The 53,531-nt window shown below is 52.4% G+C and carries 66 protein-coding genes (2 of these 66 cut by a window edge); 26 read left to right on the top strand and 40 right to left on the bottom strand.

The genetic code is table 11. The features are described 5' to 3' along the window. From Q3H59_RS00585 to Q3H59_RS00540, 10 genes are all read right to left on the bottom strand, one after another. Positions 1–355: the 5' portion of a phage tail protein gene (locus Q3H59_RS00585; protein ID WP_255606757.1), read on the bottom strand. 140 nt of this gene lie to the left of the window's left edge; the window shows 355 of its 495 coding nt (coding positions 1–355); the start codon lies at positions 353–355; the stop codon falls past the left edge of the window. Between the two features lies 1 nt (position 356). Then, positions 357–500 carry an Rz1 lytic protein gene (locus Q3H59_RS00580; protein WP_309832588.1) on the bottom strand — a complete coding sequence of 48 codons (144 nt, stop codon included), beginning with the start codon at positions 498–500 and terminating at the stop codon, positions 357–359. After that, the gene (locus tag Q3H59_RS00575; protein ID WP_309832586.1) at positions 493–897 is read right to left on the bottom strand and encodes a hypothetical protein; all 405 of its coding nucleotides are present in this window, start codon (positions 895–897) and stop codon (positions 493–495) included. Before Q3H59_RS00575 ends, Q3H59_RS00580 begins: the two co-directional genes overlap by 8 nt. Next, positions 897–1,442, bottom strand: coding sequence for a lysozyme (locus Q3H59_RS00570; protein WP_309832584.1), 546 nt, complete (start codon positions 1,440–1,442; stop codon positions 897–899). Before Q3H59_RS00570 ends, Q3H59_RS00575 begins: the two co-directional genes overlap by 1 nt. After that, positions 1,439–1,732 (bottom strand): HP1 family phage holin, encoded by a 294-nt coding sequence (locus tag Q3H59_RS00565; RefSeq protein WP_222213473.1) that lies wholly within the window; start codon positions 1,730–1,732, stop codon positions 1,439–1,441. Before Q3H59_RS00565 ends, Q3H59_RS00570 begins: the two co-directional genes overlap by 4 nt. Then, positions 1,723–1,926, bottom strand: a complete 204-nt coding sequence (locus tag Q3H59_RS00560; RefSeq protein WP_309832581.1) for a tail protein X — start codon at positions 1,924–1,926, stop codon at positions 1,723–1,725. The genes Q3H59_RS00565 and Q3H59_RS00560 overlap by 10 nt, the downstream gene beginning before the upstream one ends. Beyond that, positions 1,926–2,420, bottom strand: coding sequence for a head completion/stabilization protein (locus Q3H59_RS00555; protein ID WP_309832577.1), 495 nt, complete (start codon positions 2,418–2,420; stop codon positions 1,926–1,928). Before Q3H59_RS00555 ends, Q3H59_RS00560 begins: the two co-directional genes overlap by 1 nt. Positions 2,421–2,517: 97 nt before the next feature. Continuing rightward, positions 2,518–3,591, bottom strand: a complete 1,074-nt coding sequence (gene gpM, locus Q3H59_RS00550; protein ID WP_309832575.1) for a phage terminase small subunit — start codon at positions 3,589–3,591, stop codon at positions 2,518–2,520. Between the two features lie 44 nt (positions 3,592–3,635). Further along, entirely contained in the window at positions 3,636–4,685 is a 1,050-nt protein-coding gene (locus tag Q3H59_RS00545) for a phage major capsid protein, P2 family (protein WP_309832573.1), read from the bottom strand. A 46-nt stretch (positions 4,686–4,731) separates the two neighbouring features. Further along, a complete protein-coding gene (locus Q3H59_RS00540) occupies positions 4,732–5,568 on the bottom strand; it encodes a GPO family capsid scaffolding protein (RefSeq protein ID WP_309832571.1) in 837 nt (278 codons plus the stop codon). 148 nt (positions 5,569–5,716) lie between these two features. Between Q3H59_RS00540 and Q3H59_RS00535 the strand changes: the two genes are divergently transcribed. From Q3H59_RS00535 to Q3H59_RS00525, 3 genes are all read left to right on the top strand, one after another. Further along, positions 5,717–7,429, top strand: coding sequence for a terminase large subunit domain-containing protein (locus Q3H59_RS00535; protein WP_309832569.1), 1,713 nt, complete (start codon positions 5,717–5,719; stop codon positions 7,427–7,429). A gap of 2 nt (positions 7,430–7,431) precedes the next feature. Then, the gene (locus tag Q3H59_RS00530; RefSeq protein WP_309836598.1) at positions 7,432–8,496 is read left to right on the top strand and encodes a phage portal protein; all 1,065 of its coding nucleotides are present in this window, start codon (positions 7,432–7,434) and stop codon (positions 8,494–8,496) included. Between the two features lie 407 nt (positions 8,497–8,903). Then, positions 8,904–10,253, top strand: coding sequence for a P-loop NTPase fold protein (locus Q3H59_RS00525; RefSeq protein WP_309832568.1), 1,350 nt, complete (start codon positions 8,904–8,906; stop codon positions 10,251–10,253). A gap of 37 nt (positions 10,254–10,290) precedes the next feature. Here Q3H59_RS00525 and Q3H59_RS00520 read toward each other — a convergent pair whose 3' ends face one another. The 9 genes from Q3H59_RS00520 to Q3H59_RS00480 form a co-directional block, all read right to left on the bottom strand. Continuing rightward, positions 10,291–10,623: a hypothetical protein gene (locus tag Q3H59_RS00520; protein WP_309832566.1), complete on the bottom strand. Its 333-nt coding sequence runs from the start codon at positions 10,621–10,623 to the stop codon at positions 10,291–10,293. A 316-nt stretch (positions 10,624–10,939) separates the two neighbouring features. Next, complete coding sequence (locus Q3H59_RS00515) at positions 10,940–12,673, bottom strand: LA2681 family HEPN domain-containing protein (protein WP_309832565.1); 1,734 nt, start codon at positions 12,671–12,673, stop codon at positions 10,940–10,942. A 141-nt stretch (positions 12,674–12,814) separates the two neighbouring features. Continuing rightward, complete coding sequence (locus Q3H59_RS00510) at positions 12,815–13,285, bottom strand: hypothetical protein (RefSeq protein ID WP_309832563.1); 471 nt, start codon at positions 13,283–13,285, stop codon at positions 12,815–12,817. A 3-nt stretch (positions 13,286–13,288) separates the two neighbouring features. Continuing rightward, positions 13,289–15,754 (bottom strand): replication endonuclease, encoded by a 2,466-nt coding sequence (locus tag Q3H59_RS00505; RefSeq protein ID WP_309832562.1) that lies wholly within the window; start codon positions 15,752–15,754, stop codon positions 13,289–13,291. Further along, positions 15,751–15,924, bottom strand: coding sequence for a hypothetical protein (locus Q3H59_RS00500; protein WP_309832560.1), 174 nt, complete (start codon positions 15,922–15,924; stop codon positions 15,751–15,753). The genes Q3H59_RS00505 and Q3H59_RS00500 overlap by 4 nt, the downstream gene beginning before the upstream one ends. Then, positions 15,921–16,739, bottom strand: a complete 819-nt coding sequence (locus Q3H59_RS00495; RefSeq protein WP_309832559.1) for a Dam family site-specific DNA-(adenine-N6)-methyltransferase — start codon at positions 16,737–16,739, stop codon at positions 15,921–15,923. The genes Q3H59_RS00500 and Q3H59_RS00495 overlap by 4 nt, the downstream gene beginning before the upstream one ends. After that, positions 16,736–16,972 (bottom strand): TraR/DksA family transcriptional regulator, encoded by a 237-nt coding sequence (locus Q3H59_RS00490; RefSeq protein WP_309832557.1) that lies wholly within the window; start codon positions 16,970–16,972, stop codon positions 16,736–16,738. The genes Q3H59_RS00495 and Q3H59_RS00490 overlap by 4 nt, the downstream gene beginning before the upstream one ends. Continuing rightward, positions 16,972–17,199 carry a DUF2732 family protein gene (locus tag Q3H59_RS00485; protein WP_309832555.1) on the bottom strand — a complete coding sequence of 76 codons (228 nt, stop codon included), beginning with the start codon at positions 17,197–17,199 and terminating at the stop codon, positions 16,972–16,974. The genes Q3H59_RS00490 and Q3H59_RS00485 overlap by 1 nt, the downstream gene beginning before the upstream one ends. Before the next feature lie 75 nt (positions 17,200–17,274). Continuing rightward, positions 17,275–17,736: a hypothetical protein gene (locus Q3H59_RS00480; RefSeq protein WP_309832554.1), complete on the bottom strand. Its 462-nt coding sequence runs from the start codon at positions 17,734–17,736 to the stop codon at positions 17,275–17,277. A 160-nt stretch (positions 17,737–17,896) separates the two neighbouring features. Between Q3H59_RS00480 and Q3H59_RS00475 the strand changes: the two genes are divergently transcribed. After that, entirely contained in the window at positions 17,897–18,172 is a 276-nt protein-coding gene (locus Q3H59_RS00475) for a hypothetical protein (protein WP_309832552.1), read from the top strand. Between the two features lie 166 nt (positions 18,173–18,338). Here the strand turns inward: Q3H59_RS00475 and Q3H59_RS00470 are convergent, their stop codons facing one another. The 3 genes from Q3H59_RS00470 to Q3H59_RS00460 form a co-directional block, all read right to left on the bottom strand. Then, positions 18,339–18,599, bottom strand: coding sequence for a hypothetical protein (locus Q3H59_RS00470; protein WP_309832550.1), 261 nt, complete (start codon positions 18,597–18,599; stop codon positions 18,339–18,341). Positions 18,600–18,719: 120 nt separating this feature from the next. After that, positions 18,720–18,995: a hypothetical protein gene (locus Q3H59_RS00465; RefSeq protein WP_309832548.1), complete on the bottom strand. Its 276-nt coding sequence runs from the start codon at positions 18,993–18,995 to the stop codon at positions 18,720–18,722. Then, on the bottom strand, positions 18,996–19,274 hold the full coding sequence (locus tag Q3H59_RS00460) for a Cox family DNA-binding protein (RefSeq protein ID WP_309832546.1): 279 nt from the start codon (positions 19,272–19,274) through the stop codon (positions 18,996–18,998). Between the two features lie 133 nt (positions 19,275–19,407). Here Q3H59_RS00460 and Q3H59_RS00455 point away from each other — a divergent pair, with 133 nt between their 5' ends. The 3 genes from Q3H59_RS00455 to Q3H59_RS00445 all read left to right on the top strand — a co-directional run bounded on the left by Q3H59_RS00455 (position 19,408) and on the right by Q3H59_RS00445 (position 21,144). Continuing rightward, a complete protein-coding gene (locus Q3H59_RS00455; RefSeq protein ID WP_309832543.1) occupies positions 19,408–19,698 on the top strand; it encodes a transcriptional regulator in 291 nt (96 codons plus the stop codon). 35 nt (positions 19,699–19,733) lie between these two features. Beyond that, positions 19,734–20,006: a helix-turn-helix transcriptional regulator gene (locus Q3H59_RS00450; RefSeq protein WP_309832541.1), complete on the top strand. Its 273-nt coding sequence runs from the start codon at positions 19,734–19,736 to the stop codon at positions 20,004–20,006. Positions 20,007–20,112: 106 nt separating this feature from the next. Further along, complete coding sequence (locus Q3H59_RS00445; RefSeq protein WP_309832539.1) at positions 20,113–21,144, top strand: tyrosine-type recombinase/integrase; 1,032 nt, start codon at positions 20,113–20,115, stop codon at positions 21,142–21,144. A gap of 222 nt (positions 21,145–21,366) precedes the next feature. Here Q3H59_RS00445 and cpxP read toward each other — a convergent pair whose 3' ends face one another. Further along, complete coding sequence (gene cpxP, locus Q3H59_RS00440; protein ID WP_101760664.1) at positions 21,367–21,879, bottom strand: cell-envelope stress modulator CpxP; 513 nt, start codon at positions 21,877–21,879, stop codon at positions 21,367–21,369. Positions 21,880–22,029: 150 nt separating this feature from the next. Between cpxP and cpxR the strand changes: the two genes are divergently transcribed. From cpxR to trmL, 3 genes are read left to right on the top strand one after another with little or no spacing between them, the layout of a single operon-like run. Further along, entirely contained in the window at positions 22,030–22,728 is a 699-nt protein-coding gene (gene cpxR, locus Q3H59_RS00435; RefSeq protein WP_007885339.1) for an envelope stress response regulator transcription factor CpxR, read from the top strand. After that, on the top strand, positions 22,725–24,101 hold the full coding sequence (gene cpxA / locus Q3H59_RS00430) for an envelope stress sensor histidine kinase CpxA (protein ID WP_101760665.1): 1,377 nt from the start codon (positions 22,725–22,727) through the stop codon (positions 24,099–24,101). Before cpxR ends, cpxA begins: the two co-directional genes overlap by 4 nt. A 35-nt stretch (positions 24,102–24,136) precedes the next feature. Then, positions 24,137–24,610 carry a tRNA (uridine(34)/cytosine(34)/5-carboxymethylaminomethyluridine(34)-2'-O)-methyltransferase TrmL gene (gene trmL / locus Q3H59_RS00425; RefSeq protein WP_309832534.1) on the top strand — a complete coding sequence of 158 codons (474 nt, stop codon included), beginning with the start codon at positions 24,137–24,139 and terminating at the stop codon, positions 24,608–24,610. On the opposite strand, the gene cysE is transcribed toward trmL, so the two are convergent. The 5 genes from cysE to Q3H59_RS00400 form a co-directional block, all read right to left on the bottom strand. Next, positions 24,607–25,422 (bottom strand): serine O-acetyltransferase, encoded by an 816-nt coding sequence (gene cysE / locus Q3H59_RS00420; RefSeq protein ID WP_007885334.1) that lies wholly within the window; start codon positions 25,420–25,422, stop codon positions 24,607–24,609. The genes trmL and cysE overlap by 4 nt on opposite strands. Positions 25,423–25,491: 69 nt before the next feature. Further along, complete coding sequence (gpsA, locus tag Q3H59_RS00415; protein ID WP_101760667.1) at positions 25,492–26,511, bottom strand: NAD(P)H-dependent glycerol-3-phosphate dehydrogenase; 1,020 nt, start codon at positions 26,509–26,511, stop codon at positions 25,492–25,494. Next, positions 26,511–26,975, bottom strand: coding sequence for a protein-export chaperone SecB (secB, locus tag Q3H59_RS00410; protein ID WP_101760668.1), 465 nt, complete (start codon positions 26,973–26,975; stop codon positions 26,511–26,513). Before secB ends, gpsA begins: the two co-directional genes overlap by 1 nt. A gap of 40 nt (positions 26,976–27,015) precedes the next feature. Further along, the gene (gene grxC, locus Q3H59_RS00405) at positions 27,016–27,270 is read right to left on the bottom strand and encodes a glutaredoxin 3 (protein ID WP_224935005.1); all 255 of its coding nucleotides are present in this window, start codon (positions 27,268–27,270) and stop codon (positions 27,016–27,018) included. A gap of 18 nt (positions 27,271–27,288) precedes the next feature. Next, positions 27,289–27,720 carry a rhodanese-like domain-containing protein gene (locus tag Q3H59_RS00400; RefSeq protein WP_008109709.1) on the bottom strand — a complete coding sequence of 144 codons (432 nt, stop codon included), beginning with the start codon at positions 27,718–27,720 and terminating at the stop codon, positions 27,289–27,291. 249 nt (positions 27,721–27,969) lie between these two features. Between Q3H59_RS00400 and envC the strand changes: the two genes are divergently transcribed. The 3 genes from envC to Q3H59_RS00385 all read left to right on the top strand — a co-directional run bounded on the left by envC (position 27,970) and on the right by Q3H59_RS00385 (position 31,378). Continuing rightward, positions 27,970–29,271, top strand: coding sequence for a murein hydrolase activator EnvC (envC, locus tag Q3H59_RS00395; RefSeq protein WP_137386767.1), 1,302 nt, complete (start codon positions 27,970–27,972; stop codon positions 29,269–29,271). Positions 29,272–29,274: 3 nt separating this feature from the next. Further along, positions 29,275–30,171 carry a divergent polysaccharide deacetylase family protein gene (locus Q3H59_RS00390; RefSeq protein ID WP_309832526.1) on the top strand — a complete coding sequence of 299 codons (897 nt, stop codon included), beginning with the start codon at positions 29,275–29,277 and terminating at the stop codon, positions 30,169–30,171. Positions 30,172–30,301: 130 nt separating this feature from the next. Beyond that, positions 30,302–31,378: a glycosyltransferase family 9 protein gene (locus tag Q3H59_RS00385; RefSeq protein ID WP_277974244.1), complete on the top strand. Its 1,077-nt coding sequence runs from the start codon at positions 30,302–30,304 to the stop codon at positions 31,376–31,378. A 101-nt stretch (positions 31,379–31,479) separates the two neighbouring features. Here the strand turns inward: Q3H59_RS00385 and Q3H59_RS00380 are convergent, their stop codons facing one another. From Q3H59_RS00380 to rfaD, 4 genes are read right to left on the bottom strand one after another with little or no spacing between them, the layout of a single operon-like run. Beyond that, positions 31,480–32,379 carry a sugar glycosyltransferase gene (locus Q3H59_RS00380; RefSeq protein WP_280172215.1) on the bottom strand — a complete coding sequence of 300 codons (900 nt, stop codon included), beginning with the start codon at positions 32,377–32,379 and terminating at the stop codon, positions 31,480–31,482. Further along, positions 32,380–33,342 carry a lipopolysaccharide heptosyltransferase RfaC gene (gene rfaC, locus Q3H59_RS00375; RefSeq protein ID WP_110868203.1) on the bottom strand — a complete coding sequence of 321 codons (963 nt, stop codon included), beginning with the start codon at positions 33,340–33,342 and terminating at the stop codon, positions 32,380–32,382. It lies immediately after the preceding gene. Positions 33,343–33,344: 2 nt separating this feature from the next. Then, complete coding sequence (rfaF, locus tag Q3H59_RS00370; RefSeq protein WP_309832524.1) at positions 33,345–34,388, bottom strand: ADP-heptose--LPS heptosyltransferase RfaF; 1,044 nt, start codon at positions 34,386–34,388, stop codon at positions 33,345–33,347. Positions 34,389–34,405: 17 nt separating this feature from the next. After that, positions 34,406–35,338, bottom strand: a complete 933-nt coding sequence (rfaD, locus tag Q3H59_RS00365) for an ADP-glyceromanno-heptose 6-epimerase (protein WP_101760676.1) — start codon at positions 35,336–35,338, stop codon at positions 34,406–34,408. Between the two features lie 231 nt (positions 35,339–35,569). Here rfaD and Q3H59_RS00360 point away from each other — a divergent pair, with 231 nt between their 5' ends. Both Q3H59_RS00360 and tdh read left to right on the top strand, forming a co-directional pair. Then, positions 35,570–36,778, top strand: coding sequence for a glycine C-acetyltransferase (locus tag Q3H59_RS00360; protein WP_309832521.1), 1,209 nt, complete (start codon positions 35,570–35,572; stop codon positions 36,776–36,778). Continuing rightward, on the top strand, positions 36,775–37,803 hold the full coding sequence (tdh, locus tag Q3H59_RS00355; protein ID WP_309832519.1) for an L-threonine 3-dehydrogenase: 1,029 nt from the start codon (positions 36,775–36,777) through the stop codon (positions 37,801–37,803). The genes Q3H59_RS00360 and tdh overlap by 4 nt, the downstream gene beginning before the upstream one ends. 35 nt (positions 37,804–37,838) lie before the next feature. On the opposite strand, the gene Q3H59_RS00350 is transcribed toward tdh, so the two are convergent. Beyond that, the gene (locus Q3H59_RS00350) at positions 37,839–38,921 is read right to left on the bottom strand and encodes a glycosyltransferase (RefSeq protein WP_309836596.1); all 1,083 of its coding nucleotides are present in this window, start codon (positions 38,919–38,921) and stop codon (positions 37,839–37,841) included. A gap of 205 nt (positions 38,922–39,126) precedes the next feature. Here Q3H59_RS00350 and Q3H59_RS00345 point away from each other — a divergent pair, with 205 nt between their 5' ends. Beyond that, positions 39,127–40,092 (top strand): polysaccharide deacetylase family protein, encoded by a 966-nt coding sequence (locus Q3H59_RS00345; RefSeq protein ID WP_192415306.1) that lies wholly within the window; start codon positions 39,127–39,129, stop codon positions 40,090–40,092. Here Q3H59_RS00345 and Q3H59_RS00340 read toward each other — a convergent pair. Next, a complete protein-coding gene (locus Q3H59_RS00340; protein WP_309832516.1) occupies positions 40,073–41,104 on the bottom strand; it encodes a glycosyltransferase family 9 protein in 1,032 nt (343 codons plus the stop codon). The two genes, Q3H59_RS00345 and Q3H59_RS00340, sit on opposite strands and share 20 nt — an antisense overlap. Positions 41,105–41,269: 165 nt before the next feature. On the opposite strand from Q3H59_RS00340, the gene Q3H59_RS00335 reads away from it, so the two are divergent. The 6 genes from Q3H59_RS00335 (at position 41,270) to coaD (ending at position 47,157) form a co-directional block, all read left to right on the top strand. After that, the gene (locus tag Q3H59_RS00335) at positions 41,270–42,259 is read left to right on the top strand and encodes a glycosyltransferase (RefSeq protein WP_309832514.1); all 990 of its coding nucleotides are present in this window, start codon (positions 41,270–41,272) and stop codon (positions 42,257–42,259) included. Positions 42,260–42,332: 73 nt separating this feature from the next. Continuing rightward, a complete protein-coding gene (rfaQ, locus tag Q3H59_RS00330) occupies positions 42,333–43,409 on the top strand; it encodes a putative lipopolysaccharide heptosyltransferase III (protein ID WP_309832511.1) in 1,077 nt (358 codons plus the stop codon). Continuing rightward, positions 43,402–44,535: a glycosyltransferase family 4 protein gene (locus Q3H59_RS00325; RefSeq protein WP_309832510.1), complete on the top strand. Its 1,134-nt coding sequence runs from the start codon at positions 43,402–43,404 to the stop codon at positions 44,533–44,535. The genes rfaQ and Q3H59_RS00325 overlap by 8 nt, the downstream gene beginning before the upstream one ends. Before the next feature lie 85 nt (positions 44,536–44,620). Further along, a complete protein-coding gene (gene waaA / locus Q3H59_RS00320; RefSeq protein WP_101760684.1) occupies positions 44,621–45,895 on the top strand; it encodes a lipid IV(A) 3-deoxy-D-manno-octulosonic acid transferase in 1,275 nt (424 codons plus the stop codon). A gap of 3 nt (positions 45,896–45,898) precedes the next feature. Continuing rightward, a complete protein-coding gene (locus Q3H59_RS00315; protein ID WP_101760685.1) occupies positions 45,899–46,675 on the top strand; it encodes a glycosyltransferase family 2 protein in 777 nt (258 codons plus the stop codon). Next, a complete protein-coding gene (coaD, locus tag Q3H59_RS00310; protein WP_192415295.1) occupies positions 46,672–47,157 on the top strand; it encodes a pantetheine-phosphate adenylyltransferase in 486 nt (161 codons plus the stop codon). The genes Q3H59_RS00315 and coaD overlap by 4 nt, the downstream gene beginning before the upstream one ends. 1 nt (position 47,158) lies before the next feature. Here coaD and mutM read toward each other — a convergent pair whose 3' ends face one another. The 4 genes from mutM to radC all read right to left on the bottom strand — a co-directional run bounded on the left by mutM (position 47,159) and on the right by radC (position 49,353). Next, positions 47,159–47,968: a bifunctional DNA-formamidopyrimidine glycosylase/DNA-(apurinic or apyrimidinic site) lyase gene (mutM, locus tag Q3H59_RS00305; RefSeq protein WP_280172220.1), complete on the bottom strand. Its 810-nt coding sequence runs from the start codon at positions 47,966–47,968 to the stop codon at positions 47,159–47,161. 69 nt (positions 47,969–48,037) lie between these two features. Then, entirely contained in the window at positions 48,038–48,205 is a 168-nt protein-coding gene (gene rpmG / locus Q3H59_RS00300; RefSeq protein WP_001051798.1) for a 50S ribosomal protein L33, read from the bottom strand. A gap of 11 nt (positions 48,206–48,216) precedes the next feature. Then, positions 48,217–48,453 carry a 50S ribosomal protein L28 gene (gene rpmB / locus Q3H59_RS00295; protein WP_007885297.1) on the bottom strand — a complete coding sequence of 79 codons (237 nt, stop codon included), beginning with the start codon at positions 48,451–48,453 and terminating at the stop codon, positions 48,217–48,219. A 243-nt stretch (positions 48,454–48,696) separates the two neighbouring features. Then, positions 48,697–49,353 carry a DNA repair protein RadC gene (radC, locus tag Q3H59_RS00290; protein ID WP_101760688.1) on the bottom strand — a complete coding sequence of 219 codons (657 nt, stop codon included), beginning with the start codon at positions 49,351–49,353 and terminating at the stop codon, positions 48,697–48,699. A 185-nt stretch (positions 49,354–49,538) separates the two neighbouring features. Between radC and coaBC the strand changes: the two genes are divergently transcribed. The 3 genes from coaBC (at position 49,539) to slmA (ending at position 51,908) form a co-directional block, all read left to right on the top strand. Beyond that, the gene (gene coaBC / locus Q3H59_RS00285) at positions 49,539–50,759 is read left to right on the top strand and encodes a bifunctional phosphopantothenoylcysteine decarboxylase/phosphopantothenate--cysteine ligase CoaBC (protein WP_309832503.1); all 1,221 of its coding nucleotides are present in this window, start codon (positions 49,539–49,541) and stop codon (positions 50,757–50,759) included. Next, complete coding sequence (gene dut / locus Q3H59_RS00280; RefSeq protein ID WP_167391166.1) at positions 50,737–51,195, top strand: dUTP diphosphatase; 459 nt, start codon at positions 50,737–50,739, stop codon at positions 51,193–51,195. The genes coaBC and dut overlap by 23 nt, the downstream gene beginning before the upstream one ends. A gap of 116 nt (positions 51,196–51,311) precedes the next feature. Further along, the gene (gene slmA / locus Q3H59_RS00275) at positions 51,312–51,908 is read left to right on the top strand and encodes a nucleoid occlusion factor SlmA (protein ID WP_110868216.1); all 597 of its coding nucleotides are present in this window, start codon (positions 51,312–51,314) and stop codon (positions 51,906–51,908) included. Positions 51,909–51,949: 41 nt separating this feature from the next. On the opposite strand, the gene pyrE is transcribed toward slmA, so the two are convergent. Both pyrE and rph read right to left on the bottom strand, forming a co-directional pair. Next, positions 51,950–52,591, bottom strand: coding sequence for an orotate phosphoribosyltransferase (pyrE, locus tag Q3H59_RS00270; protein ID WP_008109749.1), 642 nt, complete (start codon positions 52,589–52,591; stop codon positions 51,950–51,952). Between the two features lie 49 nt (positions 52,592–52,640). Continuing rightward, positions 52,641–53,357 carry a ribonuclease PH gene (gene rph / locus Q3H59_RS00265; RefSeq protein ID WP_101760691.1) on the bottom strand — a complete coding sequence of 239 codons (717 nt, stop codon included), beginning with the start codon at positions 53,355–53,357 and terminating at the stop codon, positions 52,641–52,643. Positions 53,358–53,501: 144 nt separating this feature from the next. On the opposite strand from rph, the gene Q3H59_RS00260 reads away from it, so the two are divergent. Then, on the top strand, positions 53,502–53,531 hold the 5' portion of the coding sequence (locus Q3H59_RS00260; protein ID WP_309836592.1) for a nucleoside transporter C-terminal domain-containing protein. Its footprint extends 1,155 nt past the window's final position; the window shows 30 of its 1,185 coding nt (coding positions 1–30); it begins with the start codon at positions 53,502–53,504; its stop codon lies off the right edge, out of view.

The following is a 53,531-nucleotide window of genomic DNA, read 5'->3' as shown; positions in this document are numbered from 1 at the left end:
CAAAAGTTACGATCACCATTTCACTGGCTTTGATAACAAAGAGAATGTCCGCCGTGTCGTTGTTGAGCAGCTCAGCATCAAAGCTGATGCCCTCCTGACGCAGAGCAGGATTCAGCAGCAGTGCTGGCTGATGACGCCGCGCCCAGCCCAGCACCGGCATCGTCAGGCTGTCGAGGTCATACGGGTAGTCCATCGCCAGCACGTTCAGTTCATAGCCGTAGCTGTACGAGGCTGAAGCAGCGCCTCCGGCAATCACTTTGCCGCTGGTTACGTACACTTCCAGCCGGTCAGGGTTCTGCACAAACCACGGCTGATGCGCCACGATGGCCGCCCTGAGTAAATCCGCCTTCAGCATGTCAGTTCCCCGCTCTTACGCCGTCTGCTTTCAGCAGTGCGGCTTTGTCTTTGTTCGCGCTGTCCAGCGCATCCAGCAACGCATCATTCCATTCCAGTGATTCGCCCCATGACAGGCGCTTGCCCGCCATGCGTGGCTCAGGCACCGGCGTTGCCTGATACAGTTCCGCCGGCAGGCGGGGACACTGCGCGGGCACGTATACGGTCTGCTTTGTCGAACAGCCGGCGCTGAGCATCAGCAGGCACAGGCTCAGCTGCGCAGCGGTCACCCGACAGTGACGCATGCAGCGCCGCGCGGTCTTTTTCTCCCTGTTGCCGATCAGATTCTTTTTCACTGGCTCGCCCCGCTGAAATCTGGCTGAAAATGGTCATGGTGCGCTGCACGTTGCCGATCACGGTGGCGGCGCTGTCGATATCTTTTTTCGCCTGGCTGAGTTCGACCTGAGCACTGCGGTTTGCCAGAAATTCCCAGCCGGCAACCGCTATGGCCAGCACGGTCACAATCAGCAGGATCACCACCGGACTTATCTTTAGCTGGCTCATCAGTCCTCCGGCGTCAGGCACAGGCGGGACTCAACACCCCGGCGTTTAACCAGCCCGGCCAGCTTCACGCCGCCGGCGTTAACGAAGTCATTCAGCCGTCTGCACATCGCATCCCACTGAAGGGCCTGCGCGTTGCGCCAGATGGTTGTTTTCACCCGCTTTCCGGTGCGGTCCGTGTACCAGATGAGATTGAGGCAACCCATGTTGAACGCCGCAGAAGTCATGGCGTCGAACTGGTTCTGATTCATCTCACGCCCGTTGAAGTTCTGATTTACACAGCGCTCCGCCGTCTTCACGTCATCGGCCCACATCGATGCAATTTCGTCATCGCTGTAGAAGTGATGGGCATCAATTGCCGTGGTAGAGCCAATGCCAGCGGTCAGCTTGCCTGCCGGGCAGACATAAGGATCACGCCGGCACGATTCGGCATCACCGATTAACGCCAGTCCCTGCGGGCTGGTACGGATTTCGCCAGCGTACTTCACACCCATCAACCCGATGATCACGGATACAGCACAGGTCACAGCTCTACGCTTCATGCTCATGCGGTTTTTCGCCTCTTATCCAGCCTGGCGATTTCTTCAATCGCACAGACCACATCCGGCAAATCGTGCTGTGTCGCACGCTCCGCCATCTCTTTAAAAATGGCCGTGCGCTTCTTCTCCTCCTCTTCAATCCGCTGTTTGTGGCGGCGGTTGAGCAGATAAGTCAGGATGCCCAGCACCACGCCGATCAGCGTTGCCCACTGCGTCAGAGACAGCAGCCCCAGTGACGTCAGAAACGCCGAAGGAAGATAAGAGAGAAACGACACAACCCTATCCATGGTCAGTCCCATAGCTGCACCATCTCCGCCTTTGGTGCCGGGTCGATATCCGGCAGATAGATTTCCTGCCCCGCAGAGAGAAACGGACCGAACTCACACAGCCCCGGATTGGCATCCAGCACTGCCTCAGTTACGTCCCGCGTGCGCCCGTAATAGCGCTGACAAATCTGGTCCAGCGTGTCGCCCTGTAGCGCCTGCACGATCATCAGACCAGCTCCGCCAGACCGCGCGGCATAACCTGAAGGTCACGAATTGCCCAATTCGCATCGCGCCAGAGCGTGTCAATCTGAGAGGTCAACGCCGCCGCGTGTTTCTCTCCCTGCCCTGTCGTATCAAAGTCGCGATAACCTTCAGTCAGCAGCGCTTTCGCCATGCAGTACACCGCACGCTGGAAGCAATAAACCCGCTCAGACTGCCCGTCTATTTCATCAGCCGGCACTGCATCCAGCTCCGCATATCCCTCAGCTTCCTGCATGGCTTTCCAGTCAGCCAGCTGGCGCGTCACGCTTCTCACCGCTTCGCGGGTGTTGTGCTGAAGCCTGTCCGTTGTCACCGTCCCGTTGAGGCGCATTGATTTACGCAGGTCAGCCAGGCGGATTTCAGGCCAGAACGCACCGGCTTTCACCGTCACGCCACCGTCATTGATATCCGGTGCGTCACCTTCAACGGGATTGATGTCTTTACGGGCTACAAGGCTCATCGCTTCTCTCTCAAAAGTCGGACGGTGGACAGCTGAACTAACGCAGCATTGCTGTTTACCTCAGCCGTGCCGCCCGGGTGCGCGGGGGCACTTTCGTTTACTGCGGCTTAGCGGTTTTTGCCGCTGCTCCCGTTCTGGCTTTCGCTGTGCCAGTGGTTTTTTTTGCCGCAGCCGCGCTGGTTTTGGTTTTACCAGCGGCTGTTTTTGTTCCTGCAGGACGGCCACGTTTAACCGGGGTTTTGGCTGCCGGCTCCGCCGCCGGTGTTTCAGCTGCTGGCACGGTTGCTTCTGCCCCACCGGCCTCAGCAATTACCGGCACAGTGGCTGAATCCGTAGCAACCAGATCAACTGCCGGTGCGTTGCCAGACTCCTGGCTGAGCACCACCGGCCCAGCGGCCAGCGGTACGGACTCACCGTTAATCACCGTCATGGCTGTTACAGCAGAGCGCGGGATATCAGCGCCGCTGTTTCCTCCGCCATTAAGCTCTTCAGTGGATTCCGGCACGTTTGACGCAGCCTTTTTCACCAGGCGATCAAGAATTTCAATGTCACGCTTAACGCCGATTTCGCTGAACTCCGCAATGGCTTTGCGCAGATATTCCAGCGCCTCATCCAGCGTTTCCGAGTTGGTGCGCAAGGTGTAGCCGATGCACTTCCAGAGCTTCGCGCGAACCGCTTCAGGCACATCTTCATTCGCCGTCAGGCCGTCCAGCGCCTTCAGCAAATCCACACTGACCGGCACATCTGACTGGCTGGCTTTGAAGTGGGAGAGCACCGGATCACAAATCTCATCCATCAGCACCACAGCCGCCGTACGCTGGAAGTTGTCGCCCATAGACAGGTGATGACGGATAACGTACTCACCAATGCGCAACGCCTCAGCGATACTGCCGGCATCGACGTGCCAGAGCATGACCGTGGTCAGCACCTCATCGGCCTGACCGCTGTCAGATGCCAGCACGCCATCTACCCAGCCCTGATAGTTCGGCAGGGCTTCGGCCTTGGTGTCCGCCTTGAGTTTGTTGTTCTGGATGCCACGAAAACGGTTTTTATCGATGCGCAGGCGGTGAAGCATCTGCTCATAAGCCGTCAGGTCTGCCATCGTGTTTGCGGCAGTGCCGCGATTCTGCGCCATTACCGATTCAAAATGGCGGCGTGCAGGTGTCAGCATGTTTCCCCCAGGCCGCCGGGGCTCGCCCGGCGGCTCAACGTGATTTACTCGCCACCTGCGGCAGGTTCTGCCCAGGTGATGTTTTCGATCAGGCAGCCAAAGCCGTAGTCTTCGATCACGTAGGCATCGTTCGATGACTCATAGGTCGAAATACGGTTGAACTCAGGCTCTTCTTTCAACATCCGGCGCTGCTTACCTTCCTGCCAGTAAATCGACAGGTTACGCAGCGAGGTCACGAGCATCGCGTGTTCAGGGAAGAACGGCGCGATCAGGGTTGGCAGGTTGTTAATCGTCTTACGCGACACAATCAGCTGACCAGCCAGTGATTCACTGTTCGGGTTGTTGTCGCTGATGCCGTTGATCAGCGGGTACTCACGCGCGGTCATGATATTGCGACCCGTGATCACCACCAGATCAGGCGATGTCTTGTACCACTCATCGAGCAGCGAGCTGGTTGCGTCATAAACCAGCGCATCAAGGTTGCTGTAGTCACCTTTGGCGGTGATTTTGTTTGACTCATCGCGGCTGGTCAGCGTGACGCCTGACATCACACGCTGCGGCGCATTGGCACGGTATTTCTGAAGCCAGCCGATATTCACATCCTGCAACAGCGGGTTAGCCGTCAGGTCTGACTTATCCGCATGACTGATACCGTTGAAGCCGACCATGATGCGATCCAGCGCACGGCGGTTAACCAGCTGATTGGTAATGCGCTGCTGGAAGTCCGGGTACTTGGCCCACATATCCAGCTGCGCATAAGTGATGAAGGTGTCAAAGTTGGTCTGCTCGCAGCGGAACTTGTCGCTGTCCAGCGTATGCACTGAACGCGGATCACGTCGCGTGGTGCTGCTGGCGTTGGTACTGGCAACCGGACCACCTACACCCAAGCCCAGCTTTTCGCCTTCCTGCTCAGTTACAGGGAAAATACCAATCTGTTTCAGGAACTCACTGGACTGCTGCACCTTATCTTCCAGCGTCTGTGACACGCTTGGTGCAATCGCAAAGTGGGTGTTTACATGGTGGATTGGCACGCCGTTAAGCTCAGCCTGACGCTGGCTGTAACCATCCCACAGCTTGCGGGTTTCTAATTTCATCTCACTATTCCTTGATCGGTTTATTCGGGTTTACGTGACTGCCGGATTAGCAGTCAGCCAGCTGCGTTCTATCTACGCCGTTGCTGCCTGAAGACTGAGGACGCTGGCTGAACCCGCCATCCTGTGACGCCAGCTGCGTTTTCAGCGCGGCCAGCTCACTGGTGAGCTTCTCAACGTCTGCCGCCTTCGCCATGCCGGTCTGCTGCTGGCTCAGCGCTTCGACGCGGTCCAGCACCTGCCCCTGAGACTCAGCTACAATCTCCACCGCTTCGCGGATCACGCCAGCCTCTGCCGAGAAACGGCGCTCGCCACCGGTGATAAGGTCTTTGATTTTAGAGAAGAACTTCTTACCGCCGTCTGTCTGAGACTCTTCCACCTCAAACTCAATTGCGGTTTCGAACGCTTCACTAAAGAAGCAGTTTTCGTTGGTTTTACGGTGAGCCAGCGGGTTAACCGCAGCCTTTGAGGAGAACTGAAGCATTTCAGTACCCAGGCTTGCCGGGCTGTCAGTGAATGCCAGCCCCATCAGGTAGGCTTTGCCGGTTTTGGCAAAATTCGGGTCAAACTCAATGCTGCTGTAGACCTTCTGACGTGACTTGTTGAGGGTGACCAGATCATCAGTCCCATCGATAAGCGCATACAGGCCTAGCTTGCCGGCTAGCGGCCCCTCTTTGATGTCGATGGCCTGCACGCTATCGACATCACCGTACATGCGGAAAGTACTGTCAGGGCTGAGGCTCTTCAGGTGCTCCAGATTGATTCGCGCACCGTAGACCTGCGGGTTATAGCTGTCTGCGATTTCCTGAATATGCTGGCGTTCCAGCTGGCGTCCATCGCAGGTCGCACCCTCGACGGCTACGCGGAATAATTTCGACTTCGGCATTCTCTTTGCTCCGGTTGATTAAGGTGCTTTCACCCTGTGCCCCTATCTTCCGAAACCGGGCAATGCCGCGCCACATAAGGGAATTGTGAGGTGCCTGTGACAACAGCTGGCGATATTCCACCTCGCGCGGGCGCGATAGCCTGTACCCATGAAAACAGCCCTCGATCCCCGAACAGAAGCCAAAGCCCTCTACTGGCAGGCATACAGCATCCCCCAAATCGCTCAGCGACTTGGGGTGAAGGCGAACACGCTTTATTCCTGGCGCCGCCGTGATGAATGGGACAAATCAACGCCCATTCAGCGGGCGCTTGAGCGCACCGATGTCCGCTATCTGCGGCTGATTGAGAAAGAAGATTTATCCGCTCACGACTTCAAGACGATTGACCTGCTCGGGCGACAGCTGGCACGCCTCGCAAGGGATGAAAGGAAAGAGCAGGACAAAGAGCAGAAGAAGAAGACGCCGAAGAACCACTTCACGGCTGAGCAGATCACAGAGCTGCGCACACTTGTGCTGGAGTCGCTGTTTGAGCATCAGAAACGGTGGTACAAGCAGCGCAACCTGCGTAACCGCTTCATCCTGAAAAGCCGTCAGATTGGCGCAAGCTGGTACTTTGCCCGCGAAGCGCTGTTGCGTGCGCTGGAAACTGGCACTAACCAGATATTCCTGTCTGCATCGCGTGCGCAGGCGTTCCAGTTTAAGAAATTCATTATTTTTCTGGCACGCAGCATCGGCGTTGAGCTGAAGGGCGGCGATGCGATCATTCTGTCGAACGGCGCAACGCTTTATTTTCTTGGCACCTCTGCGGCAACCGCGCAGTCATACACGGGTGACCTGTATTTCGATGAGGCGTTCTGGGTCGCCAACTTCCTGAACCTGCGTAAAGTCGCCGCCGGTATGGCAACGCAGGTAGGCCTGCGCCGCACCTACTTTTCCACTCCATCAGGGGAAGAGCACGAAGCCTATAAATTCTGGAACGGAGACCTTTACAACAAGGGCAAGCTTAAGAGCAAGCAGGTGCAGATAGACCTGTCACACAAAGCGCTGAAGAACGGCGTGCTGTGCGGTGACAATATCTGGCGTCAGATTGTCACCGTACAGGACGTGATTGATCAGGGCTTCCCGCTTATCGACCTGGAAGAGATCCGCAGCGAAAACAGCGATGAGGATTTCGACAACCTCTACATGTGTAAATTCGTCGTCGCCGGCGAACGTGCGTTTAACTACAACGCCCTGATTGGCTGTGGCGTGGATGGGTACAGCGGCATCTGGCCGGACTGGAACCCTTACGCACCGCGCCCACTCGCCAGCCGCCCGGTCTGGATTGGGTACGATCCCAATGGCAGCAGTGATAAAGGCGACAGCGCCGGCCTCGTCGTGCTCTCGCCACCACTGGTGCCCGGCGGCAAATTCCGCGTCATTGAACGACATCAGCTGCGCGGCATGGAATTTGAAGAGCAGGCGAAATTTATTGAGCGCCTCACCCGCATGTACAACGTGCAGCACATCGATATCGACGGCACCGGCATAGGCGCGGCAGTGCATCAACTGGTGCTGAAATTCTTCACGGCAGCGCAAATGCACCTTTACACCCCTGCGGTTAAACGCCAGCTGGTACTCAAGGCGCAGATGGTGATTCGCGCCGGCCGCTTCGAATACGACGCCGGCATGATGGATATCGTCAGCAGCTTTATGACCATCCGCAAATTCGTCACGCAGAGCGGCCAGACCTCTTACGCATCAGACCGTACACGCGGCAGCAGCCACGGTGACTTAGCCTGGGCAACGATGCACGCACTTATGAATGAACCGCTGGGCAATGATGCCGGCAGCGGCACAGAAAGCTTTGTTGAGGAATTTTGACCATGAGCCGCAGGAATAAAAAGACGTTCAGTAAACCCGCCACGCCAGCAAACAGCCAGCCTGCCGCTGAGATGGTCGAACCGGTTGAGGGGCTGGAATCATTTAGCTTTGGTGAACCCACATCCATCATGGATCAGTGGGACCTTCAGGACTGCATGGAGTGCGCCAACAATGGCCGATGGTATGAACCGCCCATCAGCACCTACGGACTCGCCCGTCTGCTGGCCGGCGCGGTGCACCATGAGTCGCCGCTGGTCTTTAAACGCAATGTGATCATGTCATGCTTTAAACCACACCCGATGCTTTCGCGTCAGGATGCCAGCGCATTCGTGATGGATTACCTTGTGTTTGGTGATGCCTATCTTGAGCGGCGCGATAACCGCCTGGGTGAACCGCTGAAGCTTAAGCACTCGCTGGCGAAATACACCCGCCGTGGCGTGGACCTCGATCAGTACTGGTTTGTTACTTACTACCAGGAGGATTACGCTTTTGAGCCCGGCAAGGTGTTCCACCTGCGAAACGCCAGCATCCACCAGGAGATTTACGGCGCACCTGAATACATGTCCGCGCTTCAGTCCATCATGCTGAACGGTGAGGCCACGCTGTTCCGCCGCAATTACTACATCAACGGCAGTCACGCCGGGGTTATCGTGTACCTCACCGATCCCGTGGCAAATTCGGCAGACGTGGAAAAGCTGAAGAGATCACTGAAAGATGCGCGCGGCGGCGGCGCGTTTAAAAACCTGTTTGTGTATGCCGCAGGCGGTAAGAAGGACGGCTTACAAATCCTGCCGTTCAGTCAAATAGCTGCAAAAGATGAGTTCACCGGCATCAAAGACGCCACGCGTGATGACATGCTGGCCATCCACCGCGTACCGCCTCAGCTGATGGGCGTCATGCCCAACAATACTAGCGGCCTCGGTGACATTGTGAAGGCTGCCAGGGTGTTTGCGATCAACGAACTCTACCCGATCATGGAATCGCTGAAGGCGGTCAACGACTGGCTAGGCGTTGAGGTGTTCCAGTTCAACCCTTATGCTCTGGCTGAAGAGAAAGCAGGCGACTGACGCCCGATTCCGACACCGCCGATCACACCCCATCTCACCAGAGCCCCTCAGCTCCACGCTGCGGGGCTCTCTGCTTTTCCCCCGTCACGCTAGGCCGCACGCCTGAACGCTTCAGGGCGCGGCATTTTTGCACCCATTTTCAGCGAATTAAAGGGGCATACCTACCCCCTGAAGAGCGCGACTGCTCCCCCGCCTCGCCCGCGCACAAAAATAGTGCCTTTTTTTGCACTTTTGCAGTGAACCGAAAACTGCGCCAGCACTGGCTTCATGCCGAATTTGTACGATTACAAAAGTTGTGCGTAGATTGACATTTTATTGCAGTGATTTCAGATTAGAAAACCAACAGGTTGAAAGGCAGCCGTTATTCTATTTTTTGCTAATTTTTACTTCAAAAAAGGACTTAGTATATGACCGAAAAACCAGACTTTAACCAGGGGTTTAACAATCAAAATGACACGTTTAGACGTCAACCGTTTTATGAGCAGGTTATGAGAGTCGTTAAAAATGCCCCTGAAGAAAATTTAGTTTTATCTCTGGATGATAATTGGGGTAATGGCAAGACTAGCTTTGTTAAAATGATGAAAGCAGAAATTGAGAAAGAAGAGCCTAGCCCTTACAACGTCATCTATTTTGATGCATTTGAAAATGATTACCAATCAGACCCATTTATATCTTTAACAGCTCAATTCTATTCATTGATAAAAAAGGACAAGGGAAAACTAAAGCCTTTCTTAAAAAGATTTGTGGATGCTTCCGTCAAGGTGGGCTCAAGCCTTTTAATAGGCAGTGTAAAGGCAGTCATAACTACAGCCAGTGCGAACTTTATAAATGGAGATAAAGCTGTAGATGCTGCAATAGGAGTTGCAAAAGAAACCGCAGAAGAAATGACCGATGAACTTGAATCGTTTATTCAGAAAAAAATCACATCTGCTGATGAAGAAAAATCCGACATTGAAGCATTTAAGAAATTACTATCTGAAATGCATATTGAGTCGAACAAGAAAACGATTTTCATTATTGACGAACTCGATAGGGCAAGACCCGATTACGCTTTAGACTTACTTGAAAAAGTAAAACATTTATTTTCTGTCAGCGGAGTTATTTTCCTTTTAGTGATGAATAGAAATCAGTTTGAGAAAAGCATTGAGCAACGCTATGGAAAAATCGATTCACGCACATATTTAAACAAATTCATTAACTACTGGTTAAACCTCCCTAAGAAAAGAGCATACGAGTACACACCTCATAATGGTTTGACTGAAACCACAATCAATGATCATCTGGTGCAGATAAACAAAAAAGGCGGCATGACTTCACGCAATGGTGTCCTGCTAAAGTCACTTAGTTATCTACTCGATATAAATGATTGTTCGCTCAGAGAAGCTGAAAGATGCTATGCATTATTACAGATAACAAGCGATCCAAGAATGATAAATGGTACAAGCGATGGATATCTCGCATCATTGGCGATAGTGCTGTTCCTCAAAGTATGGAGCCCAACTGTATTAAATGAATTTATTCAGAAGAAAATAACAATTGATGAGTTTTACGTAAAAACCGGACTAAGCATTCATTCAGAACACAAGCCAGTCGTTCACACCATATTACTAAATGCGATTGAATATCATTACCTGCCATTAGAAAACCTCTCTGATGAAAGCGTAAGAAAAAATTATAGACAATTCACCAATAGTGGCTATAACGAAACGCCCATGCATGATTTCTATCAACAACTACAAAACTTATCATTGCAATAAAATACCCCCGCTTAAGCGGGGGCGTCTATTATCTCTATCAATGCAGTTTTCTTGAGAAGCCATTTAGCTCATTAAAATTAGATTCTAAAAAAGCAGTTTTATTTAAATAGTCATTTGATGTAAAGAAGACTTCCTTATTTTTTTCATATCTTATTAAGACAGTATCTTTCTCATCAACACATTCACAAATCTGTGAAATAACGACAATATAAACATCACGCACCACACCTTTGAATACACAACTAATGCGAAGGTGATCACCAATTTCTGGTTTTACATACCCTTCATAGGTCAGGAACATTTCTGTTATCAGGCCCATACGTATACGTCCGAACGTGTCAGGACCATAATTCGTATCGTAGATTTTCATTGAAATTTTGCCGGGGGCGGATTGGACTCAGCTACGGTATAACGGTGAATCAAAAAATGTTCAACATTGCCTGCCTGTAAGCAAAGCCATTTAGGAATATTCCTGAAACTATAGTGCCACTCGCACTATTATGCGCCAGCCGTTCTCTTCCGCTTCCTCGCCCGACAGACTCGCTAATCGGCGCTACGGCGTGCGGTTTCATTTATGTAAATTACAGCATCATCCTTGATTAAGGCTAGCGTTGCATCGACCCGGGAAACCTACAACGAATAACGGAAATTAATATTTCAGTCACTGATTTCAACCCACAGAGGAATCATTTTAAAGGTACTACAGTCGGCATGACTAATCCGTCTGATTTTGGCTTACTTTGTTCTTCAAAATGAAGAGCTAATGATAGATATATTAATGAATTTCTTGCAAGCTTCATCAGGGTTAAAGTCCTTGATTCGAATTTGCTAACTGTTATTAATAATGAGTGTGAAGATAGTCTGTGTTGCTCATCTATCAGTGAATCAAGTTCTTTCTTCTTAATTTCTAATGCTGAATTAATGTTGACTAATTTTGCTAAATCAGTCAAATTATTTTCTTTTCTCAACTGCTTAATCTCATGATATAAATTCTTTAAATCTGTTATGCATTGCTCTTTTTCTATCATTAATTTATTTAACTGCGAAGAAATATATTCTTTATCCGATTGGGTAAATTTGCATCCAAAATCATCAATAATTTTCAATGAGCGATGTTCTAAAGCATTTCTTATTTCAGAAAATGATTTTGCCTCAGGATCAAGCCAACGTGCTGTGGGAGTTGCATCATCAACATCTCTAATATCCTTTAATATGTAAAATAGGGCATGAATGAAAGGGTTTTTACTCATTTTCAACCGAGGGTGTGGCACCCATCCTTTTTTCTTTGTGTCCCTAAATATTGCATCAAAGTTAATCTTTTTGTCATCCTTAATGTCATTGAGATTCAAGAACCTATGAAGAAAATATGATATTTTATCAAATAAAGAATACAGCGTTTTAAAAGCACTTTTATAATGACTTGATTTTAGGTTTGTCAATGAATGTGACATATCGTCAACGTGAGGATATGTGTCGTTAAAGAAATGATTTGAATCATTTGGGATGTTAAGTGCACTGTAAAAAAGGTAACGAGAGTAACAATAATCGTTTTTTAACTCATCAAAGTTTCCGTGATACATCAACATTTCGTGCATTGACAATGATTGATTTAGCTTATAACTGAAATTAGGAAGAGAAATAATATCCTGATAAGCAACCTCAGAACTAAGCACGTCATTTAAGTCATTTATAAATAATCTTTTTTCTCCACACCATGCAAGATAGTGCTTCTGCTTTCTTGTCTCAAATTCGTAGCTTTGTGCTTCAAATTCAATAAAAGATGATTCTGAAAACTCACCTTCAAACCAAATCTTGAACTTCATCAGTTCACCATCTTCATGAAAAGCAACTTGCTGCTCATTATATAAATATTTTCTATATTCTAATCCCTTAGATATTAATTTGTAAGCTACATATAGGTGATATTCTTTATGCCCTGGATCATATAACATTTTTGCTAAATATAATTCGTTTTGTGCTTTACAGATCATCGCAATTGGGTTGTTCCTACCTATAGCCTTATCCCATAATGGTATACAACAGAGTGCTCGCCCTTGAGCGCTTAGAGAATTCGCAAGGTTTGTCTCAATGCAGCTTTTTAAATATAAAGTCTCATGATCATGAAACGTCAATTTCTTTATGGCAATTAAAGATTTCCTGAAAAAAATAGTAGCCTTGCTGAGGTCGTCAGAATACCACTCCATTTCTCTGTGTTGATAAAGACACTGAAAACAGTTCCCAATAACATACAAAAACTGCGCCTCATCTATCATGTCCGCGAAGATATAACGTGCATCAGTTAATTGCTTCGCGTACTTCTCCAATTGAAGACGATCATTTTCTAAAATTAACTTATCAGCCTTTAAAGATATCTTCTCTAACGCGTCTTTATTTAATTGAGTACTTTCATTATCGTTCATGCGTTACCCATTAATGTTATAATGCTTATGGAACTTAAAAACCATAAGTTAATTACCTGCATTTAAATATTAATTTGCCTTCCATCTTTATCATCTTACGTACTTATCGTTGATTAGGACCTGTCTAACATCACTTTCAAGTTATGTTATAACTTTTCTTTGCTGCAAAACTTCCCAAAAAATCGATACTAATTCCTCCTGACAGATAGCTATTGGTTCGCCATTATCATAATGCCCAATTAGTTCAAAAATTCGTTCAGATGACACTCTCTCGGCGCTTTCCTTCAGGAGAGTGGGTTGTGACACTACTGCGCTGTCTAATTGATTCTCATTGTGCCATTTTCTCTCTGCTAACGTTATTAAACGCTGCCACTCCGCGTAGCGCTCAGTTATCTTTTCGCCGGCAAAGGACTCTGTTTCATCGATATAATTCTGACTTGATTTCCGATCCATAGGAATTAAGGAGTCCACCCCCTTACACTTGCAACATACCCGATCTGCGAAGTGGAATTTCTCCATGTAATCCAATTCATTACCACATTTACGACAACGTTTAATTTTGTTGCTAATGAAGTAATCTGACTCCTGTTCTCTCCGCTCTTTATCGAACATAACTCACCCCTGAACAATCCTACCGAATAATCTTTTCCATTCTGACAAATCAACCCGCTTAAGCATCATCGCATAATTTCCGACAGGGTCATGCCTGATACTTGTACTATCGATATTATGCTGGGACTTCATATGCTGCCATATACCAGCAACTATGATGCCAGCGCTATCATCATCACGCTGTCTCAATTCACAACCTTGAGTCGCACTGACAATTTTGCCATCTATTCTCATTTCTTCCCCAGACAGTAATAGCTTAAGCTGGCTTTTACTCAACTCTAAACCAATTGAATTAGCAAAATCACCCAGCTGCTGAACCTTTGGATCAACTTCCTGGGTTATTGGTGCAGCACGGCGTTCCTTGCAGGCATTTCTCTCTTCACGCACCTCTGAAAGTAACCGACGATTAAGCTCTCGCCGCTCTTTCCGACTCAATTTGGCAAAATTGATTGCCACTACTTCGCTAACAGGTGCCTTTACCAACATATTTTGACAACCTGAACTATGAATAATCACCCTTGAAATAGGCGATTTATCTTCCTGTACCGGCTCCCGCGTACAGTTATTGACAGAACTCCGAGGGGCGGCGATGCCGCCTGAAATGTCAAAAGCCTCATCCGAGTCGGTCTTTTGTTTGGGCACGATTTTGTAATCAGTGGTGCGGGTGTAAATGGTTGAATTAAGGGAAAACGGAGAGTAAACGCCGCTGATACGGCTGACGGTGTCTCCATAGTCATTACCGTTTTCTGTCATTTCATAGCTGAGACGCACGCGAAGGAGATCACGCGGAACTAATGGTCCACCCTGCGCCTGCGTATATCCAAACCAGTCATATCCGCCCGCAGCTTCCTGAGCAGGTTTTATCTCCGGATGCAGAACAAGATCCCGATCACGCAAACGGCCAAGCTCACGATAAACTGTCACCGGAGCACCGCCGATCTGCTGAAATTGACGGATACGCCAGCGCGAAGCCCAGGCACACACGCGCTTCGCCATATCCTTCAACTCTTCGCCGGTTTCGTCATCCTTTTCACCATCAAGTGCATAGCCATCGATATTTTTGGATATGTATTTAGCGATGTATCCAGTTGCAGAACCAAACTCTTCGTCCATAGGCTTAACTTTAAAACGTGCTTCTGCCGCCCCTTTTTCGTGACCATCAACCTTGAGTGCATATTTACGGAAAATGGCGCGAGCCTGCTCAATACGTTCGGGCATGAAAAACAGCAGCAGGTGCCAGTGAGGCGTAGCATCGTGATGAGGCTCAGTGACCCTAAAGCCAAAAGTGCGAATACCTTTACGAGCCCATGCAGCGCGAACCTTTGACCATACTTTGCAAAGATAGCGCTGAGTTTCGCGCGGATTAGCAGACTGATATTTATTGTTGCGCTTACCGCTTACTTGCATTGCGTGATATCTGGAGGGTGCAGTCAGCGTGTAGAAATCACCAACCATGCCCTGAGCTTTTGCCAAATCCTCAAAACCGCGCATTCTGACCATCAGCTCAGCGCGACGTACAGCAGGATTAGCAACGCTACCGTCTACCTTATCAGCCAGTGATGTACGCTCCCCCGTAGCCTGATCCTCCAACTCCATGGCATTCAGGAATTCACGATTCGCGCGTTTTTGGGCTACCCACTCGTTGAGCACCTGCTCACTGCAATATGGCGCCGCTTTCTTATGCACATAACCTGACGCGATCATCAAATGCTCACGCCACTGGTCATGTAACTTGCGCAGGCGGCGCATCCACCATGATGATGATTCAATACGCGCGGCGGCTGATAATGCCTCTTCTGCGGTTAGCTCTTCGGCGCAGTAACGCTGCCAGCCTGGCGCAGTCATTTTCAAATGAGAGATCAGCCAGGCCGCACGACCGTAACCGGACAATATAGAAAATTCGGCATCACCGTGTTTTTCCATTTGCAGGTTGGTTTCATTTATCAGCTCGTTAGTTAATTTATCGGCCAGCAGATATGAGAGTTTTTTCAGCTCTCGCTTTCCCGCCCAAGGAATACGGTAAAAATCACTGCGGAACTCAATAAGCGCAGGGGGCATTTCGCCGTCAGGCTGATACTGCTGGTTAACGGCATCAACACGAGGAAGAACAAATCGGCCAAACGAGCTTTTAAGCCAATGAGCCGCTTTTTTCTTACCCTGTTTTTCTTCGATCTCAGTGAGCTTTTGCGCATAAAAGCGCCGAATATATTGCGGAAGCGCTTGCAGGCGACGTCGTAAAACACGTTCTTCCTGATCGCGCTCAGGGCGCTGACCGAAAAGGTCAAAAAGCTCAACCGATCGTGACTTACCATCATGCCGATAACGAATTACACCCGGAGTTCGGTCAACGGCAAAATCTTCAGAATCTCTGGATGCATTCCATGCATAAGCCCCGGCAGGCTCTGGCGCTTTGCCGGGGTATGGAGGTGGCGGTGTTGGGGCAATTCTGCCGCGATTTATTTCTGTCATACCGCGATGACATCACCCGGCTTGACGCTACGAGCCTGCTCTTCGGTGTCTCTGATTAGTTCAGTTTTGGTCAAACATCCGTAAGCATTGGCCTCAACTTCAACCAACCAGAAATGACGATATGGTCTGACATCAATAATTCTGGTTATCACTGCGTCAACGAGATTCATGCTGCCACCTCGCCCGACTTAGCAGGGCGGCTAACCGCAATTATTTCATTGGCCTTTTTACCTGTGCCAGCTGCGACACCGATACTGCGAGGGGCAGTAATGCTGTGACGTTCAAAATCGCCATAAAGGCTCTGGATCAGAGACGTATCGCTATTTGAAGCAACAACTGGCACGCCAGCTGTCGCCAACTCATTCAGCTTCTGCGCCAACTGGCGCTGCTGAATTTCGGCAAATGTGTTGGTGTGATATTGGGTGAACGTGCCGTCATAGGGGGGATCGCAATAAACAACATCACCAGCTTTGACCTGTGCCAGCGTTTCGGTGAAATCGGCGCAAATGAACGTTGCGCGCTTTGCCTTAATTGCAAACGCCTGTATTTCCTCATTCGGGAAATAAGGCTTAGCCGTCTTCTCATACGGTGCGTTAAAACCACCGTTCTGGTTAAAACGGCAAAGCCCGCGGTAAGCGTGGCGAGTCAGATACAGGAAGTATGCAGCGCGATGAATCAGAGTCATGCCGGCGTCATCATTAAATGACTTGCGGATACTGTAATAACTCTCTTCATCGGCGTTCTGAGCAAATACGCTGGCGGCCAATGCGGTGAGCGGCTTTTCAAACTCCTGAATCTGGCGATACAGATTGATGAGATCAGGATTGATATCAGCAACGAGGTAGGCCGGATAATCAGTATTCATCATCACTGCACACGATCCCGCGAACGGCTCAATCAGGCGGTTACCAGCTGGCAGGTGCTTATTCAGCTCGCCCATCACTTTGGCCTTGCTGCCAGGCCATTTCAGAATGGTTTTGTTCATAGGCGGCCACCCTGACGCACACCGGTGACTTTCGCGCGGTGCTCAATTACTTCCTGACAGGTTGCGCAAGTAGATACGCCCAACACCGCACGGCGACGAGCTTCGGGAATGGGCTCACCGCATGATTCGCAGAATGAGCTACTTACAGCGGTAACTTTCGACCTTGCTGCAGAAATCTGATGCGCTAGCATTTCTGCGGCGTGCTCTTGGGCGATATCGATAATGTCTGGCATCACAAAGCCCCTACCGCTTGTGCTTCATACTTTGCGGCTTCTTTCATCAGAAGCTCGGAAGTAGCAGCGGGGCTGAGTTGGTTTTTAACGATGATGATCGCCAACGCATTGAGGCGGATTGAAACGGAGTAGGCCTTATCCTGCTGGCCCTCCTGATTGGCTTGGGAAAGCATGGAGATCATGACGTTTTCACAGTTCGTCACTTTCGCCCGAGGTATTGATTGCATGTAGTCACCTTTTTTCAGGTTGCACGAAGCCCGGCGAGTAATTCGCCTAATTAAAAAAATGAGTGGTTATTTAATTCAGAAGCCGAGAACGTTCAGATGTATATCCGGCGGTTCAGCTACGTTGGTAACACAGGAAATCGGCGCCTCTTCAGGCTCTTCTCCTTCGCTGCCGTCATGCTCCGTAAGCCTTGCGGCACCTTCTTCACCGGGTCGGCTATATGGAATCTTGTCGGACAATTCTTTCAGGGATTTCATGCCGGAAATAAGGGTTAACTTTTCCTGCTCTGAAAACTGGCTGTATTCAAATGCAATCTGGTTATGTCCCAGCTTCGCCATTTTCCCCGGCCATATTTCCGCTTTAGCATTTCCAAGCACAAACACTGCCTTTTTCTCTGGTGCTGACAATTTATTAAAAGCTCGCTCTAGAGGCGTTCCCGCGCATTTCTCAACTCTCGTTTTATGAAACTTGCGGAGGTATGGGGCAGCTATCGCGGCATAAGGGTTTACCGCCCCTTCTCCATTTTCGATATAAGCCATACTCACCTCACTGAGACTTATCAGGCGCACCGCTCGCAAGCGATGCCTCGGATAAACACCGGCTTTTTAACCATGCCCGGCTCATGGCGTGTTATCTTCGTTTCGCTCGCTTTAATGCCTGACCGCACGGCGAACTAACGAATCAACACAAGGAATTCAAATGGATCAGAACATTCAAAAGTTATTCGACTACATATCCGCTGTGAATGAAGCGGGTGAATCATGCAGACACGATGTTTATGCCTTGTCCGTTTTTACTGTCGCCGTTTTTTCAGTCCTAGAACCAAAGCAGAAACAGAAAATCATCGAAACTCTTCACGCTCAGCTAAATTCTTATCGTCAGGGCTCAGATGAATATCAGAAGACTGAAGCGAAAACTCAGTCAGCCTTGCTAAATATCCTTCGTGCAATTGGCGCTGAACCAAAATCTCAGTAATTTTTTTATTAACTTTCCTCTCTAAATCCGATTTAGCCATGCCATTAGCATGGCTCCTTCCTCTAATTCTCTGATTGAGAACGTTTCGATTCATACAATTACCTCTTATCAGCCGCATCACTCGCAAATGATGCCCCTGATAAGCCCGGCGCACCGCGCCGGATTATTACGCAATGGCCGGCAGTGGAATTTCACCTCGGCTGCACTGAGCAACAACCTGTTCCAGCTCATCAGCAGATTCCGCATCACCCGAGGCGTTTGCGACAGTCACAAGACCTTCCAAACCGATACTCAGGCGGAAAGCGTGATCAGCGATGGAATTCTCACGCACTTGTGGCGCAACGGCGGTGGCAGCTTTGAGCACCATCACTTTGTTGTGGTAAGAGTTGAGAAGGTTGTTTTTTAATACCTGGTATTCATTACGCATTTGCTTTGATTCCCTTTTTGCTTGCCTTGTAACGCTTTGCCCGTTGTCGCCGGCAGATGTCCTGAATGATCAGCTGCACCGACTCAATTAATCCCCACGCCAGAATTGTGAGGTATACCGCTAGTTGCCACTCTTCGGCTCTGAACAATTCGTCACCTCGCCAACCACTACCGAAACCCCGAGGCGTTCACACCAGACCTCATGATCATGATGCAGGCCATCAATGGTGCGTATCGCTTCAGCCTGGGCGAACTCTTGCCCGTAATACATTCCGTCCTTTGTCACCTGATAACGATGGTTTTTATTAACCGCGCTGCGAGGCAAACGCTGAATTGTGAAACCGCGATACAGGCTGACGTGCTTGTTTACTTCAACTACCTGATGCGCCGCTGACATTTACAGGCCCAGCCATAGCAACCAAGCATCGCGTTGTTCTACCGGTCGGGAGTAATATGCATCGCGCATAGCACGATTAAATTCAGGCAGATACACCATTTTTTCACCAGCTCGGCCGGTAGGGTTTTCCGGGTTACGCCATTCAATCAGCGGCAGCTTATTGTTCTCAGCCATCGCCTTAATTGCGCTGGCCGGCTTCCCGATCATCTCGCCAAACTTCTGGTACGTAACTGCGTCAGCGAGGCTTTTGACCTCCAAACCATCACTCATCGTGCTCATGTGATAATCTCCTGTTTTCGGTTCCAACTGCTTCTAACTGCTTCCTACGGCTTATATCGGCGGTTGGCTTTTAATGTAACTTCGTGGTCTCAAACTTGAGCCCATGCAGGATAATAGGATCAAGTTTGATACCATGTCAACGAACTACGGAAAAAAATTAAGACTAATCCGAGTTGAAGAAGGCCTGACTCAGATGCAAATGCGTGACTTAACTGGCATTAGCTTGGGTTCAATAAAAGGCTATGAAGGGGGGCGAGAAGTTGGGCTTAGCGTTATAGAGAGAGTTGTGGCGCATCCTCAGTTTCAAAAATACACGCTCTGGCTAATGACTGGTGAAACAGCGATACGTGCTGGACAAGTTGCCCCAAAAGGTGCTGAAGATTTAAACGACGAGGGCGATAACGCCGATGCTGCTAATCAGTAGCCTCGTTAATAAATCCAGTACTTTTGGGAGTTCAAATGACACAGGATTATGGAAATAAAATACGCGCCATCAGGATGGCTGAAGGGATCACACAAACCGCGATGGCTAAAGAATGTAGCCTCGCCTTAAGCAGCCTGAGGAATATTGAATCGGGCGGTGATGGTGTCGATCTAAAGACGATTGAAAGAATTGTTAGCACAGCAAGATTTGAGAAGTACACGTTATGGATGATGCTCGGTAAAACCACTGAAGCAGCCGGCCAGATATCGCCGGCTCTCTCACACAGTGGGCCAGAAAAAACAGAGTAACGCCAATTAACAGGCTGGGATGGTTAGCTGTACATTCCGCCTGGCTGCTGAGCCATACAGGCCCGGCAAATGACGAAGCAACACCATATATCAGGAGGGCTCAGCCATGAGCATTAAACCAACTGATGATGGTCAATGGATGGTGGACATCCGCCCTACCGGCAAAGCAGGAAAGCGATACCGGAAGAAATTCAGCAGGAAATCAGACGCGAAGGCGTATGAACTTTGGGTAATTAGCAAGGCCAGCGAGCCGGAGGAATGGTCTAAACATCCTTCAGACCGCCGGCGTATCTCTGAGCTACTGGCGAATTGGTGGGAAGTACATGGGATCACGCTGAAGAATGGAAAAATTGAGCGGATGCACCTGCTCAAAACCATCGCGCATATTGGCGATATGCCGGCTAACGCGCTCAGCAAAAAGAACCTGCTTCAGCTGAGAACGTCCAGGCTGGCAGCTGGAATTTCGCCAGCCACGATTAACCGTGATGTTTATCGCCTTTCCGGCATGTTTACGACATTGATTAAGCTCGGTGAGTATCGCCAGCCTAATCCTGTGCAGAAGCTTCCCCCGCTAAAACAGGCAGACCCAGAAGTCATATTTCTGATGCCGGATCAGATCACCGCACTGCTGGCCGTGCTGGAAGGGGATGAAAGAAAGGTTGCGCTGGTTTGCCTGAGCACTGGCGCGAGATGGAGTGAAGCGGCAGAACTGGATGCAATGCGCGTGCGGATGGGACGCATCCACTTTTTCGCCACGAAGAACGGCAAAAACAGGGTGATCCCGATTTCTGATGAGCTGGAGAAACTTATCGGCTCGCGTAAAAGCGGCAAGCTGTTCAAAGTGGATTACGAGAGTTTCAGGGAAAAGTTGAGAACCGCCGTGCCGGAATTACCGCGCGGTCAAGCAACACACGTTCTCAGGCACACGTTCGCGAGTCATTTTATGATGAACGGCGGAAACATCATCACCCTGCGTGACATCCTCGGACATGCGAAAATTGAGCAGACGATGATTTACGCCCACTTTGCGCCAGACTTCCTCCAGCACGCTGTGACGCTCAATCCGCTGCGCGGAGGACTAGAGGCGATTGAGATAGGAAAAAGCCGTCAGGAAGCCGCTGAGCCGGCCATAAGTTGAGATGCGCGGGTTATTAACGAAAGCGTGTCCACCTTGTGTCCACCAGTGACCACAATGCGACCCTTTTCCAGTTGCTTTGAACTGGTTCCTGTTGGTTGATAACTCAAACTAACTGACTGTTTTAGCGTGGTTTTGTTGGTAAGTTATTGATAAAAAAAACCCCCGCATCATGCGGGGGAAGACAGGGATGGTGTCTATGGCAAGGAAAACAGGGATACTATGTTACTGGTTACTGCTGGTACTACTCACTGCTTGCAGCGGTGATGATGGCTGCAATCCTGAGAGCCGACGAACTTCAGCTAATCGTCGCTCATAATTTTTCTGCAATGTCGCTTGCTGTGCAGGCGTTAGCAGGTGATACATCTGATTACGAACCCGAGCCATCTCGACTTGCTGTTCTACCGCTGCGCGGGCTTGTTTCTCTGCCTGCTGTCGGATAGCCGATTCGTTAAATTTGTCTGCAATGACAAGGTCATGCATAGTTTCTATATCTTGAACGCTGATGGTTGGGCGTTCGTGTCGCGCTTGCTGCATCAGGTCTCGCATCTGTTGCCGCTGTTGTTCAGTCAGCTCAATGCCATCGAACATGTAGCTTTGCGGATTTTGCGTCATACTGCCTGTCGTCAATCCGCTGTTCGGATGCATCTCGTCAATCGTCGTCGTGTCTGCTGCTTCGGCGCTGGCGTGACTGAGAACCATCGCTGAGGCAATGACGACGGCGGTTAAGTAGCGCATCGTTAACTCCCAGTTCGTTCCGTTTTGCGATTCAACGAGAGCCAGTGTACGGCGGTGGCTGCAAACATCCGTCAGGGGGTGTAAAAGTACGTAAAGCGTTGGATTGCAAGTCAAGGAACACGGTATTTTGCCTGCGGAGGGCAATAAAAAATGAATAAAATCCTGTTGGTTGATGACGACCGCGAATTAACTTCGCTGCTTAAAGAACTGCTTGAGATGGAAGGTTTTGAAGTCATTGTGGCAAGCGATGGTGAGCAGGCGCTTAACCTGCTAGACAACACCGTGGACTTGCTATTGCTTGATGTGATGATGCCGAAGAAGAATGGTATCGACACTTTGAAAGAACTACGCCAACAGCACCAAACTCCGGTCATTATGCTGACTGCACGTGGCAGCGAACTGGACCGCGTTCTGGGCCTTGAACTGGGTGCAGATGACTATCTGCCTAAACCGTTTAACGATCGTGAACTGGTAGCACGTATTCGTGCCATTCTGCGCCGTTCAAACTGGAGCGAGCAGCAACAGCAGCACGATAACAGCTCACCCACGCTGGAAGTCGACTGCCTGCGCCTGAATCCGGGTCGTCAGGAGGCCAGCTTCGACAGCGAAACTTTGGACCTCACCGGCACCGAGTTCACCCTGCTCTATTTGCTGGCACAGCATCTGGGTCAGGTAGTATCGCGTGAGCACCTTAGTCAGGAAGTGTTGGGCAAACGTCTGACACCGTTTGACCGCGCTATCGATATGCACATTTCTAACCTGCGTCGTAAATTGCCGGAACGTCGTGATGGTCATCCGTGGTTTAAAACCCTACGCGGACGCGGCTATCTGATGGTTTCGGCATCATGATTGGAAGTTTAACCACCCGCATCTTCGCCATCTTCTGGCTCACGCTAGCGTTGGTGTTGATGCTGGTTCTCATGGTGCCTAAACTCGATTCGCGCCAGATGACCGCGTTACTGGAAAGCGAGCAACGTCAGGGCACCATGATTGAACAGCACGTTGAAGCGGAGCTGTCTCAGGATCCACCCAACGACTTAATGTGGTGGCGTCGCCTGTTCCGCTCCATCGACAAATGGGCGCCGCCTGGTCAGCGTTTGTTATTGGTGACCAGCGAAGGCCGGGTGATTGGCGCGCAGCACAATGAAATGCAGATCATCCGCAACTTTATTGGGCAGTCGGATAACGCCGACCACCCACAAAAGAAAAAGTATGGCCGCGTGGAGATGGTTGGACCTTTCGCGGTCCGCGATGGCGAAGACAACTATCAGCTCTACCTGATTCGTCCTGCCACCAGCTCGCAGCTCGATTTCGTTAATCTGCTGTTTGACCGCCCGCTACTGCTGCTGATTGTCACGATGCTGATCAGCTCGCCGCTGCTGCTGTGGCTGGCGTGGAGCCTGGCGCGCCCCGCGCGCAAACTTAAATATGCGGCGGATGAAGTGGCAAGCGGCAATTTGCGCCAGCATCCGGAACTGGAATCGGGGCCGCAAGAGTTTCTGGCTGCGGGTTCCAGTTTCAACCAAATGGTGAGCGCGCTCGAACGCATGATGACGGCGCAACAGCGTCTGCTATCCGATATCAGCCATGAATTGCGTACGCCGTTAACTCGCTTGCAGCTGGCAACCGCGCTCCTGCGTCGCCGTAACGGTGAAGGCAAAGAGCTGCAGCGCATTGAAACGGAAGCGCAGCGTCTGGATGGCATGATTAACGATCTGCTGGTGCTGTCGCGAACGCAGCACAATAACGCGCTGGTTAGCGAAGCGATGAAGGCCAATCAGCTTTGGAATGGCGTGCTGGAAGATGCCAAATTTGAAGCCGAGCAGATGGGCAAACTGATGGAAGTGCCCTATCCGCCTGGCCCGTGGCCGCTGTACGGTAATCCCCATGCGTTGGAGAGTGCGCTGGAAAATATCGTGCGTAATGCGCTGCGCTATTCGAATTCGCACATCAGCGTCAGCTTCTCGGTGGATATTGCGGGCATCACCATTCATGTCGATGATGATGGTCCAGGAGTCAGCCCAGAAGATCGCGAGCAGATTTTCCGTCCGTTCTACCGCACCGATGAGGCGCGCGATCGTGAGTCAGGCGGCACCGGATTGGGCCTGGCGATTGTCGAAACCGCCATCCAGCAGCATCGCGGCTGGGTTAAAGCGGATGACAGCCCGCTCGGCGGTTTACGCCTCACGCTGTGGCTGCCGCTGTACTCCGCCCGTCAATAATTTGTTATGCTTCGGCCCTCGTTTCTGGGGGCCTTATGCTAAACATTGTCTTATTTGAACCTGAAATTCCGCCAAATACCGGCAACATCATTCGCTTGTGCGCAAATACCGGTTTCCAGTTACACCTGATTGAACCGCTGGGCTTTGCCTGGGATGACAAGCGCCTGCGCCGCGCCGGGCTGGATTACCACGAATATACCGCCTTGAAAAAACACGCCAATTGCGCAGAATTTCTGGCAACAGAAACGCCACAGCGCATGTTCGCCCTCACCACCAAAGGAACGCCTGCGCACAGCGCGGTGAGCTATCAGAAGGGTGATTATTTGGTGTTTGGTCCGGAGAGTCGCGGTTTACCCGCAGAAATTCTCAACGCGCTACCCGCTGAGCAGAAAATCCGCATTCCGATGATGGCGGAGAGCCGCAGCATGAACCTGTCTAATGCAGTATCAGTGGTGGTGTATGAAGCGTGGCGCCAACTCGATTATGCTGGCGCACTGATCAAAGGCTAGATGCCGTCGCCGTACTCAAAGCCTGCGCCGTTGAAGTGCTGATCCATATCCATCGACGGTTTATCGCTGGTCGGTTTACCGACAATGCGCGCTGGTACGCCGGCCGCCGTGGTATGCGGCGGTACAGGCTGCAGGACAACCGAACCGGCTCCGATTTTTGCGCCGCGCCCCACTTCAATGTTGCCCAGAATCTTGGCGCCGGCGCCAATCATCACACCTTCACGGATCTTCGGATGGCGATCGCCGCTGGTTTTACCAGTACCGCCGAGCGTCACCGATTGCAGAATTGAAACATCATTTTCAATGATTGCCGTTTCGCCGATGACAATGCCGGTAGCATGATCAAGCATGATGCCGCGACCAATGCGTGCCGCCGGGTGAATATCCACGGCAAATGAGACGGAGATTTCGTTCTGCAGATAGACAGCCAGCGCGCGGCGGCCCTCTTTCCACAGCCAATGGCCGATGCGATAAGCCTGCAAGGCGTGGAAACCTTTGAGGTAAAGCAGCGGCGTAGAGTATTTATCAACGGCGGGATCGCGCTGGCGTACAGCCTGAATATCGTAGGCCGCAGAGACAATCATCTCCGGGTCTTCACGATAGGCTTCTTCCACGATTTCGCGAATAGCGATAGCGGGCATGATCGGGTTCGCCAGCTTGTTAGCGAGCATGTAACTGAGCGCGCTGCCGAGGTTTTCGTGTTTGAGCAGTGTCGCATGGTAAAAGCTGGCCAGCATCGGTTCACAGTCGGCCAGGGCTCTGGCTTCGGCTTTGATATGGTTCCAGACCAGTTCTAACTCTTCAGACGACATTGCTGTTTGCTCCCGATAAAAAAAGCGCCTGATGGGGCGCTACAGGTGGTGACGCTGGCGCATCCTGCTTTAGCTTTGGCTGTTTTCGTCCTTCCTTGCACGGCCAAGTAAGGTCAATGCTGCCTCTCGCGCTGATTTTCCGCAATAGAGCACCTGATAAATCTGCTCGGTAATCGGCATTTCTACGCCGACGCGCGCGGCCAATGCTTTGACTTCTTTGGTGTTTCTGTAGCCTTCTACAACTTGTCCGATAATGCGTTGCGCCTCGTCTACGCTCTCGCCTTGCCCCAGCATCATGCCGAAACGACGGTTGCGCGACTGATTATCGGTACAGGTCAGCACCAGATCGCCTAAACCGGCCATGCCCATAAAGGTGGTGGCATCGGCGCCCAGCGCTGCGCCAAGACGGCTCATTTCCGTCAGGCCGCGAGTGATCAAGGCGGTACGCGCGTTGGCACCAAAGCCAATGCCGTCAGAAATCCCCGCACCAATCGCAATCACGTTCTTCACCGCGCCGCCTAACTGCACGCCGATGAAATCCTGATTATTGTAGACGCGGAAACTTTTGCCGCAGTGCAGCTTCTGCTGCAGGTCTTCAGCGAACTCCGCATCGGTGGATGCCAGTGCGATGGCCGTTGGCATGCCGGCTGCCAGCTCTTTGGCAAAGGTGGGTCCGGAAATCACCGCGAGTGGAATCGCATCGCCGAGGATTTCACGCGCCACATCCTGCAGCAACCGGCCGGTCTCTTTTTCCAGCCCCTTAGTCGCCCAGACAATCCGCGAATCGGCACGCAAATGCGGCTTAAGCTGCGTCAGCACGTCGCCAAATACATGGCTCGGCACGACGACCAGCAGATCGCGACTGGCGTTAACCACGGTTGCCAGATCGGCTTCAGGAACGAGATTATCAGGGAAAGGGACATCGGGCAGGAAAGCAGCATTGCAGCGGTCAGCTTGCAGCTGCGCCACGCTTTGAGGATTGTGGCCCCAGAGCAGAACCGGATGGCCGTTGCGGGCCAGCGTGATGGCCAATGCGGTGCCGTACGAGCCGGCACCGATGACGCTAATTGAAGCGTTGAGTGTAGTCATCAGGCATCCTGATGTGGCGCTTCGCCTTCACCTTGCTGCTGCAGATAGTTCATGAACAGCGCATCGAAGTTCACTGGCGCCAGGTTGAGCTGCGGGAAAGTACCACGAGACACAAGGCTGGTTACGCATTCGCGTGCATACGGGAACAGAATGTTCGGGCAGTACGCGCCGAGGCAATGCGCCATCTGCGTGCCTTCGATACCGCTAATGGTGAAAATGCCCGCCTGCTGTACTTCACACAGGAATGCGGTTTCTTCGCCAACGGTTGCCGTTACGGTAACGCGCAGAACGACTTCAAAAACGCCATCAGCTAACTGAGAAGAGGCGGTGTCCAGATCCAGCTTCACTTCCGGTTCCCACTCTTTCTGGAAAACCTGCGGTGCGTTTGGCGCTTCGTAAGAAACATCTTTGGTGTAAACACGTTGAATCTGGAACTGCATTTCGCTGCTGCTTTGCTCTGACATGTGACTAAATCCTGTGAGTTAAAATTGTCTGACCGAAAAGTTATGCCTGGAGTAAAGGATCAAGTCCCTGACGCCCATCCAGCGCGTAAAGATCGTCACAGCCGCCAATGTGCTGCGCATCAATAAAAATCTGTGGCACCGTAGTGCGGCCGCTGCGTTGAATCATCTCTTCACGTTTCGCCGTGTTCCCGTCAATGGGAATCTCCTGGAACGACACGCCTTTCTGATCCAACAACGCCTTTGCACGGTGGCAATAAGGACAAGTGACTTTGGTGTAGATCTCTACATTCGCCATACGGTTACCTCTGAGAAGTTATTTACCGCGCACCAGTGGCAGATTTTCACCACTCCAGCCGCTCACGCCATCTTTCAGAACGGAGACTTTTTCAAAACCCGCTGCGCTCAATTTCGCTGCAGATTCACCCGCACTTTGACCGGTCGCGCAAACTACAATTATGTGCTGTGACTTGTGCTTTTCCAGCTCGCCAAAGCTCTCTTTTTTGATGTCTGCTGCCGCTACGTTGATAGCCCCAGAAATGTGTCCTTTGCGGTAATCGTCACGTGAACGCACGTCTACCACCACCGCGTCCTCTTTGTTAATCAGGTGGGTAGCTTCACCACGGCTGATAGTTTTTACTTTAGAGAACATACCTTTAACGGTGGTCACAATCACGAGAACGAGTAAAGCGACCCATGCCAGACTGAGGATGGGGTGATTGCTTGCAAACTGCATAATTTCTTGCATGAGGGGTAACGACTCCAAACCGGGCTGATAAGCTAAAACAAGGGTTCTGAGTATACCTGCGCCACTTCGCATGTACAGTCGCTAAGGGGACAGAGTTACGATTTGTGCGTCATTTTCCAAAAAAAGTGTTCTAATCCCAAAATTAAGACAAAGTTTATGCCGGTAAGCTCGGCACAGACATTTTTAGTAAAGTAAAACCCGGCCGGGCTAACTGGTAAGCGGCTGTTCATCGTGGAATAATTATCGACTATGAAGGGAAAAGCGACCGTTACACACACAAGGACCCGTTACAACGGCACTGCGCTTCCGTTGTCATTTCGCTGGTCCGAAATCTCCCTGAGTCTGCTTCTGGCGGGCACATTATTACTTCCTGCCGCTGCACGCAGTGCGGATGACAGTAAAACGCAGTTGAAGTCCATTCAGCAGGACATTGCCGAGAAAGAAAAGAGCGTTAAAGCGCAGAAAGTGCAGCGCAGTAAGTTGTTGGATCAGCTGCAAAGCCAGGAAAAAGTGATTGCGCAGGCCAGCCGTCAGCTGCGCGAAACGCGTAACAGCCTCAGCACGCTTGAGGGTGAAATCGCGCAGGTCACCTCTTCTATCTCGCGGCTGGAAAAGCAGCAAGCACAGCAGGAAAAACTGCTGGCACAACAGCTTGATGCCGCCTTCCGTCAGGGACAGCATAATGGTCTGCAGTTGCTGCTCGGAGGCGAAGAAGCCCAGCGCAGTGAGCGCATTCTTGCCTATTTCGGCTATCTCAACGCCGCACGCCAGAAAAACATCGACGATCTCAAACAAACCCAGCAGCAATTAGCGGAACAGCGTCAATCATTGCAGGGCAAACAGGAGCAGCAAAAATCGTTGTTGGCCCAGCAGCAGACGCAGCAAAGCAAGCTGGAAGTCGCCAGCGCGGCGCGTAAGAAAACGCTCACCATACTGGAAAGCTCGCTGGAGAAAGATCAGGCGGACCTGGTTGAAATGCGTGAGAACGAAAGCCGCCTGCAAAGCAAAATCGCTAAGGCAGAGCGTGAAGCACGCGAACGTGCGGAACGCGAAGCGCGCGAGGCGGAAAAAGTGCGTCAGCGTCAGGCGCAGGCGAAAGCCAAAGGATCAAGTTATCAGCCAACGCAGAGTGAGCGCGAGCTGATGGCGCGTACCGGCGGATTAGGCAAGCCCGGCGGGCAAGCGGTTTGGCCGGTACGGGGACGTATTGAACATCGCTTCGGTGAATCGATGCAGGGCGAATTGCGCTGGAAAGGTCTGGTCGTCGATGCGCCAGAAGGTACCGAAGTGAAAGCCATCGCTGATGGACGCGTATTGATGGCCGACTGGCTGCAAGGCTATGGTCTGGTTGTCGTTCTGGAACACGGTAAAGGTGATATGAGCCTTTATGGCTACAACCAAAGCGCACTGGTGAGCGTGGGTGCTCAGGTGAAGGCAGGACAGCCTATCGCCCTTGTGGGCACCAGCGGCGGCCGCGGCACGCCTTCGCTCTACTTTGAAATCCGACGCCAGGGACAGGCCGTCAATCCACTACCGTGGTTAGGAAGATAAGTTTTGTTTCAACCCTCTAAGCTCTCGGCCGCCCTATGCGGCCTGTTTCTGTCACTTTCCGCCCATGCGGGAAAACTCTCCATCGTGATCGATGACTTTGGTTATCGGCCAAAAGAAGAGAATAAAGTGCTGCAGATGCCCACCGCGATTTCCGTTGCGGTCCTGCCGAATGCGCCCCATGCGCGTGAGATGGCCACCAAAGCGCATCAGGGTGGTCGCGAAGTGCTGATCCACCTGCCGATGGCACCGCTTAGCAAACAGCCGCTGGAGAAAGACACGCTGACGCCCGAGATGAGCAGCACGGAAATCGAGCGGATTATTCGAGAAGCCAGCGGCAAAGTGCCTTTTGCGGTTGGCCTGAATAACCATATGGGCAGCAAAATGACCTCCAGCCTGCCCGGCATGCAGAAAGTGATGCAGGTGCTCAATCACTACAACTATTACTTTCTCGATAGCATGACGATTGGCAATAGTCAGTCGATCCCAGCCGCGCAAGGTACCAACGTTAAAGTCCTGAAACGCCGCGTGTTCCTTGATGATAGTCAGGATGAGGCTTCAATCCGCGCGCAGTTTACCCGCGCGGTGAAACTTGCGCAGCGCGATGGTTATGCCATTGCGATTGGTCATCCGCATCCGACGACGGTGCGCGTCTTGCAGCAGATGCTGCCGACATTGCCAGCCGATATCACGCTAGTGCGGCCAAGCCAGTTGCTGAATGAGCCGCTGCATCAGGGTACGACTCCGCCGCCATCCAAAACCCAGCCGCCACGCTTCCGTGCGCCAGGCGTGTGTAAGCCGGGCAAACCGTTGCCGCCCGTGCCGCAGCACTATGCCGTTGAGTTGATCAGTGAAAGCATTGCGCAAAGCCCATTGTTCAAGCATTTAGAGTCTTTGTTCTAAATTAAGTCAAAGTGCAAACCGGCCTTAACGTTAGCCTCTATACGGGGCTGATGTTTTTTTCGTTATAATGGCGAAATTATTTTTTGCTATGGCTGTCGAATAGTCAGATTCTCTAGGGTAAGCCGTATTAATGAAAAAGCGTTGGAAAATAAATCTAATTAACTCCGTGCTGAGTCTGCACGCTAAACTGAGCCAAATCGACAGAAATAAGTCCCCGCTGAGCGCGACCCATGAGTTCGAGCGCATCGTTATTTTTTCGACGACGGCATTAGGTGACTTGCTGTTTAACACACCAGCAATAAAAGCGATTAAGCGCCGTTATCCATCCGCCAAAATCATGCTGGTTTCCAGCGATAAAAACCGCGATCTGGTTGAAGACAGCGAATGGTTTGATCAAGTGGCTATTTGGGACAATAAAATTGTCCGTGCGCCTAATCTGATCAGGAAACTACGCCGTTTCAAACCTGATCTAACGCTGCTACTGCACTCCAGCTTAGGCTACGATATTCTTTGCGCGCGGTTAAGCGGCTCAAAATATCTGGTTAGAGATAATTTCGGTAGCGATAATCCTGTATTTAATCATTGGCTTGATCTCTACTCACCGCGAGCAGAATCACACATTATTCAACGTAAACTGAATCTTATTGGTTCATTAGGCTGTGACACCACTGATATCCGCATGGAATTTCCTATAAAAGTTGATAATGGTCACCAGCAGGAAAGCTCAACCATTGTCGGTTTTCAAATGGGCGCATCAGGTGATAACCGTCGCTGGCCCGTGGAACACTTTGCACAATTGGCAGAACGTATTTTTAGCCATAGTCCAGAATCCACTTTGGTTCTGACTGGCGCCGGCCAGGATCGCCCGATCGAAAGCGCCTTCTTTGCACTACTGCCAGAAAAGTATCATCATCGGGTCACTTCATATATTGGCAAAACGCGTCTGCCCGAACTGCTTCAGCTTATTAAGCGAATTGATGTATTGATAACGGGCGATACGGGGCCATTACATATTGCTGTTACCGCGCAAACGCCGACGGTAAGTCTGTATGTGGGTGCCAATCCTCGCCATACTGGACCTTATCAGGATCTGGATATTCACCAGATAATCCGTATTGAGCCTGAAGAAAATGATGACCCACAATTTCCTATGCGGAAAATCAATGTGGAACAGGTCTATAACGCAGTGTTGAAAACTTTAAATTGATAATATATACCAGGTTTTAATGTGAAGCCTGGTATAGTTTTTTAGAAATTAGAAAAATAATAAATAATAAATAATAAATAGATTTAAGGTTATGATCTATTTTAAAAAATAGCTTCTGGTGTAGCCTTCTCAAAAATATTCTCATCAAGAGCACTTTCTAATGAAAGGTTATACGCTTTAATCCCCGCTCGTTCTAATTCCCGGCTTGCATGGATAAAGGCGGGTTTAATAACCGCGCTAAAGTTAGATTCAAGTAGGCTTGGAAGCTTATCATTGTCGCTTTCATAAAAGCGCGGCGCTGAAAAATTATTCATATCAACGCCAGCTAATAAAATACGACTGGCACCCAGCCAGACGGATATCTGCAAGGCCCAATAAGCAACCGTGCCAGCATCGAAAACCCCCTGACATATATCCCAGGAAAAACCAGATATGAATGGCGTTTCAGAGAGAGAGATCCCCATTTTCCCCTGATAATTGAGGGCATATTCTTCAGGGCGAACGATACTTCTGAATACTTTAAAGCTGAGATCTTCAATAATTGCCAGGCGGCACTTAACGTCCCGTAAATCAGCGCGCTGCAAGATATCATTGAAGCAGTGCACGGTTGTAAACAGAACCAGCTTTTCGTCATTAATAATATCAGTGACAAGATCGAATCTTTTATCGATAAATCCCCGATCGACGATGACATAATATGCAAAGGTAATTCTATCGCGCAGATTATAGGCGCCATTCACGCCCACAAATGTGGTGCTGGCAAGTTTCTCAATGTCTAATGATTTAACCGAAGGGCCAGTAGCCAGGATTGTCACATCTCCCGTTATCGTGGCACGCAATGCGATGAGATCCTCAATCTTAACTTGCTTTCCCCAGTAGCTTAGCCGCTGAATATTATCGGTTTTGGCTCGGCGGATCTTAATATGGGGCCACAAGTTTTCGTTATGTCTCAATGCCCTTGCATGAGTATAACGATAGATTTGTTTAAAAATTGAGGTCATTCAGAGCAGTTCCTTCAATTTTTCCATAACCATCTCGGCCGTAATTGCCTGCATGGTACCATCGCTTGCTTTTAATTCATGCTGATTCTTGCCATACCCGCCAATCAATCCCGGATCGGTGGGACCAAATAGCGTGATATTCGGACGATCCAGCGCTGCCGTCAGATGACTTAAACCGGTATCTACCGACACCACCGCGCGCGCACCAGCTAATTCTTGCGCTACCTGCTCCAGCGTTAACTTAGGCAATACCTCAACATGGTCGAAGCCTTCGGCCAGACGCTGTGCGCGTTGATGTTCATGCTCTGCGCCCCACGGCAATTTCACGCGCAATCCTGTTGGCTGAACTAACTCAATCAGCGCACGCCAGTGTGACTCCGGCCAGTGTTTGTTATCACGCGTGGTAGCATGCAGAAACACCAGATAAGGCTGCGTGTCATTGGGCAGCGTAGAGCGGAAATGGCCGGCAATCGCGTAGTCGCCCTGCGTTGCAGGCTTTTCATAGCCGAGGCTTTTGGCAAACAGCTCGCGCGTGCGTTCGACGGCATGCTGTTGCTTGTTGATTTCATGGCGTTTGTCATACCACCAGCTGGCGAAAGGTTCGCGTGCGCTGCGGCTGTCCTGCCCGTGCTTCTCGCCTTTTGCCAGGCGCGTCACCAGCGCGGCGCTTTTGATCAAACCTTGCGCATCCAGCACTACATCATACTGACGCGATTGCAGCTCACGCTTAAATTGCACACGCTCTTCACGCTGCTGGCTACCGAACCAGTGCTTGCGCCAGCGGCGAATCGCCACCGGCAGCACTCTATCCACAGCCGGATGCCAGGCGGGAATTTGAGCAAAGTTTTCTTCAACCACCCAATCAAACTTGATGCCAGGAATCGCCTGCATCGCATCCGTGAGCGCTGGCAAGGTATGCAGCACGTCTCCCATCGAGGAGGTTTTAACAATCAAAACGTGCATCTTTACTCCTGCACCGGATGCAACAGCGCGCTCAGTTCCTGATGGACGCGCGCTGGCTGAATATCAATCAGGCTCTGGTGATAACCTTGTTCGGCATCACCTTTGCGGACTTTGTGATAGCCGGTGGTCAAACGAATAATGCGCGCCTGCTGAGACAACGGCGGAGTGAAGTCCGGGCTGCTTGGGCCATACAGCGCCACCAGCGGACGATTAAGCGCCGCAGCGATATGCATCAGGCCGGAATCGTTACTGACCACCGCCGCACAGTTCGCCAGCAGAATCACGGCTTGCTCAAGTTGCGTTTCACCCGCCAGATTTTTACAGTGCGCACGCGCCGCTTCTGACAGCGTCTGCACAATGGTGTCACCGGTTTCACGATCTTTCGCCGAACCGAACAGCACCACCTGATAACCTTCGCCAATCAGCTGCTCTGCCAGCGCGGCATAATGATAATGCGGCCAGCGCTTCGCCGGGCCAAACTCTGCGCCCGGACAAAATCCAATCACTGGACGATCGGCTGACAGCGCAAACTGCGCCGCCGTCATCCGCTTTTCATCGTCATCGACACGTAATTGCGGCCACAGCAACGGCTGCGGCAGCTGCTGCGCGGAAGCAACCGGTTTGTCATAGCCGAGCGCCACATAGCGCTCAACCATCAACGGAAAGGCCGCTTTGTCCAGCACGCGGACATCATTCAACACGCCATAGCGCATCTCGCCGCGCCAGCCGGTGCGACGTTTGATCCCGGCGAAAAACGGCACCAGCGCAGATTTGAAGGAGTTCGGCAGCACATAGGCGCGGTCATAGCCGCTGGCCTGCAGGGTTTTCCCCAAACGACGACGCTCGCCCAGCGCCAATGCGCCGTGGCCGAGCGGCATCGCCAGCGCCTGATTCACTTCCGGCATACGCGACAGCAATGGGCGGCACCAGGCCGGCGCCATCACGTCGATCACCGCTTCAGGATGCTCAGCCTTGAGCGTGCGATAGAGACTTTGCGACATCATCATATCGCCGACCCATGATGGGCCAATAACCAGAATTTTCATCGCTGCTGCCGGTTTCCTTATACGTTACGGTTCAGCCAGGCCATATATTCGCCCACGCCTTGCGCAACGGTTTTGAACGGCTTGTCATAACCGGCTGCACGCAAATTAGTGAGATCGGCTTGGGTAAACGCCTGATAACGGCCTTTCAGCTTGTCCGGGAACGGAATGTATTCAATCTGGCCTTTCTGATGGAAGTTCAGCACCGCATCCGCCACTTCCTGGAAAGATTCAGCACGGCCAGTTCCGCAGTTGTAGATACCGGAAACGCCGTTTTCCCAGCACCACAGATTTACCGCAACCACGTCATCAACATGGATGAAGTCGCGGCGGAAATCGTCGCTGCCTTCGAACAGTTTTGGATTTTCACCGTTGCTAATTTGCGTATTGAGGTGGAACGCGACGCTCGCCATGCCGCCTTTGTGGCCTTCACGCGGACCGTACACGTTGAAGTAACGGAAGCCGCACACCGGTGAGTCTGCTTCGGGCAGAATCTGGCGCACGTAGTGATCGAACAGCATTTTTGAGTAGCCGTACACATTTAGCGGCTGCTCGTACTGGCGCTCTTCGATGAAGTTCTCATTGCGGCCGCCGTAAGTGGCAGCAGATGAGGCGTAGAGGAACGGGATTTCGCGCTCGAGGCAGAAGTGCAGCAGATCTTTGGAGTACTGATAGTTGTTATCCATCATGTACTTGCCATCCCACTCGGTGGTTGCGGAACACGCACCTTCATGGAACACGGCTTCGATGGGGCCGAGATCTTCGCCAGACATGATGTAGCTGAGGAATTCCTCTTTATCCATGTAATCGGCGATGTCGAGATCCGCCAGATTCACGAACTTGGTGCCATCCTTCAGATTATCCACCACCAAAATGTCGGTCAGACCGCGGTCGTTCAGCGCTTTAACAATGTTGCTGCCAATCATGCCAGCGCCACCGGTTACGATAATCATATGCTTTGCCTTTAAAGAGTTGGGGGGAAACAGGAGGTTTCACCCACGAATGCCTATCATCATAACATTTCAGCCAGACGCAGGCAGCCAGATGACGCCGTATGCGCTGCACAAATCCTGTTCGCAGCGTGAACTATGCTGCAAAACCGAGATATTGATGGCTGAAATGTCGTTGATTCGCTTTTCGATCAGTAATATGTGCCAAATATTTGCTATCTGAGGAGCATAATCATGTCCAGTCAGTTTTATTCGCAAATTCGTCAACAACTTGAGACAACACGTCAGGACGGATTGTTCAAACAAGAACGCACCATTACGTCGGCGCAGCAGGCAGAAATCAACGTAGCTAACAGCCCGCCCGTCATCAACTTCTGCGCCAATAACTATTTGGGTTTAGCTAATCATCCGGCATTGATCCAGGCGGCGAAAGACGGCATGGATACGCACGGTTTTGGTATGGCCTCGGTGCGCTTTATCTGCGGCACGCAGGACATCCACCAGCAGCTGGAACACAAGCTGGCTGCGTTCCTCGGCATGGAAGACGCGATTCTGTTCTCGTCCTGCTTTGATGCCAACGGCGGCCTGTTTGAAACACTGCTCAGCGCCGAAGACGCGATTATTTCAGATGCCCTTAATCACGCATCGATCATTGATGGCGTGCGTTTGTGTAAAGCGCAGCGCTATCGTTACGCCAATAATGACATGAGTGAGCTGCGTGCGCGTTTACAGGAAGCACGCGACAAAGGCGCGCGCCACATCCTAATTGCCACCGATGGCGTGTTCTCGATGGATGGGGTGATTGCCAATCTGCAGGGCATTTGCGATCTGGCCGATGAGTTCGATGCGCTGGTGATGGTCGATGATTCCCATGCGGTGGGCTTTGTGGGTTCTGCCGGACGCGGCACGCACGAATATTGCGGCGTGATGGATCGCGTCGACATTCTGACCGGCACGCTGGGTAAAGCGCTGGGTGGCGCATCGGGCGGCTACGTGGCGGCGAAAAGAGAAGTGGTTGAGTGGCTGCGTCAGCGCTCGCGTCCGTATCTGTTCTCCAACTCGCTGGCGCCCGCGATTGTGGCTGCCTCGCTGCGCGTGCTGGAGCTGCTGAGTGAAGGTGACGGTTTACGCCAGCGTCTGTGGGAAAATGCCCGCTTCTTCCGCGAGCAGATGACTGCCGCAGGCTTCACGCTGGCCGGCGCCGATCACGCCATCATCCCTGTGATGCTGGGCGATGCCAAAGTGGCGCAGCAATTTGCCAGCCTGTTGCAGCAGGAAGGAATCTACGTCACAGGCTTCTTCTATCCGGTGGTACCGCAAGGTCAGGCACGTATCCGCACGCAGATCTCTGCCGGACATACGCAGGCGCAGCTGGAGCACGCCGTGGCGGCCTTCACCCGTATTGGTCAGCAGCTGGGCGTTATTTCAGGAGCAGGGAAATGAAAGCACTTGCCAAATTAAAAACCGAAGAAGGCATTTGGATGGTCAAAGACGCGCCAATACCTGAACCCGGCCATAACGACCTACTGATTAAGATTCGTAAAACCGCTATCTGCGGTACCGACGTGCACATCTACAACTGGGATGACTGGTCGCGCAAAACCATTCCGGTGCCGATGATCACCGGCCACGAATATGTGGGTGAAGTGGTGGGAATGGGCCAGGAAGTTAAGGGCTTTGCCGTTGGCGATCGTGTTTCCGGTGAAGGCCACATCACCTGCGGCCATTGCCGCAACTGCCGCGCTGGACGCACACATCTGTGCCGCAATACGGTAGGCGTTGGCGTCAATCGTCAGGGCTGCTTTGCCGAATATCTGGTGATTCCGGCGTTTAATGCCTTCAAAATTCCCGACAACATTTCTGATGAACTGGCGGCGATTTTCGATCCCTTTGGCAATGCGGTGCACACTGCGCTGTCGTTCGATCTGGTGGGCGAAGATGTGCTGATCTCCGGTGCCGGGCCGATTGGCATCATGGCGGCGGCGGTGTGCAAGCACGTCGGCGCGCGCCATGTGGTGATCACCGACATCAACGACTATCGCCTCGATCTGGCGCGCAAAATGGGCGTAACGCGCGCTGTCAACGTGGCGCAGGAAAATCTGCGTGATGTGATGGCCGAACTCGGCATGACCGAGGGTTTTGATGTCGGTCTGGAGATGTCTGGTGCGCCACCGGCATTCCGCACCTTGCTGGAGGTAATGAACCACGGTGGTCGCATCGCGCTGCTGGGCATTCCGCCGGGCGAGATGTCCATCGACTGGAATCAGGTGATCTTTAAAGGCTTGTTCATCAAAGGCATCTACGGCCGCGAGATGTTCGAAACCTGGTACAAGATGGCGGCGCTGATTCAGTCCGGCCTCGATCTCACACCCATCATTACTCATCGCTATCACATCGATGAGTTCCAGCAGGGCTTTGATGAGATGCGCTCGGGAAGATCCGGCAAAGTGGTGTTGAGCTGGGATTAAACACTCATAAAAGGGAGCAATGCTCCCATTTATGATTATTCGGCCAGCGCCAGATAGCGCTGGCAAATGACCTTGGTATCAAAAGCAGCGAACTCATCAGCATGGAGCTGAGGTGGGGACTGATAAATCTCCAGCATCTTTTCTGCCACAGATTCAGGTGTTAAATCCGCCAGTCCGCGCGCCAAATCGCCTTGTAGTAACGAAGCTGGCCCACCCGGACAGCGCGTACTCACCACCGGCGTGCCGCACAGCATCGCTTCAATCAGGACATTACCAAAACCTTCGCTGTCCGAGCTGACTATCAGCATTGTTGCCCGGCTAATCCACGCATAAGGATTGAGCGTAAATCCCTGAAAGATGACGCGATCCGCAATACCAAACTGCTGGGCCAGCGTCTGCAGCGCAGCTTTACGCTGCGGTGATCCCTGGCCTAATAACACCAGCGGCAGCGGTATGTTGCTCAGTGCATAGGCTTGCAACAAGCGATCATGACGTTTGGTTTCGTGAAATCGCCCCACATGCACCAGAAATCCCTGCGGCGGCACATCAGCCGGCTCGGCTGCACGTTGCTTAATATCTTCGATATCGAACGGATTACCAATCACGGCCTCGCGCGCCGGCGTAACCGCAAAAGCAGTCTTTAGGTCTTCCACCACCGCAGCAGAGACGCCAATCACGTTGCGTGCCTGATAAACACGGTGAATTTTGCGTGCTTTTAACCAGCGCGATAGTCCCGCACGATGGCCCAGATAGGAGGCGGAGAATACACCGTGTAGACAAAACCAGGTTTTACGAGGCAAGAGCGTCCGACAACGGCGCACAATACGATCGGTTTTGTGTAAATGAGATACCACTAAATCGTACTTACCGGCGATCTGCTCCGCCCGCAGAACAGCGTCATCCAGCAATCTGGCGCGACGCGTTAATTCGGTCAGCTTGCGCCAGGGCTGACGATTCGTATCCTGGATGACCTGATAATCAACGCCGTCAGGCAAAGGGTAATCGCATACTTTGCGCAGCGAAAACAGCGACACCCGATGTCCCAACTCAAGCATACCGGTCACCAACGTCAGCACGACTTTTTCGGCTCCACCGCCCGGTAAACCATCAATCACCATCAGTATGCGCTTTGACAAAATGCTCCACCTGTCTGATTTTAAAACTCTGTTTGACTAAATATTGCCGCGTGAATCTTAACGCAGTCTGCTAGCAAATCCGATTTTTCACGGCGCTATTTTCGCTCTAAGCATCTGCAGCAATTAGTTTTGCGTCACTGAAAAGCACAGCGTAACATTGCGATTTTATTGGCCTCAGGCGGCAAACATGACCCGGCATGCTTTCCTTATTACCATAGACACCGAAGGCGACAACCTTTGGCGCAATCATCGCTCCATCACCACTGAAAATACCGGCTATTTGCCACGCTTTCAGGCTTTATGTGAGCGCTATGGTTTTAAACCTACCTGGCTAACCAACTATGAAATGGCAACGGATCCTGCTTTTGTCGAATTCGGCAAAGATGTGATTGCACGCAAGCAGGGCGAAATTGGCATGCATCTTCACGCCTGGAACAGCCCACCGGAAGCGCCACTCACCGATGATGACTGGCGCTGGCAACCTTTTCTGATTGAATATCCCGATGCAGTACTGCGGGATAAAGTTGCCTATATGACTGATCTGCTGGAGGAGAAGTTCCAGACAAAAATGCTCAGCCATCGTGCCGGACGCTGGGCTTTTGATGAGCGCTATGCGGCGATCTTAACTGAACTGGGCTATAAGGTTGACTGCTCCGTCACACCGCGCGTTAACTGGGCCTACACCCGTGGTGCGCCGCAGGGGAAAGGCGGCACGAACTACACTCACTTCCCGCATAAACCTTATTTTATCGATCCTGACGACATCTCACGCAGCGGTCACTCCTCGCTGCTCGAAATCCCCATGAGTATTCAATACAAGTATTCACCGCTGATGAATACGGTCAAACAGGGTCTGTACCGCTTACGCGGCAAACAAAAGAGTCCTGCCGTTTATTGGTTACGTCCATCAGGCGGGAATCTGGCTGACATGAAACGCGTGGTTGAAATGTCGCTGGCCGAAGGCCAGGATTACGCCGAGTTTATGCTGCACAGCTCAGAATTTATGCCTGACGGCAGTCCAACGTTCAAAAACCAACAGGATATCGAGCGACTGTACGAAGATTTAGAAGCGTTGTTTAGCTGGTTAGCCCCCCGCTTCGTCGGACAAACACTGTCGGAGTATCACGACAACTTCAAATTGCAACAGGCTTAACGCTGAGTTGCTGCCATGCTTCCCATACTGCTTCTGGCGAGACATCCTGACATTCGCCCGAAGCGGTCTGCATGATCCGGTATTCCCCTGACCACGGATGCCACTGGCTGGCATTGGTATCACCAAAAAACACCACCTGCTTTTTGTGCAGCCCGGCGGCAAGATGCATCTGCCCGCCATCGCTACACAGAATCTGCTCACAGCGATCAAAACCCGCCACCAGTTCGCGCACAGATGCGGTGGGATAGCGCGCCACCCGCGGCGAATTGACCAACTGCATCAGCTCATCGGTGCGTGCTGCATCGCCTTTATCATTGAGATCGAGCGTTCCCTGCGGCGACCAGAATACCAGCACGCGCGCCTGCTCATCTTCCAGCAGCTTATTGATAAAGGCCGCATAGGATTCCACCGGCCAGCGGCGCTTTGGGCTGCGACTACTGATGTGCACGCCGTAAACCTTGCCCAATGAGGGGAACAGAGCGCTGATGCGTTTGCCAGCTGCTTCACGTTCACTGGTGGAGAGATAGAGATTCACAGCGGGTATAGCAGGCGGCGTGCTGGTTAGCGCAGAGAGATAAGAGTAAGTGTGTTCAACCTGATGCTCGCCGTGGAAATCACTTTTCTGGAACGGATGATCAAGCTGTGCGTCATTCTGAGCCGCGCCAATCACATTCCCTGCACCGGCCATTTTCGCCAATCGCAGACTGTATTTACACGGCACAGGATTCGCCAGAATGGTCGCATCAAAGCGCGTTTTACGCAGCGCCAGCATGACCTTTATTCGCTGCCAATAGACACCCAGCGTGGTTTCGTTTTTAGCGCGGTGCTTGGCTTTCTTGTAAACATACAGGCGATCAACATGGGGATTATGGCTCACCACATCCTCAGCAACTTTGTTTACCAACAAGGTCAGTTTTGCCTCGGGAAAGGCCCGTTTTAACCCTTCCAGTAGCGGGGTGGTACACACCATGTCGCCAATGTTATCGCGCCTAATCACGAGAATATTTTTCATGCTGATGCCCAGATTGAGGAGCGTTGTCTCGCTTATCCACCAAGACAAACTCAAAAAAAATGCGGAAAACCAGGGAACAAAAGGCTTTTGACCATTAATGTGCAAAAAGTTCTGAATTCCCTACTAATAATTGATGTAATAAATTTGTAAATTATTAGATGAACAATGTCGCAAACTATCCCTTTGCTCTCGGTCATCACGCCCCTGTTCAACGCTGGCGTGATGTTTGAGACGTTTATGAATTCGCTGCTGGCTCAAACTCTCACCTCACTGGAAATTATCATTGTCGATGATGGTTCCACTGACGGTTCGGGGGAGCGTGCTGATGCTTATGCGCAGCAGCATCCCCATGTTCGTGTTATCCATCAGACCAATGGCGGCGTATCGCGCGCGCGTAATGCGGGCTTAGCGGTGGCGCGCGGTAAGTACGTTTCGTTTCCGGATGCTGACGACACCATGGATGCCGCGATGTATCAAACGCTGGTTGAGATGGCGGAGCGCGACAATCTGGATGCCGCACAGTGCAACGCGGAATGGTTTTTCAAAGCCAGCCAGCAAGTAAAACCGCTGATTCCGCTCGATCGCCTCACCAGCACCGAGGTACTGAGCGGCCCTGAGTGGCTCAATAAGGCGCTGCAAACGCATCGCTACATGCATGTGGTTTGGCTGGGCATTTACCGCCGAGAGTTGATCGAACAGCTCAAACTCTACTTTGAACCCGGCCTGCATCATCAGGACATTCCATGGACCACCGAGTTCATGCTCAACGCGCAACGTGTGCGTTACACCGATAAAGTGTTGTACTGCTACTACATGCATGATGCTTCCATCAGCAACCGTAAGCGCACCGGCCAGCGTAATGTGGAATATCAGCGTCACTACCTGAGAATCGCGCAGTTGCTGGAAGAGCTCAATGCACGCTACCGTCATAAGGTAAAAATCTACCCGGCATTTCACTACCAGATTACGCATGAGGCGCTCAGCGTCTGCCACTGTATCCGACGCGAACCCGAAGAGCGCGCACGTCAGGCGATGATTGCCGATCTGTTCGCTACGCAAACTCACAGGCGCATGCTGCGTAACGCGCGCGGTATAAAGCAATGGTATCAACTGCTGCTGTGGCTAAGCCGGATTTACCGCTGGCGCAAGAAATAAGCGCCGCGTCCGGCTTTCACGCCTTTGGGGTTTGCCTTACAATCAGCTGACTGAATTCTGAGATCATTTGAGTATGGCAAGCCCGATTCCAGACCAATTTGCACCGAAAAATATTCTGCTGATCAAGCTGCGTCATCACGGCGACATGCTGCTGACCACGCCCGCGATAAACGCGCTGCGCCAACGCTATCCTCAGGCGGACATCGACGTTCTGCTCTACAAAGAAACCTGTCCAATGCTGGAAGCGCACCCGGCCATTCGCCAGTTGCACATCATTGATCGCAACTGGAAGAAGGAAGGCGGCTGGCAGAAATTCCGGCATGAAATGGCCCTGCTTTCCGCGGTGCGCGCGTGCCATTATGACCTGGTGATTAACCTCGCCGATCAGTGGCGCAGCGCCATCATTACCGGATTCTCTGGCGCGCCGGTGCGTATCGGTTTTGCCTTCCGCAAACGTGATAACGCCTTATGGCGCTGGATGCACAACCATCTGGTCAGCACGGAAGATCATCATCAGCTGCATACGGTTGAACAGAATATGGCCGCGCTGAAGCCGCTGGGCATCGGCGGCGCCGGCGCAAAAGCCTCGATGCATTTCAGCACAGCCGATCAACAAAAAGTGCAGGATGTACTGGCTCATCATGCGGTGAAAATGCCGTTTGTTGTGCTGCAACCCACTTCACGCTGGCTGTTCAAATGCTGGGAAGATGAAAAAGTCGCACAGCTAATTGATGCGCTCGCTGCCGAAGGCCGCACCGTGGTACTGACGGCGGCGCCGGACCAGAAAGAAATGGCAATGATCGCCAATATTCAATCGCTGTGTCGCAGCCACAACGTGGTGTCGCTGGCGGGAGAATTATCCTTGCCGCAGCTGGCGGCGCTGATTGATGCGGCACAGCTGTTTATCGGCGTAGATTCTGCGCCGATGCACATGGCCGCCGCGCTGGAAACGCCGTGTCTTGCGCTGTTTGGACCCACCAAGCTGCAACACTGGCGTCCGTGGGGCGATCACAATCGCGTGATTTGGGCCGGTGATTATGGCCCGCTACCCTCGCCAGACGACATCGATACCAACACGCAACAGCGCTATCTTTCTGCCATTCCCGTTGAGGATGTGTTGGCTGCCGCCCGGAGTTTTTTGCATGAGTAAGTTACGCCTGGCGATTGTCCGGCAGAAATACCGCCCAGACGGCGGCGCCGAACGCTTTATCTCGCGTGCGCTGGAAGCGCTGGACGGTGAGCAGCTCGATCTCAATATCATCACTCGCAGCTGGCAGGGCACGCCGAATCCGGCCTGGCATCTGCACATCTGCAATCCAGCGAAGTTCGGTCGCATCTCGCGCGAGCGCGGTTTTGCGCGTGCCGCGCGTGAATGCTGGGAACGCGAAAAGTTCGATATTGTGCAAAGCCACGAACGTATCGCTGGTTGCGATATCTTTCGTGCCGGTGATGGCGTGCATCGCGTCTGGCTGGAGCAGCGCGCGCGCATCGTCTCGCCGTGGCAGCGCTTAAGCGCCCGCCTCAGTCCTTATCATCGTTATGTGTTACAGGCAGAAGCCGACATGTTCAACGCGCCATCGTTGAAAGCGGTGATCTGTAATTCAGAGATGGTAAAGCAGGATATTTTGCGTCACTTTTCTCTTGATGCCAGCAAGATCCATGTGATTCACAACGCGATTGATAGCCAACGCTTCCAGCCAGCTAGCGAAGCGCTGCGTCATGCGGCACGTCAGCAGCTCAAACTGCCGCAAGATGCCACGGTGATGATTTACGTGGGTTCGGGCTTTGAGCGCAAAGGCTTAAAAGCGGCGATTGAAGCGGTGGCGAAAAGCGATCGCTATCTGGTGGTGGTCGGCCAGGATAAGCAGCTGTCGCGCTATCAGCAGCTGGCAAACCAGCTCAATTGCCTTGATCGCTTACGCTTCGTCGGCGTGCAGCAGGATGTGCAACCGTTCTACCATGCAGCCGATGCGCTGCTGCTGCCCACGCTTTATGATCCCTTCCCAAATGTGGTGCTGGAAGCAATGGCTTGCGGCCTGGCGGTGATCACCAGCACCGGCTGCGGCGGCGCAGAGTTTATCACTGCGGGTCAGGAAGGTTTTGTCTGCGATGCATTAGATATCAACGCGTTAAACGAAGCCGTACTGGCAACACCGGCGCTTACGCACAATTCTGCCATGGGCGAAGCCGCACGTCGCAGAATTGAACCTTATGGTCCGCAGCGGCTGGCGCAAGCGCTGACCTCACTGTATCAGCAAGTGCTGCAGACCAGCTGACGAAGTGGTATGAGCAGGCGGTTAATTTCTGATAACATGCCGCCTTTCATCTGTTTTTTGACGCGATTCTGTCGTAACGGTAACTATGACGACTCTATACACAGCCTTGCTCTACCTGATTCAGCCACTAATCTGGTTGCGCCTGTGGCTGCGCGGTCGAAAAGCACCGGCCTATCGTAAACGCTGGGCAGAACGCTACGGCTATTGCAGCGGAAAAGTGCTGCCACATGGCATTGTGCTGCACTCGGTTTCCGTCGGCGAGACGCTGGCGGCAGTGCCGCTGGTGCGCGCGTTGCGCCACCGCTATCCAACGCTGCCGATTACCGTCACCACCATGACGCCAACCGGCTCCGAGCGTGCGCAGTCCGCGTTTGGCAAAGATGTACACCACGTTTACCTGCCCTACGATCTGCCAGGTTCGATTAACCGTTTCCTCGATACCGTCGATCCGCGACTGGTGATCATCATGGAAACCGAGCTGTGGCCCAACATTATCCGTATTCTGCATCAGCGCAAGATTCCGCTGGTGATTGCCAACGCGCGCCTGTCTGAGCGCTCGGCCAAAGGCTACAAAAAGCTCGGCGGCTTTATGCGCGACCTGCTGCAGCGCATCACGCTGATTGCCGCGCAAAACGCCGAAGATGGCGACCGTTTCCTCAGCCTTGGCCTGAAACGTTCGCATCTGACCGTTACCGGCAGCCTCAAGTTTGATATCTCCGTAACGCCAGAGCTGGCGGCAAAAGCGGTCACGCTGCGTCGTCAGTGGGCGTCGCGTCGTCCGGTGTGGATCGCCACCAGCACCCACGAAGGCGAAGAGGCAATTGTGCTCGATGCCCATCGTCGTCTGCTGCAGCAGTTCCCCGATCTGCTGCTGATTTTGGTGCCGCGCCATCCGGAACGTTTCAAAGATGCCTGCGACCTGACGCAAAAACGCGGCTTCAGCTTTATCCTGCGTAGCAGCGGCGAAATTCCATCAAGCTCCACGCAGGTGGTCATTGGCGACACCATGGGCGAACTGATGATGCTGTACGGCATCGCCGACCTCGCCTTTGTTGGCGGCAGCCTGGTTGAGCGCGGCGGCCACAATCCGCTGGAGCCGGCAGCGCATGCCATTCCGGTGCTGATGGGCCCGCACATCTGGAACTTCAAAGATATCTGCGCCAAGCTGCAGCAGGCCGAAGGGCTGATTACCGTTACTGACGTGGTATCGCTGCAGAAAGAAGTCGCTAACCTGCTGCAGGATGACGATTATCGCCGCTATTACGGCCGTCATGCTGTGGAAGTGCTGCATCAAAATCAGGGCGCATTACAGCGTCTGCTACAGTTACTCGAACCTCACTTACCGCCGCGAGCTCACTAATTCATGTCGCAACGCCAACGTCTCTCCGTGGTGATGATCGCCAAAAACGAAGCTGAACTGCTGCCGGAGGCACTGGCTTCTGTCAGTTGGGCAGATGAGATTGTGGTGCTCGATTCCGGCAGCAGCGACAACACGATGCAGGTTGCTCGCGAACAGGGCGCGCAGGTTTTCCAGGCTGAAGGCTGGCAGGGGTTTGGCAAGCAGCGCCAGCGCGCGCAGGCCCATGCGCAAGGCGAGATGATTTTAATGATCGATGCCGACGAGCGCGTTACACCCGAATTGCGTCGCGCTATCGAGCAGGTTCTCGCACAGCCCGCCTCGGACAACGTTTACAGCCTCGGTCGCAGCAACCTGTTTCTTGGCCGCTTTATGCGCCACAGCGGCTGGTATCCCGATCGCGTTATGCGCCTCTATCCGCGCAAGTTCAATTACAACGACAATCTGGTGCATGAATCACTGGAGACGCAGGGTGCGCCGGTGGTGAAGCTGGCGGGCGATCTGCAACATCTCACCTGTCGTGACCTGATGGCGTTTCAGCGTAAGCAGATGAACTATGCCGAAGCCTGGGCAAATGAGCGTTTCCAGCGCGGCAAACGCTGCGGCTTGTTCTCGATCTTTAGCCACACGCTCGGCGCATTTGTTAAAACGCTGCTGCTGCGCGCCGGTTTTCTCGATGGCAAGCAGGGCTGGATTCTGGCGGTGGTTAATGCGCAGTACACTTTCAACAAATACTCGGCGCTCTGGGCGCTGCATCACACCTCAACACAAGGTCGCGTATGAGTACGAAAGCGATTTATCCCGGCACCTTTGATCCCTTCACGTTGGGTCATCTGGATATTGTGACGCGTGCAGCGAAGATGTTTGACCACATCGTCGTGGCGATTGCCGCCAGCCCGAGTAAAAAGCCGCTGTTTAGTCTCGATGAGCGCGTGGATATGGCGCGTCAGGTGACGGCACATCTGCCGAATGTCGAAGTAATCGGGTTTAGCGACCTGATGGCGAACTTTGCCCAGGCGCAGAATGCCAATGTGCTGGTGCGTGGATTGCGTGCGGTATCGGATTTCGAATATGAGCTGCAGCTGGCGCAGATGAATCGTCATCTGTTGCCCACGCTGGAGAGCGTGTTTCTGATGCCGTCAGAAGGTTTCTCGTTCGTCTCTTCTTCGCTGGTCAAAGAAGTCGCGCGCCATGCCGGTGACGTGCAGGCATTTCTGCCTGCCGTTGTGCACAAGGCGTTACTGGCGCGACTGGCGCAGCCTTAACTCAGTGCTGGCAGCGTGGACACCAGAAGGTGCTGCGCTGACCATGTTTGCCGCTGACAATCGGCGTACCGCAGGCACGGCAAGGTTCGCCGGCGCGGCCATAAACCTGCAACTGCTGCGCGAAGTAGCCGGGTTTACCGTCCGTTTGCAGGAAATCTCGCAGTGTGGTGCCGCCCTGCTCAATCGAGCGTAACAACACCGCTTTGATGGTGTTAACCAGCAGCTCGGCCTCTTCCTGACTCAAACTCATTGCCGAACGATCGGGCAAGATCCCGGCAGTAAACAGCGATTCGCTGGCGTAGATGTTCCCGACGCCCACCACCACTTTGTTATCCATCAGCCACTGTTTAATCACGGTGCGTTTGCCGCGTGACTTTTCAAACAGATAGGCACCATCAAATTCGCTGCTGAGCGGTTCCGGACCGAGATAGGCCAGCACGCTGCTGCCTGCGAGGTCATTGCTCCACAGCCAGGCGCCAAAGCGACGTGGATCGGTGTAGCGCAACACTTTGCCGTTGCTCATCACCAAATCGACATGGTCATGTTTGGCGGCCGGTTGTTCGCCGGGTAGCACGCGCAGACTGCCGGACATGCCGAGGTGAATGATGATCCAGCCATGCGGCAGTTCGAGCAGCAGATATTTAGCGCGACGCTGCACGCTCAATACGGGTTGATCGCTCAGCGCGTGGATTTCATGCGAGACCGGCCAGCGCAAACGTGGATTGCGCACCACCGCATGCAGAATCGTGGCACCCACCATGTGGGGTTCGATACCGCGACGACTGGTTTCTACCTCAGGTAATTCAGGCATCTCATCTCCTCAACGAATCGCAGAAACAAAAAACCCGGCCGAAGCCGGGTTTTTCACAGAACACTAAAATTACTTAATTTTAGCTTCTTTGTAGATCACGTGCTGACGTACAACCGGATCGAACTTTTTCAGTTCTAATTTCTCTGGTTTAGTACGTTTGTTCTTCGTGGTGGTATAGAAGTGACCTGTACCAGCAGAGGAAACCAGCTTGATCTTCTCACGAATACCTTTAGCCATGATTCAGTTCCTTAGTACTTCTCACCACGGGCGCGGATTTCGGTCAGAACCGTATCGATGCCCTTTTTATCAATAACACGCATACCTTTAGCAGATACACGCAGAGTAACGAAGCGCTTTTCGCTCTCAACCCAGAAACGGTGAGAGTGCAGGTTCGGCAGGAAACGGCGTTTCGTCGCGTTCATTGCGTGGGAACGGTTGTTACCCGTTACCGGACGCTTTCCAGTTACCTGGCAGACTCGTGACATTTCTATTCTCCAAAAATCAAATCAGCTCGAGCTTTAAAAACTAGGTTTTGGCCGCCTCGTCAGGCCTTAGCCCGCCCAGGCGAGTTCCATGTGAACCCGCTAAGCTGGCCCAAACGCCAAACCCGAGATTCTCAAAGGTGGCGTAGTATACGCCGCTCAGCCCGAGTGCTCAAGTCCCGAACAGATAAAGATCCCTCTGGATCGCGCAAAAATGCCCTATTTCTGTTCAGTTGAATAGATGAATTACAACCAACCGCGCTCGGCGAAAGAGGTAAACTCGCCGTGACCGATCACCAAATGATCAAGTAAACGGATATTGAGCAGCGCGCACGCTTGCCCGACTTTTCCGGTAATATCGCGGTCGGCGCGACTGGGTTCAGCGATCCCCGACGGATGATTGTGCGCCAGAATCACCGCCGCCGCGTTAAGTTTCAGCGCTTCGCGCACGATTTCGCGCGGGTGAACCTCCACGCTGGCAATCGAGCCGGAAAACATCTTCTGCGCCTGCAACACGCGGTGCTGATTATCGAGGAACAGCGCCATAAAAACTTCGCGCTCCTGATGCGCCAGCACGCTTTGCAGGTAATGGCGCGTCACCTGCGGATTCTCCATCACGTTTTCCCGCGCCAGCTGGCTGGCAAAAAATCGCCTTCCCAGCTCGGCGATGGCATACAGCTGCGTCATTTTGGCGCTGCCCACGCCTTTAATCTGCCCGAGTTCCTCTTTGCTGGCCGTCATAATGCGATAGAGCGAACCAAACTCGTTCAACATCTGATGCGCCAACAGCAGCACGCTGGTGCCGCTGATGCCGGTACGCAAAAAAATCGCCAGCAGCTCAGCATCACTCAACACTTCAGCGCCCATTAACATAAGTTTTTCCCGTGGTGCCAGTTCCGTCATGACCATCTCCTCCCTGCGATGCGGCGATTCTGCGCGTCAGCCACCGTCAGCGCCAGCACGTGCTGAACGATTTCAGAGCCAGCTCGCAAAGGCCGCAGGCAGTGAAAAGGCGCACTGTGGATTTTGTGATAAAGTTGCCTGCATCTGCCGCCCCTGACGCGGCAATTTGCTTTGAGGCGAACAACATGACGGGATTAGCTGGAAAGAAAATTCTGCTGGGCGTGAGCGGCGGCATTGCTGCATACAAAGCGCCGGAGCTGGTGCGTCGGCTGCGCGATCGCGGTGCTGATGTGCGCGTAATGATGACCGAAGCGGCCAAGGCCTTTATTACTCCGCTGAGCCTGCAGGCGGTTTCCGGTTATCCGGTATTTGATGATTTGCTCGACCCGGCAGCCGAAGCGGCGATGGGCCATATTGAACTGGCAAAATGGGCAGATTTAATTGTGCTGGCACCGGCTACCGCCGATCTGATTGCCCGCGTCACTGCCGGCATGGCGAATGATTTGGTCACCACCGCGTGCCTGGCAAGCGCAGCGCCGGTTGCCATCGTCCCGGCCATGAATCAACAGATGTACCGCGCGGCGATCACGCAAGAGAACCTGCAGCGTCTGCAGCAGCGCGGCATGCTGATCTGGGGCCCCGACAGCGGCAGCCAGGCGTGCGGCGATGTGGGTCCCGGCCGCATGCTCGATCCGCTGGCGATTGTGGCGCACGCGCTGGAGTGGGCTGCGCCCGTCAACGATCTGCAACATCTCAGCATTATGATCACCGCCGGTCCAACCCGCGAAGCGCTGGACCCGGTGCGGTATATCAGCAATCACAGCTCGGGCAAGATGGGATTTGCGATTGCTGCGGCTGCGGCCAAACGCGGTGCGAAGGTGACATTGGTTACCGGCCCGGTGGCGCTGCCAACGCCAGCTGGCGTACAACGCGTGGACGTTGACAGCGCGCTGGAGATGGAAGCGGCGGTGATGGCGCAAATCCAGCAACAACATATTTTCATTGCCAGCGCAGCCGTGGCAGACTACCGGGCGGCTAACATTGCCGCAGAGAAAATCAAAAAACAGGGTGGCGACGACAGCGTCACGCTGCAGTTGGTGAAGAACCCCGATATTGTCGCAGGCGTCGCGGCGCTGCAGGAAAATCGCCCTTATGTTGTGGGATTTGCTGCCGAAACCCAGAATGTGGAAGAATACGCGCGGCAAAAACGGGTGCGAAAAAACCTGGATCTGATTTGTGCGAACGACGTGGCGCAGGCGGGTCAGGGCTTCAATAGCGACACCAATGCTCTTCACCTTTTTTGGCAGGAAGGAGAAAAAGTCTTACCGCTCAGTGATAAGACGCTCCTTGGCCAACAATTACTAGACGAGATTGTCAGCCGTTATGATGAAAAAAATCGACGTTAAAATTCTTGATGCACGCGTGGGCAACGAATTCCCGCTGCCGACTTATGCAACCTCTGGTTCCGCAGGCCTCGATTTACGCGCCTGCCTGGATGATGCGCTTGAAATCACACCAGGCATGACCACGCTGGTTCCCACCGGTTTGGCGATTCACATTGCCGATCCTGCTCTTGCCGCCGTGATTCTGCCGCGCTCCGGTCTTGGCCATAAACATGGCATCGTGCTGGGTAATCTGGTCGGTTTAATCGACTCCGATTATCAGGGCCAACTGATGGTTTCCGTGTGGAACCGCGGTCAGGACAGCTTCACGCTGCAGCCAGGCGACCGTTTAGCACAGCTGGTCTTCGTGCCGGTCGTGCAGGCCGAATTTAACCTGGTGGAAGATTTTGACACCAGCGACCGCGGCGCAGGCGGCTTCGGTCACTCAGGCCGCCAGTAATACGCGACACTTTTCGCTTAGCCATCTTTTTATTTCTTGTCGCCACAGGCCGCTATGTCTGTGGCAGATGAGGCAGTATTGCCTGTTTTTGGTGAATTTCAGGGGTGTTGAAGGTCATGGCAGAAAAAAAAGTCGCGAAACGGAATCGTCGCGAAGAGATTTTGCAGGCGCTGGCGCAAATGCTGGAGTCGGGCGATGGCAGTCAGCGCATCACCACCGCGAAGCTGGCCGCTAATGTCGGCGTGTCGGAAGCGGCGCTTTATCGCCACTTTCCCAGCAAAACGCGCATGTTTGACAGCCTGATCGAGTTTATTGAAGACAGTCTGATTACCCGCATCAATCTGATCCTGAAAGATGAAAAAGAGACGCTGACGCGCCTGCGTTTAATCGTGCAGCTGATTCTGGGATTTGGTGAGCGTAATCCGGGGCTGACGCGTATTTTGACCGGCCACGCGCTGATGTTTGAACAGGATCGCCTGCAAGGGCGTATTAATCAGCTGTTTGAGCGTATTGAAGTGCAGCTGCGTCAGGTGATGCGCGAGAAGAAAATGCGTGATGGTGAAGGTTTCCAGAACGACGAAACGCTGCTGGCGAGCCAGTTACTGGCGTTTTGTGAAGGGCTGTTGTCGCGCTATGTGCGCTCGGAGTTTCGGTTTCGTCCGACCGTGGATTTCGATAGCCGCTGGCCGCTGATGGCGGCGCAGTTGGTTTAAAAGACCAGGTCGGCATAAATGCCGACCTCATTACCGAATAATTAAATCCCGTACTCTTTACGATACGCGCGCACTTTCGCCAGATGGTCAGCCATCTCCGGCTTCTCTTCCAGGTAATCAATCAGCTCAGCCAAGGTAATAATCGCCGTGACTTTGCACTTATAGTCACGTTCCACTTCCTGAATCGCCGAAATATCGCTGCGACCGCGTTCCTGACGATCCAGCGAAATCAACACGCCCGCCAATGTCGCGTTATGCGCACTGATGATATCCATTGATTCACGAATCGCGGTACCGGCGGTGATCACATCATCCACCAGCATCACTTTGCCTTGCAGCGGGCTGCCCACCAGCAAACCGCCTTCGCCGTGATCTTTGGCTTCTTTGCGGTTGAAGCAGTAAGGCACGTCACGTTCATGATGATCGGCCAGCGCCACCGCGGTAGTGGTGGCAATTGGGATGCCTTTGTACGCCGGGCCAAACAGTAGATCGAAATCAACGCCGCCATCAACGAGCGCTTGCGCGTAGAAACGGCCTAACAGCGCCAAATCGCGACCGGTATTAAACAGACCGGCATTGAAGAAATAGGGGCTTTTACGTCCCGATTTCAGGGTGAACTCACCAAACTTCAGCACCCCTTTGTTCAGGGCGAATTCAATAAACTGACGCTGCCAGGCTTTCATTTCTCACTCCTCAAATAAAGAAAAGGCGACTCTATGGTCGCCTGTTACATCAATTAGTTAGCGCCGCTTTCTGCGCCTGAATCAACTGCTCAATGCCGCCTCGCGCCAGCGCCAGCAGCTGCAGTAACTCGTCGTGGCTGAAGGGCTCACCTTCTGCGGTGCCCTGCACTTCAATCATGCGGCCGTCTTCGGTCATCACCACGTTCATGTCAGTTTCTGCGGCGGAATCTTCCACATACTCCAGATCGCACAGCGCTTCACCGCCGACGATACCCACAGAAATCGCCGCCACCATACCTTTCAGCGGGCTGGCTTTCAGCTTGCCAGCCGCAACCAGCGCATTCAGCGCATCGGCCAGCGCCACGCAGGCACCGGTAATGGATGCAGTACGCGTACCGCCATCGGCCTGAATCACGTCGCAATCCAGCGTGATGGTGAATTCACCTAGCGCTTGCAAATCCACTGCTGCGCGCAGTGAACGGGCGATCAGACGTTGAATCTCCAGCGTACGTCCGCCCTGTTTGCCTTTGGCGGCTTCACGCGCCATGCGGCTGTGGGTCGAACGCGGCAGCATGCCGTATTCCGCGGTGATCCAGCCTTGACCTTTGCCTTTGAGGAAACGCGGCACGCTCTCTTCGACGGTTGCGGTGCACAGCACTTTGGTTTCGCCGAATTCAACAAGCACAGAGCCTTCTGCATGTTTGGTGTAGTGACGAGTGAGTGTGACGGGACGTGTTTCAGATGCACTACGGCCTGCTGGACGCATGGTTTCTCTCCGGCTTGCTTAGGTTTGGCTGCGCATTATACGGACTTCAGCTGCGGCTGTCCCGCCCGCGATCGCCACAATCCTGGATGAAATTCTGTGGTGGCTGTGGCTAAATGCGCGTTTCCTCCCTTAAAAAGATAAATGATGATCGCGATACTCCATTTCCTGCTGGCG

Source organism: Pantoea sp. SORGH_AS_0659, assembly GCF_031453915.1.
Classification (GTDB): Bacteria; Pseudomonadota; Gammaproteobacteria; order Enterobacterales; family Enterobacteriaceae; genus Pantoea; species Pantoea leporis.
This window is presented reverse-complemented; position numbering and strand designations above follow the sequence as displayed.

What these genes read in the sequence shown, in the direction of transcription:
- cpxA (WP_101760665.1), top strand. Translation starts at nt 22,725, where the DNA reads ATGATTGGAAGTTTAACCACCCGCATCTTCGCCATCTTCTGGCTCACG.
- Q3H59_RS00345 (WP_192415306.1), top strand. Translation starts at nt 39,127, where the DNA reads ATGACCCGGCATGCTTTCCTTATTACCATAGACACCGAAGGCGACAAC.
- rpmG (WP_001051798.1), bottom strand. Translation starts at nt 48,205, where the DNA reads ATGGCTAAAGGTATTCGTGAGAAGATCAAGCTGGTTTCCTCTGCTGGT.
- Q3H59_RS00480 (WP_309832554.1), bottom strand. Translation starts at nt 17,736, where the DNA reads ATGGCTTATATCGAAAATGGAGAAGGGGCGGTAAACCCTTATGCCGCG.
- Q3H59_RS00535 (WP_309832569.1), top strand. Translation starts at nt 5,717, where the DNA reads ATGAAAACAGCCCTCGATCCCCGAACAGAAGCCAAAGCCCTCTACTGG.
- Q3H59_RS00555 (WP_309832577.1), bottom strand. Translation starts at nt 2,420, where the DNA reads ATGAGCCTTGTAGCCCGTAAAGACATCAATCCCGTTGAAGGTGACGCA.
- Q3H59_RS00455 (WP_309832543.1), top strand. Translation starts at nt 19,408, where the DNA reads ATGTCAACGAACTACGGAAAAAAATTAAGACTAATCCGAGTTGAAGAA.
- cpxR (WP_007885339.1), top strand. Translation starts at nt 22,030, where the DNA reads ATGAATAAAATCCTGTTGGTTGATGACGACCGCGAATTAACTTCGCTG.
- Q3H59_RS00380 (WP_280172215.1), bottom strand. Translation starts at nt 32,379, where the DNA reads ATGACCTCAATTTTTAAACAAATCTATCGTTATACTCATGCAAGGGCA.
- Q3H59_RS00500 (WP_309832560.1), bottom strand. Translation starts at nt 15,924, where the DNA reads ATGAATCTCGTTGACGCAGTGATAACCAGAATTATTGATGTCAGACCA.
- gpsA (WP_101760667.1), bottom strand. Translation starts at nt 26,511, where the DNA reads ATGACTACACTCAACGCTTCAATTAGCGTCATCGGTGCCGGCTCGTAC.
- Q3H59_RS00510 (WP_309832563.1), bottom strand. Translation starts at nt 13,285, where the DNA reads ATGTTCGATAAAGAGCGGAGAGAACAGGAGTCAGATTACTTCATTAGC.
- Q3H59_RS00540 (WP_309832571.1), bottom strand. Translation starts at nt 5,568, where the DNA reads ATGCCGAAGTCGAAATTATTCCGCGTAGCCGTCGAGGGTGCGACCTGC.
- Q3H59_RS00350 (WP_309836596.1), bottom strand. Translation starts at nt 38,921, where the DNA reads ATGGTGATTGATGGTTTACCGGGCGGTGGAGCCGAAAAAGTCGTGCTG.
- Q3H59_RS00545 (WP_309832573.1), bottom strand. Translation starts at nt 4,685, where the DNA reads ATGAAATTAGAAACCCGCAAGCTGTGGGATGGTTACAGCCAGCGTCAG.
- Q3H59_RS00340 (WP_309832516.1), bottom strand. Translation starts at nt 41,104, where the DNA reads ATGAAAAATATTCTCGTGATTAGGCGCGATAACATTGGCGACATGGTG.
- Q3H59_RS00565 (WP_222213473.1), bottom strand. Translation starts at nt 1,732, where the DNA reads ATGGGACTGACCATGGATAGGGTTGTGTCGTTTCTCTCTTATCTTCCT.
- Q3H59_RS00520 (WP_309832566.1), bottom strand. Translation starts at nt 10,623, where the DNA reads ATGAAAATCTACGATACGAATTATGGTCCTGACACGTTCGGACGTATA.
- Q3H59_RS00465 (WP_309832548.1), bottom strand. Translation starts at nt 18,995, where the DNA reads ATGTCAGCGGCGCATCAGGTAGTTGAAGTAAACAAGCACGTCAGCCTG.
- waaA (WP_101760684.1), top strand. Translation starts at nt 44,621, where the DNA reads ATGACGACTCTATACACAGCCTTGCTCTACCTGATTCAGCCACTAATC.
- rpmB (WP_007885297.1), bottom strand. Translation starts at nt 48,453, where the DNA reads ATGTCACGAGTCTGCCAGGTAACTGGAAAGCGTCCGGTAACGGGTAAC.
- Q3H59_RS00325 (WP_309832510.1), top strand. Translation starts at nt 43,402, where the DNA reads ATGAGTAAGTTACGCCTGGCGATTGTCCGGCAGAAATACCGCCCAGAC.
- slmA (WP_110868216.1), top strand. Translation starts at nt 51,312, where the DNA reads ATGGCAGAAAAAAAAGTCGCGAAACGGAATCGTCGCGAAGAGATTTTG.
- Q3H59_RS00400 (WP_008109709.1), bottom strand. Translation starts at nt 27,720, where the DNA reads ATGCAAGAAATTATGCAGTTTGCAAGCAATCACCCCATCCTCAGTCTG.
- Q3H59_RS00530 (WP_309836598.1), top strand. Translation starts at nt 7,432, where the DNA reads ATGAGCCGCAGGAATAAAAAGACGTTCAGTAAACCCGCCACGCCAGCA.
- Q3H59_RS00460 (WP_309832546.1), bottom strand. Translation starts at nt 19,274, where the DNA reads ATGAGCACGATGAGTGATGGTTTGGAGGTCAAAAGCCTCGCTGACGCA.
- mutM (WP_280172220.1), bottom strand. Translation starts at nt 47,968, where the DNA reads ATGCCTGAATTACCTGAGGTAGAAACCAGTCGTCGCGGTATCGAACCC.
- Q3H59_RS00495 (WP_309832559.1), bottom strand. Translation starts at nt 16,739, where the DNA reads ATGAACAAAACCATTCTGAAATGGCCTGGCAGCAAGGCCAAAGTGATG.
- Q3H59_RS00470 (WP_309832550.1), bottom strand. Translation starts at nt 18,599, where the DNA reads ATGCGTAATGAATACCAGGTATTAAAAAACAACCTTCTCAACTCTTAC.
- dut (WP_167391166.1), top strand. Translation starts at nt 50,737, where the DNA reads ATGATGAAAAAAATCGACGTTAAAATTCTTGATGCACGCGTGGGCAAC.
- Q3H59_RS00570 (WP_309832584.1), bottom strand. Translation starts at nt 1,442, where the DNA reads ATGAGCATGAAGCGTAGAGCTGTGACCTGTGCTGTATCCGTGATCATC.
- rfaC (WP_110868203.1), bottom strand. Translation starts at nt 33,342, where the DNA reads ATGCACGTTTTGATTGTTAAAACCTCCTCGATGGGAGACGTGCTGCAT.
- Q3H59_RS00360 (WP_309832521.1), top strand. Translation starts at nt 35,570, where the DNA reads ATGTCCAGTCAGTTTTATTCGCAAATTCGTCAACAACTTGAGACAACA.
- rfaD (WP_101760676.1), bottom strand. Translation starts at nt 35,338, where the DNA reads ATGATTATCGTAACCGGTGGCGCTGGCATGATTGGCAGCAACATTGTT.
- cpxP (WP_101760664.1), bottom strand. Translation starts at nt 21,879, where the DNA reads ATGCGCTACTTAACCGCCGTCGTCATTGCCTCAGCGATGGTTCTCAGT.
- tdh (WP_309832519.1), top strand. Translation starts at nt 36,775, where the DNA reads ATGAAAGCACTTGCCAAATTAAAAACCGAAGAAGGCATTTGGATGGTC.
- Q3H59_RS00525 (WP_309832568.1), top strand. Translation starts at nt 8,904, where the DNA reads ATGACCGAAAAACCAGACTTTAACCAGGGGTTTAACAATCAAAATGAC.
- Q3H59_RS00560 (WP_309832581.1), bottom strand. Translation starts at nt 1,926, where the DNA reads ATGATCGTGCAGGCGCTACAGGGCGACACGCTGGACCAGATTTGTCAG.
- Q3H59_RS00475 (WP_309832552.1), top strand. Translation starts at nt 17,897, where the DNA reads ATGGATCAGAACATTCAAAAGTTATTCGACTACATATCCGCTGTGAAT.
- secB (WP_101760668.1), bottom strand. Translation starts at nt 26,975, where the DNA reads ATGTCAGAGCAAAGCAGCAGCGAAATGCAGTTCCAGATTCAACGTGTT.
- cysE (WP_007885334.1), bottom strand. Translation starts at nt 25,422, where the DNA reads ATGTCGTCTGAAGAGTTAGAACTGGTCTGGAACCATATCAAAGCCGAA.
- Q3H59_RS00515 (WP_309832565.1), bottom strand. Translation starts at nt 12,673, where the DNA reads ATGAACGATAATGAAAGTACTCAATTAAATAAAGACGCGTTAGAGAAG.
- grxC (WP_224935005.1), bottom strand. Translation starts at nt 27,270, where the DNA reads ATGGCGAATGTAGAGATCTACACCAAAGTCACTTGTCCTTATTGCCAC.
- rfaQ (WP_309832511.1), top strand. Translation starts at nt 42,333, where the DNA reads ATGGCAAGCCCGATTCCAGACCAATTTGCACCGAAAAATATTCTGCTG.
- Q3H59_RS00575 (WP_309832586.1), bottom strand. Translation starts at nt 897, where the DNA reads ATGAGCCAGCTAAAGATAAGTCCGGTGGTGATCCTGCTGATTGTGACC.
- Q3H59_RS00490 (WP_309832557.1), bottom strand. Translation starts at nt 16,972, where the DNA reads ATGCCAGACATTATCGATATCGCCCAAGAGCACGCCGCAGAAATGCTA.
- Q3H59_RS00505 (WP_309832562.1), bottom strand. Translation starts at nt 15,754, where the DNA reads ATGACAGAAATAAATCGCGGCAGAATTGCCCCAACACCGCCACCTCCA.
- coaBC (WP_309832503.1), top strand. Translation starts at nt 49,539, where the DNA reads ATGACGGGATTAGCTGGAAAGAAAATTCTGCTGGGCGTGAGCGGCGGC.
- gpM (WP_309832575.1), bottom strand. Translation starts at nt 3,591, where the DNA reads ATGCTGACACCTGCACGCCGCCATTTTGAATCGGTAATGGCGCAGAAT.
- coaD (WP_192415295.1), top strand. Translation starts at nt 46,672, where the DNA reads ATGAGTACGAAAGCGATTTATCCCGGCACCTTTGATCCCTTCACGTTG.
- Q3H59_RS00450 (WP_309832541.1), top strand. Translation starts at nt 19,734, where the DNA reads ATGACACAGGATTATGGAAATAAAATACGCGCCATCAGGATGGCTGAA.
- trmL (WP_309832534.1), top strand. Translation starts at nt 24,137, where the DNA reads ATGCTAAACATTGTCTTATTTGAACCTGAAATTCCGCCAAATACCGGC.
- Q3H59_RS00315 (WP_101760685.1), top strand. Translation starts at nt 45,899, where the DNA reads ATGTCGCAACGCCAACGTCTCTCCGTGGTGATGATCGCCAAAAACGAA.
- envC (WP_137386767.1), top strand. Translation starts at nt 27,970, where the DNA reads ATGAAGGGAAAAGCGACCGTTACACACACAAGGACCCGTTACAACGGC.
- pyrE (WP_008109749.1), bottom strand. Translation starts at nt 52,591, where the DNA reads ATGAAAGCCTGGCAGCGTCAGTTTATTGAATTCGCCCTGAACAAAGGG.
- Q3H59_RS00445 (WP_309832539.1), top strand. Translation starts at nt 20,113, where the DNA reads ATGAGCATTAAACCAACTGATGATGGTCAATGGATGGTGGACATCCGC.
- radC (WP_101760688.1), bottom strand. Translation starts at nt 49,353, where the DNA reads ATGACGGAACTGGCACCACGGGAAAAACTTATGTTAATGGGCGCTGAA.
- rph (WP_101760691.1), bottom strand. Translation starts at nt 53,357, where the DNA reads ATGCGTCCAGCAGGCCGTAGTGCATCTGAAACACGTCCCGTCACACTC.
- Q3H59_RS00485 (WP_309832555.1), bottom strand. Translation starts at nt 17,199, where the DNA reads ATGCAATCAATACCTCGGGCGAAAGTGACGAACTGTGAAAACGTCATG.
- Q3H59_RS00335 (WP_309832514.1), top strand. Translation starts at nt 41,270, where the DNA reads ATGTCGCAAACTATCCCTTTGCTCTCGGTCATCACGCCCCTGTTCAAC.
- rfaF (WP_309832524.1), bottom strand. Translation starts at nt 34,388, where the DNA reads ATGAAAATTCTGGTTATTGGCCCATCATGGGTCGGCGATATGATGATG.
- Q3H59_RS00385 (WP_277974244.1), top strand. Translation starts at nt 30,302, where the DNA reads ATGAAAAAGCGTTGGAAAATAAATCTAATTAACTCCGTGCTGAGTCTG.